General features: G+C 40.8%; 49 protein-coding genes and 5 tRNA genes (1 of these 54 running past the window's edge). 39 read left to right on the top strand and 15 right to left on the bottom strand.

Going from position 1 to position 57671, the window contains the following annotated elements; translation table 11 throughout:
- The 7 genes from A9479_RS03355 to purF form a co-directional block, all read left to right on the top strand.
- A partial coding sequence (locus A9479_RS03355) for a FimV/HubP family polar landmark protein (protein ID WP_331711879.1) occupies positions 1-2214 on the top strand: 2214 nt, incomplete at its 5' end.
- Between the two features lie 166 nt (positions 2215-2380).
- Positions 2381-3175: a tRNA pseudouridine(38-40) synthase TruA gene (truA, locus tag A9479_RS03360; RefSeq protein WP_013465466.1), complete on the top strand. Its 795-nt coding sequence runs from the start codon at positions 2381-2383 to the stop codon at positions 3173-3175.
- A 176-nt stretch (positions 3176-3351) separates the two neighbouring features.
- Positions 3352-4227: an acetyl-CoA carboxylase, carboxyltransferase subunit beta gene (gene accD, locus A9479_RS03365; protein ID WP_013465465.1), complete on the top strand. Its 876-nt coding sequence runs from the start codon at positions 3352-3354 to the stop codon at positions 4225-4227.
- 25 nt (positions 4228-4252) lie between these two features.
- Positions 4253-5518 (top strand): bifunctional tetrahydrofolate synthase/dihydrofolate synthase, encoded by a 1266-nt coding sequence (gene folC / locus A9479_RS03370; RefSeq protein WP_064662706.1) that lies wholly within the window; start codon positions 4253-4255, stop codon positions 5516-5518.
- Positions 5519-5529: 11 nt separating this feature from the next.
- The gene (locus A9479_RS03375; protein ID WP_013465463.1) at positions 5530-6153 is read left to right on the top strand and encodes an SPOR domain-containing protein; all 624 of its coding nucleotides are present in this window, start codon (positions 5530-5532) and stop codon (positions 6151-6153) included.
- Between the two features lie 302 nt (positions 6154-6455).
- Complete coding sequence (locus A9479_RS03380; RefSeq protein WP_024601787.1) at positions 6456-6950, top strand: CvpA family protein; 495 nt, start codon at positions 6456-6458, stop codon at positions 6948-6950.
- A gap of 18 nt (positions 6951-6968) precedes the next feature.
- Positions 6969-8495, top strand: coding sequence for an amidophosphoribosyltransferase (gene purF, locus A9479_RS03385; RefSeq protein WP_013465461.1), 1527 nt, complete (start codon positions 6969-6971; stop codon positions 8493-8495).
- A gap of 87 nt (positions 8496-8582) precedes the next feature.
- On the opposite strand, the gene A9479_RS03390 is transcribed toward purF, so the two are convergent.
- Positions 8583-9182 carry a Yip1 family protein gene (locus tag A9479_RS03390; RefSeq protein ID WP_008111059.1) on the bottom strand — a complete coding sequence of 200 codons (600 nt, stop codon included), beginning with the start codon at positions 9180-9182 and terminating at the stop codon, positions 8583-8585.
- Between the two features lie 199 nt (positions 9183-9381).
- Here A9479_RS03390 and miaE point away from each other — a divergent pair, with 199 nt between their 5' ends.
- The 3 genes from miaE to A9479_RS03405 all read left to right on the top strand — a co-directional run bounded on the left by miaE (position 9382) and on the right by A9479_RS03405 (position 14520).
- Entirely contained in the window at positions 9382-10152 is a 771-nt protein-coding gene (gene miaE / locus A9479_RS03395) for a tRNA isopentenyl-2-thiomethyl-A-37 hydroxylase MiaE (RefSeq protein WP_064662707.1), read from the top strand.
- 203 nt (positions 10153-10355) lie between these two features.
- On the top strand, positions 10356-12590 hold the full coding sequence (locus A9479_RS03400; RefSeq protein ID WP_064662708.1) for an EAL domain-containing protein: 2235 nt from the start codon (positions 10356-10358) through the stop codon (positions 12588-12590).
- On the top strand, positions 12583-14520 hold the full coding sequence (locus A9479_RS03405) for a sensor histidine kinase (protein WP_064662709.1): 1938 nt from the start codon (positions 12583-12585) through the stop codon (positions 14518-14520). The genes A9479_RS03400 and A9479_RS03405 overlap by 8 nt, the downstream gene beginning before the upstream one ends.
- Positions 14521-14539: 19 nt before the next feature.
- On the opposite strand, the gene A9479_RS03410 is transcribed toward A9479_RS03405, so the two are convergent.
- The gene (locus A9479_RS03410; RefSeq protein ID WP_064662710.1) at positions 14540-15274 is read right to left on the bottom strand and encodes a UDP-2,3-diacylglucosamine diphosphatase; all 735 of its coding nucleotides are present in this window, start codon (positions 15272-15274) and stop codon (positions 14540-14542) included.
- Between the two features lie 67 nt (positions 15275-15341).
- Complete coding sequence (locus A9479_RS03415) at positions 15342-15833, bottom strand: peptidylprolyl isomerase (RefSeq protein ID WP_013465455.1); 492 nt, start codon at positions 15831-15833, stop codon at positions 15342-15344.
- Positions 15834-15977: 144 nt separating this feature from the next.
- On the opposite strand from A9479_RS03415, the gene cysS reads away from it, so the two are divergent.
- Positions 15978-17357: a cysteine--tRNA ligase gene (cysS, locus tag A9479_RS03420; RefSeq protein ID WP_064662711.1), complete on the top strand. Its 1380-nt coding sequence runs from the start codon at positions 15978-15980 to the stop codon at positions 17355-17357.
- 188 nt (positions 17358-17545) lie between these two features.
- Positions 17546-18442: a DMT family transporter gene (locus A9479_RS03425; RefSeq protein WP_028834036.1), complete on the top strand. Its 897-nt coding sequence runs from the start codon at positions 17546-17548 to the stop codon at positions 18440-18442.
- A gap of 31 nt (positions 18443-18473) precedes the next feature.
- Here the strand turns inward: A9479_RS03425 and folD are convergent, their stop codons facing one another.
- Positions 18474-19328 (bottom strand): bifunctional methylenetetrahydrofolate dehydrogenase/methenyltetrahydrofolate cyclohydrolase FolD, encoded by an 855-nt coding sequence (gene folD, locus A9479_RS03430; protein WP_013465452.1) that lies wholly within the window; start codon positions 19326-19328, stop codon positions 18474-18476.
- Positions 19329-19675: 347 nt separating this feature from the next.
- Here folD and A9479_RS03440 point away from each other — a divergent pair.
- The 11 genes from A9479_RS03440 to ppiD all read left to right on the top strand — a co-directional run bounded on the left by A9479_RS03440 (position 19676) and on the right by ppiD (position 29130).
- Positions 19676-19752 (top strand) — tRNA-Pro (locus tag A9479_RS03440).
- Between the two features lie 56 nt (positions 19753-19808).
- Positions 19809-19885, top strand: a tRNA-Arg gene (locus A9479_RS03445).
- Positions 19886-19909: 24 nt separating this feature from the next.
- Positions 19910-19985 (top strand) — tRNA-His (locus tag A9479_RS03450).
- 17 nt (positions 19986-20002) lie between these two features.
- Positions 20003-20079 (top strand) — tRNA-Pro (locus A9479_RS03455).
- Between the two features lie 54 nt (positions 20080-20133).
- A tRNA-Pro gene (locus A9479_RS03460) sits at positions 20134-20210 on the top strand.
- Between the two features lie 354 nt (positions 20211-20564).
- The gene (gene tig / locus A9479_RS03465; RefSeq protein ID WP_058155052.1) at positions 20565-21869 is read left to right on the top strand and encodes a trigger factor; all 1305 of its coding nucleotides are present in this window, start codon (positions 20565-20567) and stop codon (positions 21867-21869) included.
- A gap of 159 nt (positions 21870-22028) precedes the next feature.
- Positions 22029-22646 (top strand): ATP-dependent Clp endopeptidase proteolytic subunit ClpP, encoded by a 618-nt coding sequence (gene clpP, locus A9479_RS03470; protein WP_013465450.1) that lies wholly within the window; start codon positions 22029-22031, stop codon positions 22644-22646.
- Between the two features lie 131 nt (positions 22647-22777).
- Positions 22778-24061 (top strand): ATP-dependent protease ATP-binding subunit ClpX, encoded by a 1284-nt coding sequence (clpX, locus tag A9479_RS03475; RefSeq protein WP_064662712.1) that lies wholly within the window; start codon positions 22778-22780, stop codon positions 24059-24061.
- 149 nt (positions 24062-24210) lie between these two features.
- Positions 24211-26571: an endopeptidase La gene (lon, locus tag A9479_RS03480; protein ID WP_013465448.1), complete on the top strand. Its 2361-nt coding sequence runs from the start codon at positions 24211-24213 to the stop codon at positions 26569-26571.
- A gap of 126 nt (positions 26572-26697) precedes the next feature.
- Positions 26698-27054 carry an HU family DNA-binding protein gene (locus A9479_RS03485; protein WP_255314649.1) on the top strand — a complete coding sequence of 119 codons (357 nt, stop codon included), beginning with the start codon at positions 26698-26700 and terminating at the stop codon, positions 27052-27054.
- A 174-nt stretch (positions 27055-27228) separates the two neighbouring features.
- Positions 27229-29130 (top strand): peptidylprolyl isomerase, encoded by a 1902-nt coding sequence (gene ppiD, locus A9479_RS03490; RefSeq protein WP_028834040.1) that lies wholly within the window; start codon positions 27229-27231, stop codon positions 29128-29130.
- 51 nt (positions 29131-29181) lie between these two features.
- Here the strand turns inward: ppiD and A9479_RS03495 are convergent, their stop codons facing one another.
- From A9479_RS03495 to pspF, 6 genes are read right to left on the bottom strand one after another with little or no spacing between them, the layout of a single operon-like run.
- Entirely contained in the window at positions 29182-29943 is a 762-nt protein-coding gene (locus tag A9479_RS03495) for an ATP-binding cassette domain-containing protein (RefSeq protein WP_013465446.1), read from the bottom strand.
- Positions 29943-30935, bottom strand: coding sequence for an oligopeptide/dipeptide ABC transporter ATP-binding protein (locus A9479_RS03500; protein WP_008111028.1), 993 nt, complete (start codon positions 30933-30935; stop codon positions 29943-29945). The genes A9479_RS03495 and A9479_RS03500 overlap by 1 nt, the downstream gene beginning before the upstream one ends.
- Positions 30936-31829 carry an ABC transporter permease subunit gene (locus tag A9479_RS03505; RefSeq protein WP_013465445.1) on the bottom strand — a complete coding sequence of 298 codons (894 nt, stop codon included), beginning with the start codon at positions 31827-31829 and terminating at the stop codon, positions 30936-30938.
- Positions 31816-32850: an ABC transporter permease subunit gene (locus tag A9479_RS03510; protein WP_008111022.1), complete on the bottom strand. Its 1035-nt coding sequence runs from the start codon at positions 32848-32850 to the stop codon at positions 31816-31818. Before A9479_RS03510 ends, A9479_RS03505 begins: the two co-directional genes overlap by 14 nt.
- Entirely contained in the window at positions 32850-34457 is a 1608-nt protein-coding gene (locus tag A9479_RS03515) for an ABC transporter substrate-binding protein (RefSeq protein ID WP_013465443.1), read from the bottom strand. Before A9479_RS03515 ends, A9479_RS03510 begins: the two co-directional genes overlap by 1 nt.
- A 14-nt stretch (positions 34458-34471) precedes the next feature.
- Positions 34472-35533, bottom strand: a complete 1062-nt coding sequence (gene pspF / locus A9479_RS03520) for a phage shock protein operon transcriptional activator (protein ID WP_016899277.1) — start codon at positions 35531-35533, stop codon at positions 34472-34474.
- Between the two features lie 186 nt (positions 35534-35719).
- On the opposite strand from pspF, the gene pspA reads away from it, so the two are divergent.
- From pspA to A9479_RS03560, 8 genes are all read left to right on the top strand, one after another.
- The gene (gene pspA / locus A9479_RS03525; protein WP_016899278.1) at positions 35720-36379 is read left to right on the top strand and encodes a phage shock protein PspA; all 660 of its coding nucleotides are present in this window, start codon (positions 35720-35722) and stop codon (positions 36377-36379) included.
- 66 nt (positions 36380-36445) lie between these two features.
- Positions 36446-36679, top strand: coding sequence for an envelope stress response membrane protein PspB (gene pspB, locus A9479_RS03530; RefSeq protein WP_008111014.1), 234 nt, complete (start codon positions 36446-36448; stop codon positions 36677-36679).
- Positions 36676-37074 carry an envelope stress response membrane protein PspC gene (gene pspC / locus A9479_RS03535; protein WP_013465440.1) on the top strand — a complete coding sequence of 133 codons (399 nt, stop codon included), beginning with the start codon at positions 36676-36678 and terminating at the stop codon, positions 37072-37074. The genes pspB and pspC overlap by 4 nt, the downstream gene beginning before the upstream one ends.
- Before the next feature lie 63 nt (positions 37075-37137).
- Positions 37138-38556, top strand: coding sequence for a YcjX family protein (locus tag A9479_RS03540; RefSeq protein WP_028834043.1), 1419 nt, complete (start codon positions 37138-37140; stop codon positions 38554-38556).
- The gene (locus A9479_RS03545; protein WP_064662713.1) at positions 38553-39581 is read left to right on the top strand and encodes a TIGR01620 family protein; all 1029 of its coding nucleotides are present in this window, start codon (positions 38553-38555) and stop codon (positions 39579-39581) included. Before A9479_RS03540 ends, A9479_RS03545 begins: the two co-directional genes overlap by 4 nt.
- A 135-nt stretch (positions 39582-39716) precedes the next feature.
- Positions 39717-40898 carry a methionine gamma-lyase gene (gene megL / locus A9479_RS03550; protein WP_064662714.1) on the top strand — a complete coding sequence of 394 codons (1182 nt, stop codon included), beginning with the start codon at positions 39717-39719 and terminating at the stop codon, positions 40896-40898.
- A gap of 238 nt (positions 40899-41136) precedes the next feature.
- Entirely contained in the window at positions 41137-41934 is a 798-nt protein-coding gene (gene phhA / locus A9479_RS03555) for a phenylalanine 4-monooxygenase (RefSeq protein ID WP_013465436.1), read from the top strand.
- 38 nt (positions 41935-41972) lie between these two features.
- Positions 41973-42317, top strand: coding sequence for a 4a-hydroxytetrahydrobiopterin dehydratase (locus A9479_RS03560; protein WP_013465435.1), 345 nt, complete (start codon positions 41973-41975; stop codon positions 42315-42317).
- An 81-nt stretch (positions 42318-42398) separates the two neighbouring features.
- Here A9479_RS03560 and A9479_RS03565 read toward each other — a convergent pair whose 3' ends face one another.
- From A9479_RS03565 to map, 5 genes are all read right to left on the bottom strand, one after another.
- Positions 42399-44429 carry a BCCT family transporter gene (locus A9479_RS03565; protein WP_064662715.1) on the bottom strand — a complete coding sequence of 677 codons (2031 nt, stop codon included), beginning with the start codon at positions 44427-44429 and terminating at the stop codon, positions 42399-42401.
- Between the two features lie 230 nt (positions 44430-44659).
- Positions 44660-45676 (bottom strand): tetratricopeptide repeat protein, encoded by a 1017-nt coding sequence (locus A9479_RS03570; protein ID WP_064662732.1) that lies wholly within the window; start codon positions 45674-45676, stop codon positions 44660-44662.
- A gap of 275 nt (positions 45677-45951) precedes the next feature.
- Positions 45952-46779 (bottom strand): 2,3,4,5-tetrahydropyridine-2,6-dicarboxylate N-succinyltransferase, encoded by an 828-nt coding sequence (dapD, locus tag A9479_RS03575; protein ID WP_008467531.1) that lies wholly within the window; start codon positions 46777-46779, stop codon positions 45952-45954.
- A 9-nt stretch (positions 46780-46788) separates the two neighbouring features.
- Positions 46789-49407, bottom strand: a complete 2619-nt coding sequence (gene glnD / locus A9479_RS03580) for a [protein-PII] uridylyltransferase (RefSeq protein ID WP_016899280.1) — start codon at positions 49405-49407, stop codon at positions 46789-46791.
- Between the two features lie 167 nt (positions 49408-49574).
- Entirely contained in the window at positions 49575-50360 is a 786-nt protein-coding gene (map, locus tag A9479_RS03585) for a type I methionyl aminopeptidase (RefSeq protein ID WP_008467527.1), read from the bottom strand.
- 272 nt (positions 50361-50632) lie between these two features.
- On the opposite strand from map, the gene rpsB reads away from it, so the two are divergent.
- From rpsB to rseP, 8 genes are all read left to right on the top strand, one after another.
- Positions 50633-51361: a 30S ribosomal protein S2 gene (rpsB, locus tag A9479_RS03590; RefSeq protein ID WP_013465430.1), complete on the top strand. Its 729-nt coding sequence runs from the start codon at positions 50633-50635 to the stop codon at positions 51359-51361.
- 104 nt (positions 51362-51465) lie between these two features.
- Positions 51466-52317: a translation elongation factor Ts gene (gene tsf / locus A9479_RS03595; RefSeq protein ID WP_013465429.1), complete on the top strand. Its 852-nt coding sequence runs from the start codon at positions 51466-51468 to the stop codon at positions 52315-52317.
- Positions 52318-52475: 158 nt separating this feature from the next.
- Complete coding sequence (gene pyrH / locus A9479_RS03600; RefSeq protein ID WP_016899281.1) at positions 52476-53225, top strand: UMP kinase; 750 nt, start codon at positions 52476-52478, stop codon at positions 53223-53225.
- 14 nt (positions 53226-53239) lie between these two features.
- Entirely contained in the window at positions 53240-53797 is a 558-nt protein-coding gene (gene frr, locus A9479_RS03605) for a ribosome recycling factor (RefSeq protein WP_008467521.1), read from the top strand.
- A 256-nt stretch (positions 53798-54053) separates the two neighbouring features.
- Complete coding sequence (locus A9479_RS03610; RefSeq protein ID WP_008110986.1) at positions 54054-54833, top strand: isoprenyl transferase; 780 nt, start codon at positions 54054-54056, stop codon at positions 54831-54833.
- Between the two features lie 21 nt (positions 54834-54854).
- Positions 54855-55721, top strand: a complete 867-nt coding sequence (locus A9479_RS03615) for a phosphatidate cytidylyltransferase (RefSeq protein WP_008110985.1) — start codon at positions 54855-54857, stop codon at positions 55719-55721.
- A complete protein-coding gene (gene ispC, locus A9479_RS03620) occupies positions 55718-56920 on the top strand; it encodes a 1-deoxy-D-xylulose-5-phosphate reductoisomerase (RefSeq protein WP_064662716.1) in 1203 nt (400 codons plus the stop codon). Before A9479_RS03615 ends, ispC begins: the two co-directional genes overlap by 4 nt.
- Position 56921: 1 nt before the next feature.
- Positions 56922-57671, top strand: partial view of a sigma E protease regulator RseP gene (rseP, locus tag A9479_RS03625; RefSeq protein WP_064662717.1) — the 5' portion only. The gene runs 603 nt beyond the window's last position; only the first 750 of its 1353 coding nucleotides appear in the window; it begins with the start codon at positions 56922-56924; its stop codon lies beyond the right edge, outside the window.

Below are 57671 nucleotides of genomic sequence, written 5' to 3' on the forward strand. Positions count from 1 at the left end.
GATGCAGAGCAACCCGCTGCTGCAGAGAGTGAAGACGCGGATATTGACAGCTTAGTAGATGAAGATGACGAAGTAGATATTGACGATGTACTGGATGCGGAGCAACCTGAAAGTGATGTTCATGATTCTGAAATAGATCATGCATTGGCGGACTCAATTGAAGATTTAACTGACGCGCAAGAAGAGTTAAATAGTGAAGATGTAGAATCTATCGCTTCATCTTTTGCTGAGCCAGAAGTAGAGCCAGAGCCAGGCGTTGAAGCTGAGCCGGAGCTTGAAGAAGAACCTGAACTTGAAGTAGAACCAGAGCTTGAAGCTGAACCTGAACTTGAAGTAGAGCCTGAGCTTGAAGCAGCAGAGCCAGAACTTGAAGCTGAACCTGAACTTGAAGTAGAACCTGAACTTGAAGTAGAGCCTGAACTTGAAGTAGAACCTGAACTTGAAGTAGAACCAGAGCTTGAAGCAGAGCCAGAACTTGAAGTAGAGCCTGAGCTTGAAGCAGAGCCTGAACTTGAAGTAGAACCAGAGCTTGAAGCAGAACCAGAGCTTGAAGTTGAGCCGGAGCTTCAAGCAGAACTTGAACCTGAGCCTGAGTTTGACGTTGGATCTGAAGGTGATTTTACCGATACATCTTCTACATTACTCGATCAAGAGGATGCCTTAGATGAATTTAACGATGAAAACCTTGAAAGTATTGATGATCTGTTAAGTGAGTTAGAACAACCTACCGACGACTATGTAGAAACACCAGATTGGTCAGTTGATGGTGTAGATGATGAACTTAAAGCAGAGCCTGAACTTGAAGCAGAGCCTGAACTTGAAGTTGAGCCAGAACTTGAAGCAGAGCCTGAACTTGAAGTAGAACCTGAACTTGAAGCAGAGCCAGAGCCTGAGCTTGAAGTAGAACCAGAGCTTGAACAAGATCCTGAGTTTGACGTTGAATCAGAAGATGACTTTACCGATACGTCTTCAACCTTACTCGACCCAGAAAATGCGCTCGACGAGTACGACGGTGAAAACTTTAAAAGCGTTGATGATCTTTTAAGTGAACTTGAGCAAACAAGCGATGAAGATGAACACGTTCCTGATTGGTCACTCGACGATTTAAACGATGAGCTTGATGAAGATGAAATTGATTTAGGTGATGATCCGCTTGCTGGTGATATCCAAAACAATGATTTATCGACAGATGACGATGAGCTATACGAGCCAGAAATAGTTACACCGAGTGAAGAGCTTGAAGAATATCCTGAGTTAGAGCTTGATGATGAGTTGCCTTTATCTGATGAAGAGCATCAATCACTAACACCAGAAGAGCTACAAGGTGATAATTTAGACGGTGATGCAACGGGTATGTCACCAAGTCAAGCAGAGCAAGATCTCGCTAATGCACTATCCGCAGGTAATGATCTCGATAGCTTAGAAGACGATTTTGATGATGAATTATTACTAGACAATGAGTTTTCAGAGTCAAACACTGCGCAAGGTCTAGATAATGAAGTTTCAGAGCCTGAAAAGCTGACTGAACAAATTACAGATGAGCAAAGCGTTAGCACAGACGATGAGTTTGATGATGAACAACTTGATGCTTTAGCTGAATCATCAGAGTTTACTGACGAGCAAACGAACGCTGACCGTGAAGCTGATTTAACGCAAAGCCCAGTATCGCCAGAATCAGACATGATTTCAGATGATGAGCTTGACGATGAGTTCATGGCTGATTTAACACAAACTGATTTTGATGCCTTGCTTAATGAACTGGCAGAACCTGAAAATGTTGATTTAAGTGACAGCAGTGAGTTTGATGTTGATTTTAATAGCTTACTAAGTGAAGACTTAGCTGACGAAAGCGCATCCTCGTTGCAAGAGCCTATTGAGCAACCTGAGGTTACTGAGCCATTAGCGCAGGATGACTTTGTTGATATTGATGCATTGTTAGAGCAAAGCGATGAAGCTGATTTAGATCACGAACCTTACACAGACGTCGATATGGATGTTGGTTTAGGTGAGTATGATTCACTTCTGGCTGGTGATAACCCTATGGATGTTGATACCCAAAGCGGGGGTTACTCAGCTAAGCTTGATCTTGCACATGCCTATATTGAGATTGATGATGCAGACTCAGCAGTTAAAATCCTGGATGAGATCATTAATAATGGCCCGGATGATGTGCAAGAAGAAGCGCAAAGCTTAAAGGCTAAACTTAAAAATTAATAACCAAGCTCCTGTAAGGTATGGTTGATATGAAAACCCGTTATTAGTGATGCTAATAGCGGGTTTTTTGTATTGCATAGTTAGGAACCTTAGTTCGCTGCTTTTATTGGGACGCCATATAGCATAAAATGCAGCGTCGATTAGCACAGTAGGTAAAGCAGTAATTATGCGAGTAGCACTTGGAGTAGAATACAATGGCGCACGTTACAGTGGTTGGCAGCGTCAATCACATGTAAATAGTGTACAACAAGAAGTAGAAAAAGCGTTGTCGCGCATTTGTAATCATCCAGTTGAAATTGTATGTGCAGGGCGTACCGATGCCGGTGTACATGGCACTGGACAAGTAGTGCATTTTGATACACATGCTGAGCGTGAAATGGTGGCCTTTACATTAGGTATGAACACCTTATTACCCAAAGATATTGCTATTCGTTTTGCACAACCTGTGGCGGAAGACTTTCATGCCCGCTTTAGTGCAACTGCTCGTCGTTATCGTTACGTTATTTACAATTATGCGTTTCGTGGTGCGGTATTAAATGAAGGTGTTACACATTTTCATCACCCATTAGATGAAGTGAAAATGCAGCAGGCGTGTCAATATTTACTAGGTGAGCATGACTTTACCTCGTTTAGAGCGCTGCACTGCCAAGCTAATACGGCAACGCGAACGATTCATCATTTATCGGTACAGCGCCAAGGTGCTTATGTCATTATTGATATTAAAGCCAATGCGTTTTTACACCATATGGTACGTAATATTACCGGTTGTTTAATGGATATTGGCTTACATAAACATGAACCAATTTGGTTAAAAGAGCTGCTAGATGTTAAAGAGCGAGCTAAAGCGAGCGCTACAGCAAAAGCAGCAGGTTTATATTTAGTGGATGTTGATTATCCAGAACATTTTAATATCCCTAGAACGCCGCTAGGACCATTATTTTTAGCCGACAGTGATATTTGATAAGTAACGAGATGTGTATATTTTGAGGCTAAATTTATACGCTGTTATTCGTATTGCTAACTACTAAGACCAGTTTTTTATACCGTGACAGCGTAATTCATGTTTTAATTGGAAAAATTTGTTTGCATGGTTAACATGTAGACTCGCGACACAGAACAGCATTAAGAGAGTTGCAAATGAGTTGGCTAGAAAAAATCTTACCAAAAACGACTAAATCTTCAGGTCGTAAAGAAATTCCAGAAGGTGTATGGGCTAAATGTACGTCATGTGATTCAATTTTATATAAAGCAGAATTAGAAAAATCACTGAACGTATGCCCTAAATGCGATCATCATATGCGTGTTAGTGGTCGTAAACGTCTTGAACAGTTTTTAGATGAAGGCGATCGTCACGAGTTAGGTGCCCAACACGAACCTAAAGATGTGCTTAAATTTAGAGACTCAAAAAAATACTCAGATCGTATCAATGCAGCTCAAAAGTCAAGCGGTGAAAAAGACGCGCTTGTCGCAATGAAAGGGAACCTAAAAGGCATTCCGGTTGCTGCTGTTGCATTTGAATTCTCATTTATGGGTGGCTCAATGGCATCGGTAGTGGGTGCTCGTTTTGTTGACGCGGTTGACCAATGTTTAGAGCATAATATGCCGCTGATTTGTTTTTCTGCATCGGGCGGTGCTCGTATGCAAGAAGCCCTTATGTCACTTATGCAAATGGCTAAAACCAGTGCGGCACTGGCTAAAATGACTGAAAAAGGCCTACCGTTTATTTCTGTAATGACAGATCCAACAATGGGTGGTGTATCAGCATCATTGGCAATGCTTGGTGATATTAATGTTGCAGAGCCTAAAGCTTTGATTGGTTTTGCCGGTCCGCGTGTTATTGAACAAACTGTTCGCGAAACGCTACCAGAGGGTTTCCAACGCAGTGAATTCTTGTTAGAACATGGCGCAATCGACATGATTATAGACCGTCGAGAAATGCGCGATACGCTAGCACGTATCTTAGCAAAATTTATGAACTTGCCTTCTACGGAACAAGAGCATAGAGTAGCGTAAATTTCAGCTTTACTGATTACATGCTATGACAAAAACAATTCCTAGCCAATCATCAAGCCTTGATGATTGGCTTTGTTATTTAGAGAGTGTTCACCCTGCTAATATAGAAATGGGTTTAGAACGCGTTGCTCGTGTTGCTAACAACATTGGGCTTTTAACCTCCTCAAGTAAAATCATTCTTATTGCAGGCACCAATGGCAAAGGCACAACAGCACGTTGTTTAGAGTCACTGTTATTAGCCCAAGGTTATCGTGTTGGTACTTATGCTTCTCCGCATTTAATTCGTTACAATGAGCGCGTACGCGTTGATGGCGCAGAGCTTGACGACCAATACCATGTAGATGCATTTAATTTATTAGAACAAGGTCGTGGTGACACCCCTCTTACTTATTTTGAATATGGCACCTTAGGGGCATTGGCACTATTTAAGCGCCTAGAGGTTGATTACGTGCTGTTAGAGGTAGGTTTAGGCGGGCGTTTTGACGCGACCAATATTGTTACCCCCTATGCCAGCATCATCACCACCATCGACTTAGATCATAAAGAATACTTAGGTGACACGCGTGAATTAGTTGCTTATGATAAAGCGGGTATTTTTCGAGAGAGTACTCCTGCAATTATTGGGGACTTAAATATTCCACATACAATGACCGATTATGGTAAAGAAATTAACGCTAATATGGTGTTATCTGGCAGTGACTTTATTTTTAAAGAGCACGCGCAGAGTTTTAGTTGGCAATTTAAAGAGCATAATCTTGAGTTACCTAAACCAGCAATCCCATGTCAAAATGTAGCCACGGCATTAACCGCTCTATCGGTATTAAACTTATTACCGAGCGATGAGGTGATTACTCAGTGTTTAGCGAACTTAGTCGTTGAGGGACGTTTTCAACAACTAAGTGCAGAGCCATTAGTGTATACCGATGTAGCACATAACCCTGAATCAGCTCGCTATTTAGCGACTAAATTAGCAAGCTATAAAGATAAAGGCTTTAAAATTCATGCATTAGCCGCTATGCTTGCTGATAAAGATAAGGTTGGTGTGCTTAAAGAAGTTAGTGATGTAGTAGATGAATGGTCGTTTGCGAGCTTAGAGGGCCCACGCGGCGATAGCGCTGCTAATTTACATCAGGCACTTTTAAGCATTCCTAATAGTTATTTTAAACAGGGTTATAATAGCGTAGAGGCAGCATTGGATGCTATCTTACCAAACCAGCCAACTAACACACTATTAATTGTATTTGGTTCATTTTTTACCGTGGCTGGCGCTATTCATTACTTTAAAAAATAGAGAGGATGTCGGTGAACTCAGGTTTTATTAATCGCTTAGTCGGAACAAGTATTGTGGTGATCGCAGCAATTGTGTTTATTCCCAATATACTCGATGGTGAAAAAGTGCACTATAAAGAAGGCTTTAAAGCGATTCCAGAACGCTCTGAGTTCAAGACCATTGATTTGCAAGAATCAATCGATCAAAAAGTGGCAAATGCACAGCCTTTAAAAGAGGATGAAGTTGAAGATATTCAGCCTGATGATGCTGCATTTGAACAGCAAAACAGTGCTGCTCAAACAGACATTACCGACCAGCCTGCAATGGTTGAAGCGGTAATACCTGATACAAATCAAAGCAGTACGGCTGCAATTCAAGAACCTACGCGCCCAGCTAACGAAAACTTAACTAGCATGGCGTATGTTATTCAGTTAGGTAGTTTTTCACATGCAGCCAATGTAAAAGCGCTGCAAGCTAAGCTCAAGGCTAAAGGGTTTAAAACTTTTACTAAACCAGTTAAAACGCCAAATGGGACGTTAACGAAAGTTTTTGTCGGACCATCACTGAATAAACAAGAACTGCAATCTCAACTTCCTGCACTTAAAGAGTTAACCAAACTCAACGGTAAAGTCACTCAATTTGAAGTGACCAAATAAATTCAATAAAAGGAAGTGTGTTTATCGCGAGATATTACACACTTACCTCGTCTTATTTTATACGTTTAAATAGACCTTTATCGCATTTTTAGCTCGCTACCTTTACTTATCAATGCCCACACAAAAATAGCAAAATAGATGCGCTATAAACAAAATGTTTGTTGTTTTTATAACGGTGAGACTGCGCTATTTTTAATCTAAAAATGGTGCGTGTTTACTCACCTGTAATCTCACGCTTAAACTTGCATCACAAGGAGGTTTAGGTATAGAATGCGCCCAAAATTAGCGACTAATTGGTTCTTATGATCTGGGTTGATTACGCCATTCTTGGCATTATTGCACTCTCTACCATCATCGGTTTAATACGCGGCTTTGTTAAAGAAGCTATGTCATTAGCGGTATGGGCAGGGGCTTTCATCATCTCCAGCTTATTTTATCAATATTTAGCTTCCTTCCTAACATCCATTTCTGAACCCCTTTTAAGAAATGCGGCGGCCATTGCCATATTATTCTTTGCGACGCTATTGTTAGGCGGTTTACTAAACTATATTTTAGGTGAGCTTGTACAGCGAACCGGATTATCCGGCACAGACCGTGTTTTTGGTGTGGTGTTTGGTGCTCTTCGAGGCGTGTTGGTCGTGAGCGCGTTACTCTTCTTTCTTGATGCTTTTACTGGTGCGCCAAGTACGCATTGGTGGGGCAACTCTATTTTGATTCCAGAATTTGGCTTTGTAGTTGAATGGTTCTTTTCGTACCTAGAAAACAACTCGAGTTTTTTAAATTCAGTAAACCGTTAATCGGCGAGGATAAATTACATGTGTGGTATCGTTGGAATAGTCGGAACATCGCCAGTTAATCAGGCGATTTATGATGGCTTAACCGTTTTGCAACACCGTGGCCAAGATGCTGCGGGTATCATAACTATTGAGAACAATACATTTAGCTTGCGCAAAGCAAATGGCCTAGTGAAAGATGTATTTCACACTCGTCATATGAAACGTTTGCAAGGCAATATTGGCATTGGCCATGTGCGTTACCCAACAGCGGGTTCTTCAAGTTCGTCAGAGGCTCAGCCGTTTTATGTAAACTCTCCATTTGGTATAGCGCTTGCGCATAATGGTAACTTAACCAATGCCGAGTCGTTAAAAGAGCAGTTATTTTCAGAGGCACGTCGCCATGTTAATACGACCTCTGATTCTGAAATTTTACTTAACATCATGGCGCATGAGCTAAGTAAATCAGACAAACTAAAATTAGACCCTGAAGACATTTTCACTGCGGTTACTGAAGTTAACAATAAAGTAAGTGGCGGTTATGCCACTATCGCCATGATTATTGGTCATGGTATTGTGGCGTTTCGCGATCCAAACGGTATTCGTCCATTGGTGTTTGGTAAACGTGAATCAGCAAACGGCACTGAATACATGTTTGCCTCAGAAAGCGTAGCATTAAAGCCTGACGGTTTTGAATTTGTTCGTGACGTTGCCCCAGGCGAAGCTATTTATGTCACTGAAAATGGAGAGTTTCACTCTTTAAGCTGTGCAGATAAAGTGTCTTACTCACCGTGTATTTTTGAATTTGTTTATTTTGCACGACCGGATTCAACCATTGACCGCATGTCAGTGTATGCAGCGCGTGTAAATATGGGGACTAAGTTAGGTGAAAAAGTAGCGCGTGAATGGGCGGACAAAGACATTGATGTGGTTATTCCTATTCCTGAAACCTCGTGTGATATTGCATTAGAAATGGCACGCGTGCTTGACTTACCGTATCGCCAAGGCTTTGTTAAAAATCGTTATATTGGTCGTACGTTTATTATGCCTGGCCAAGAGCTTCGTAAAAAATCAGTTCGCCAAAAACTCAATGCGATTGACCGTGAGTTTAAAGGTAAAAATGTCCTACTTGTTGATGACTCAATTGTACGTGGTACCACCTCGGCACAAATTGTAGAGATGGCACGCGAGTCAGGCGCTAAAAATGTTTACTTTGCATCAGCAGCACCTGAAATACGCTTTCCAAATGTATACGGTATAGATATGCCATCTGCGGCAGAACTTATTGCACACGGCCGTGAAGTAGAAGATATTAACCAAAGCATTAGCTCTGATGGTTTAATCTTTCAATCGTTAAGCGATTTAATTGCTGCCGTTAGCCAAGAAAACCCAGAGATCACTAAGTTTGAAACATCAGTGTTTGACGGACAATACATTACTGGCGACATTGATCAAGATTACTTAAACCGTATAGATAAGCTGCGCAACGATTCAGCTAAAAGCATCCGTGAAAACGCAATGTCATCTGGTTTAGAAATACATAATCAAGATGAAAACGAATCTGATTAATAATGTAATGTTAGCCTGATAGTATTTTAAGGCTAATAAAAAAAGGAGCTTAACAGCTCCTTTTTTGCGTCTATAGAAAAGGAATATTTAAGTAAACATGGGGCTGATAATACCGTTGGTCCATAGCATAGCGGTAAGTGCTAATATAATAACCAGTAAAATTAATCCACAGGTAACAACAGAGCTTGCATAAATAAAGCCGCGCTCTTGCGGAATGTGCATCAAAATTGGCACGCCGGTGTACAGTAAATAAACTGAGTAGGCGAGTGCCACTAATCCAACACACACCACAAACCACAGCTCAGGCCAAAAAGCGGCCAATGCCGACATAAACACCGGTGTAGCGGTATAAGCTGCCAGCTCAATTGTTTGGGTAAAAGTCGGTTTAGCACCAAAAGTAACCGCCATCCAATGGGCTAAATAGGCCAGTGCAAATACACCGCCAATTAAAGCGACATACATGGCTGCGCCAATCATCAGTGCGCTTTCATGGGTTAAAAATACTGGATTACCTGTACCTATACTCCAGCCTAAGTAAACCGATGAGTAGTACCCCATTGCAGAGGGAAATAAAGCGATAAGCAAAATGTGCGATAAGCTATAGGTTAAGCTTTCGTGACGGTTATCAATTGTTTGCCATTCTTCGAGTGGATGGGCGTATAAACCCCATAGGTGATTTAGTATCATTGCGTACTCTCCATAAAAGGATATATTACTGTTTGGTTATAATTGGTTTGTTTTTATACAGTCCATTTAGTTATGGTTCAGTAAGTATACAAAGTCAAGTTATCCACATGCTTGCAATAAGGGCGAGTGTTTATTTTATTCAGAGTAATATTTCATGTTAAAATGCCATAATCGCAATTTTTAGCAATGAGTAGTCAGCGTGCCACATAGCCAGCTTTTAGAGCCAATTAACAATTTTTTATTATGCAGTACTCCCGATGAGTGGGTTGAACAAGCAATCAAAAAAGAAAACTTACCCATCATATTAATGGATCACTTAATATGTGAATTAAAAGCGGCGCAAAGCGCCATGTTTTTAATTCGTAAGTATGCGGTAGATAAAGAGAGCAGTGATGCACTGCTTGAATGGCTTAAACCGTTTGAAACGCTTATTTATAAACGTGAGGGAAATTGGCGTGATTTAGCGGCTAAAAATAAACTCACTAAATCCATTATCCCTAAATCTAACTCGCCTTATGGCCAAGATTTAATTGATAAAATGGTAATGCTGATTAAAGAAGAGCTGCATCATTTTTATCAAGTGTTGGAAATTATGGATGAATATGGCATTGAGTATAAAAGCATTACGCCGTGTCGTTACGCCAAAGGTATGCTGCGTAATGTTAAAACGTTTGAACCCAACGCCTTAGTTGATAAGCTTATTGTAGGTGCGTACATAGAGGCACGCTCGTGTGAGCGTTTTGCCAAGCTTGCACCCTATGTAGATAAACGCTTAGGGGATTTTTATATTTCATTGTTACGCTCAGAGGCTCGCCATTATCAAGATTACTTAACCCTTGCTCAAGAAATTGCTGATTTTGATATTACCGAGCGAGTAAAAGAATTTGCTGAAATAGAAGCGCAACTAATTACATCAGGCGATGAAGACTTTAAATTTCACAGTGGCGTGCCCGTTACTGTTTGCCAATAACCCGTTTTTTCACCTGAAGCTGCTACGGTTAAGTAATTAGCTGTAGCAGTTACCTTCTAATTAAACGTTGTGTTTAAATTAGACACATCCAATACCCTCTGCTAATATTGAAATAACTACTAATTTATTTAAGTATTTTACCTATGGCTTTGAAATCATTTTAATAACAGAGCCATACCTTATTTATTATTGGGTGAGAATATATGCAAGATAAAGAGGGATTATTTGTATTTGCAGCTGAAGAAGAACAAGCAGATACAGATCTGAAAACTTGGAAAATATTAACCGTTGAGGATGATCTTGATTATCAGAACGCGTTAGTAAATAGCTTAAAAGAACTAAAAGCCAAGGACGGGTATAAATACGAGCTGTTAACGGCAAATTCTGTGCCTGAGGCTGCTTTGGTGTTGAGTATGCATCCTGATATTGCACTTATTTTTATAGATGTGGTGATGGAGGAGGATGACTCAGGTCTGCGTTTAGTGAATACTATTCGAGAGGTCATCGGTAACGCAGAAATGCGTATTGTGCTCTTAACAGGGCAACCTGGTTTTGCACCAGAGAGCGATATCATGAAAATGCTCGATATCGATGAATACTGGAATAAATCAGACCTATCTGCCGAGAAGCTGCAATCAATTGTTAATAGCAACGTGCGCATTTGGGAGTATATTTCACAAATTAGGTCCGCAAAGCAAGGTTTACAGCTGGTGCTAGATGCATCGAGAAGTATTAACGGTAAGCATGATATGGCCTCTTTTTCTCATGCAGTGCTTAAAGAAATTAGCAATATTTTAAAAATAACCGAAGGCGGCGGTATTTTTTGTTCGAGTAATTCAAACTCTAGCTCTGAATACTTAATACTCTCTACTCATGGTTGCTTTAGTGGCATTAAAGGGCAACCTGTTGTACCTAACCTGCCTGCAGAAATGCTGCAAGATTTTAAACAAGCGATTAAACAGCGCAGTCATATTTTTTCAAAGCACCACAGCGTATTTTTTTTCGAGACCCCCTCAACGCAAGAACAAGATATTTCTTACATAACGATCGTAAAGTCAGACAACCCAATTAGTGAGCAAAATGAGTATTTACTAAAAGTATTTAGTGAAAATGTGAGCACGGGATTTGCGAATATTTCGTTATTAAATCGTTTAACAGAGCTTGCTTATACCGACGTATCACTTAATTTACAAAACCGTAACTGGCTAACCCGTGAAATAAAAAACATGAATGCGCAGGAGCGGCTAAAAACGCGATTGGTCATTTTTGATATTTATCAGTTTGACGAAAAAGCATTCACCTTTGGTCATGAATTTTGTAATAAATTAATGAAGTTAGTTTACCAGAGTATTGTTGATAGCTTTACTAGGTATGACCCCCGCATAGCATTGATTAGTAACAAAGCGTTTGGCATGTTAGTGAGCGTTGACTTTGATATCTCAGATGCAGTTAGTTACTTTCAAAATAAACAAAAATTCGAAATTGAACAAGTTAAGCAATACATTGATGTCCGTATTTTAGAATTAAAATTAAATGTAGCTTTAAACTTAACACCTGAAAAAGTAATCAGTCTTGCAGAGTCGAGCCTGAACTCTTCGCAGCTAAACCAAACTAAGTATATTCAGCATACCGAGGAAAAAACAGATCAAATTACTCGTCGTTATGAGCTGATGGCTGAGCTCAGAACGGCTATAGGTAATAAAAGTTTACAAGTGGCGTTACAACCCAAAATCAGCTTATCAACCTTGAAACCAGCAGGTTTTGAAGCGCTCGCTAGGTGGCAAAGAGCTGATGGCAGCTTTGTACGCCCTGATGAATTTATAGAGTTAGCTGAAACAGCCGGATTAATTAATGAACTAGACCATGTAATTTTCGAAAAAATACTAGAGACTATTAATCAACTTAAAGAGCAAGGCTGCAACTTACCCGTTGCATTTAATGCATCCTCTTATGATTTAGTTGAACCTAGTTACTTTGAGCAAATAAAAACTAAAATTGAAGAGTACAACATTCTGCCTTCTATGCTTGAGCTAGAGGTGACAGAAACGCAAGCCATAAGTAACTATAACTTAATTAAAGAAGCACTTGAACGGTTTATCGCCTTAGGTATGAAAGTCAGCATTGATGACTTTGGCACTGGTTACTCGTCGTTAGCTCACATTAATGAAATACCGTCTACGTCGATAAAAATAGATCGCTACTTTGTTAGTGATCTTGAATTTAATGACAACAATCAGTACATGATTAAGATGATATTATCTTTAGCGAATCAGTTTAACTTCTCGGTAATTGCTGAAGGTGTTGAGAATGAATTTGAGGCTCAGTGGTTACATCAGCAGGGGTGCGAAACTGCTCAAGGATACTACTTTTCTAAACCATTATTTTTAAAAGATTTAATTGTGTGGCTAAAACAGTTTGAAGTGAGTAAGAATGAATAGCCTTAAAAGCTTGCCGGTCGGCTCAAAAAAAAGTGTGCTAGTTAAATCGCTATTTAGTTTATTTATTACTTTATTTATTGGTTGGCTTGTATATGAACAAATATACCAAGAAAAAATAAACACCATAAAAGCTAAGCAAGATGAAAAGTTAGTCCTTATCAGTGGAGATTTTTCTAAAGAGCTCAGTAGTATTAAAAAGCTTACGCGTATCCTGGCCCAAGGGCCGATTTTAAAAAGCGACACACCAAACAAGCCTTTACAATCAAAGCAAAGAAGAGATGAAATAAATAACTATTTTTTAAATTTTGCTGCTATCTCTACTAATATCGCGCAAATTCGCTGGCTAGATACACAAGGCCAAGAGCAATACCGCATTAACGCAGCCAATGGTATTGGCGAAATTGTATCGCCTGATGAGTTGCAAAATAAGCAAACCCGTTACTACTTTCAAAAAGGGATGCAGGTCAGTGCGCCTGACATTTTTGCCACAGAAATAGATTTAAATATCGAACGCAACCAAATTGTAATTCCTCATCAACCAACAATCCGTGTAACCTACCGTACGGATAAAGAAAATTACCTATTAGATGGTTTGCTAGTGGTAAACTTTAACTTAGATTATTTGTTTGATCAGATTAAAAGTTATAACCAAGAGAGCACTTTAATTAGCATTTTAAACCACGATGGCTTTTGGTTATTAAATACTGATGCTGAATTAGAGTGGGGGTTTATGTATGGTAAAAATGAGCAAACACTCGCTTTAAAAAAACCAGAGCTTTGGCAGCAAATTATTGATGGCAATGTAGAATATGGTTCGCACTTTTTTAACCATAGTCTTTATACCTACCGCCGTTTTTCTATTTTTTCGTTGCGCGAGAACAAAGGTAGAATTAGCAATGCTGACAAAGAATTAATTATTCTTATAAGTAGCCCCAATGAATTGTTAATAACTGTACGAAATGCGGCCTTACGGTTAGCGTTAATTTGCAGTGGATTACTATGTTTAATTAGCTTTGGTTTTATTTATCGTGAGTATAAGTTTCAAAATCAGCTATTAGCCCTGTCACATAAATTACATATTGAAAAGATAGAACTAGATATCGTTAACCGTGAGCTTGATGCCACAATTAAGCAGCAGCAGCAACTGCAAGAAGGGTTAATTGAAGCGCAAAAACTATCCTCATTAGGGTTGCTCGTGGCAGGTGTTGCTCATGAAATGAATACGCCCATTGGTGGAGCCGTTATTTCTGTTTCAAATGCAGATATGGCATTGAATAAATTAAATGAAGCGATGAAACAGGGGCTGACTAAATCAACGTTAGAAAGTACTACAACAAGTATTGGAGAGAACCTAGCGCTGGCTAAAATTAATTTAAATAAAACCGCCGTATTAGTAAAAAGTTTTAAAAAAATGGCGATTGATCGCCATAATGATGAATTTATAGCATGTGATATTGAAAAAATTATTGAAGAGCTATTATTGTCATTAAACTCCAGGTTAAAAAACTCGCCAATAAAAGTGAAAACTGTTTTTTTACTTAATAAACAGATAATTAGCTTGCCAGGTATTATTTCTCAGGTGGTCGAAAACTTAGTGGTTAATGCGCTAAACCATGCTTTTGATGAAAAGCAGGAAGGGGTAATAGAAATAAAAGTCGAACAAGCGAGTAATAATAGGGTGAGGCTGAGCGTGTCAGATAATGGCAAAGGTGTTGATGGTGAGATAAAGGCAGATATATTTGAACCCTTTTATACTACAGCTAGAGGTAAAGGTAACACGGGTTTAGGTTTATATATGGTTTATCAATGGGTAACCCAGGTTTTAAAAGGGGACATCAAACTTCATTCAGAACCACAAAGCGATACCTATTTTAAAACGCAATTTATTATTACTTTACCTGACTTAAAAGCAAAGTCTCATTACGATTAGTCAATAAAGGCTAAAAACCCTACAAGGGGGTCGAAACTAACTCTTGAGAATTAGGGGTAACCACTAAATACGAACCTTGAGTATACCAATCGCCCAATACTGTGCGAGTAAGCGTTTGGTTATTAACTTCATAGGTATGTACATTAGGGCGATGAGTATGGCCGTGGATCATATTAGCCACGTTATGTTTGGCGAAGGTTTCGAGTACTGCGCTTTGCACCACATCCAGTATTTCTATAGGTTTGTCTGCTTGGCTAAGTTTACTTTTTTCACGTGCATCACGCGCTATCTTTTTACGATACCACAATGGCATAGCAAGCATAAGTTTAGGCCACCACCAACCACGGCTCTTTCGACGAAACGTTTGGTACTCAACATCCTGGGTACACATTTCATCACCGTGCAAAATGACAGTAGGAGTGCCGTAGAGGTCGATCACTGTTTGCTCATTCAGTAAGGTCATTCCTGCCATATTGGCGTACTGTTCTCGCATGATAAAGTCGCGATTACCGTGTACAAAATAAATAGGAATACCTAAGTTATTAACTGCTTTTAGCTGTTCTGCCACTGCCGCTGAGAGTTCGCTAACATAATCGTCACCAACCCACACTTCAAAAAAATCACCTAAAATATATAGGGCGTCTACTTTTTGAGGAGTAATATGGGCGTGTAAAAATTTAAAAAATGCCGCTGTAATATCAGGGCGATTTTCACTCAAATGTAAATCGGCGATAAAGTAGGTTTGGCGAGTCATGGTGATTCCATTTAGATAAAAGCGGGTGAATACCCGCTTTATGTATTCTTTGAAGAATAATGCGGTCTTAGCTGACAGTTACACTTTCAATTACCACATCTTCAAGTGGTACATCTTGGTGGAAGCCATTGCTACCTGTAGCAACACCTTTGATTTTATTTACTACGTCCATGCCTTCTACTACTTCAGCAAACACACAGTAACCCCAGCCCTGTGATGTTTCACTGCTGTGGTTTAAAAAGTCGTTGTTATTTACGTTAATGAAAAATTGCGCTGTAGCTGAGTGTGGATCAGGCGTGCGTGCCATTGCTAATGTACCTACTTTGTTAGATAGGCCGTTGTTCGCTTCATTTTCAATTGGGTCGTTTACTTCTTTTTGTTCCATACCCGGTGCAAAACCACCGCCTTGAACCATAAAACCATCAATTACACGATGAAAAATAGTGCCGTTATAAAAACCTGAGTTTGCATACTCTAAAAAGTTTTTTACTGTATTTGGAGCTTCGCTTTCGTGCATTTTAATGGTGATATCACCAAAATTTGTGTGTAGAACAACCATGAGATTTCCTATAGCTGGTTTGAATATTGACGCTATTTTATCGTAGTTGACCCAGATTAACAAAGAGCTTTGATAAACCGCTAGAGCCCATGCTTAGCAAGTGGTAACATAGCTTTTCTGTTAATCGTGAAGGAAAGCAACTAAATGGTACAAATATACAACACACTGACACGCCAAAAAGAAGAGTTTAAACCTATGGTCGATGGAAAAATCGACATGTATGTGTGTGGTATCACCATTTATGATTACTGTCACATTGGCCATGCACGCACATTTGTGGGTTTTGATGTAATTGTTCGCTACCTTCGCCACTTAGGTTACGATTTAAAGTATGTACGTAATATTACCGATGTTGATGATAAAATTATCAAGCGCGCAAATGAAAACGGTGAGGCGATTAACGACTTAACCGTTCGTATGACTAAAGCCATGCATGAAGACTTTGACAGTTTAAATATGCTACGTCCTGATATAGAGCCAACCGTAACCGGCCACATGGATGAAATTATTGCTATGGTTGAGCGTTTGATTGCCAAAGGCCACGCTTATGTTGCAGCCGATGGCGACGTTTTATTTGATGTTTCTACCTTTGAGCAATACGGAGCTCTTTCGCAACAAGATTTAACCATGTTGCAATCAGGTTCGCGTGTTGAAGTAGCTCAAGATAAAGACGATCCTCTTGATTTTGTTTTATGGAAAAAAGCCAAAGCAGGGGAGCCGTCGTGGTCATCACCTTGGGGTGAGGGTCGCCCTGGTTGGCACATAGAATGTTCAGCAATGAGCTTTAAGCATTTAGGTGAGCATTTTGATATTCATGGTGGTGGTTCAGACCTACAGTTCCCGCACCACGAAAACGAAATCGCGCAATCATGTTGTGCAAATAATGGCCAGTATGTAAATACTTGGATCCACACCGGTATGGTACAAGTGAACAAAGAGAAGATGTCTAAATCGTTAGATAACTTTTTTACCGTTCGTGAGGTATTAAAACAATATGACGCAGAGTCGGTTCGTTACTTTTTAATATCAGGTCATTACCGCAGTCAGCTCAATTACTCTCAAGAAAACTTAGACCAAGCACGTTCGTCTCTTGAGCGTATTTACACCGCATTACGTGGCGTTGAGCCAGTTGAATGTGAGCTTGAGGGTAATGAGTATGTGGCTAAGTTTAGAAAAGCCATGAATGATGACTTTAATTCGCCAGAAGCATTACCGGTTGTTTTTGAAGTTGCTAAAGAGCTAAATCGTGTAAAAGACAGTGATAGCGAAAAAGCAGGACATTTAGCCTTTATTCTACGTAGCTTAGGTGAAATACTTGGTATTGCTCAACAAGCACCAGAGGCATTTTTACAAGGCGGTCAAAACGACGATGAAGTGGCTGAAATTGAGGCACTGATTGTAAAACGTAATGACGCACGTGCCAGTAAAAATTGGGCTGCAGCAGATGAAGCTCGCGATGCTCTAAATGCGTTAGGTGTAGTACTTGAAGATTCAGCGGGAAAAACAACGTGGCGTAAAGCATAGGGTTTGTTGAGCTTTGCGGATTTAGCCATAACGCGCTGAACACAAAAAAAGGGTTGCCATAGGGTAACCCTTTTTTGGTTATATCAATTGCATTAGATTGATTATGCTTTTAATAAAATTGATATTGTTGACCTCAATTATAGTTGAGGTTTTAAACTCGCATTCATCAATTTAAAAATGGAAAATTAATGAATATTTTACTTGCCATGATCCCAGCTTTTTTATGGGGAACGACTTATGCGGTAACTAAATACGCAACCCCAGAGTGGCCGCCAATCTTGCTAGGAGCCATACGTGCACTCCCTGCTGGTTTATTATTGTTGTTATTCAAACCTTCTTGGCCAACGGCTAAACAGTGGCCAGGCATTTTTCTAATAGGCGCAATCAATATTGCGTTGTTTTTTAGTTTTATTTTTGTAATGGCGATTAATTTACCTGCTGCGATTGCAGGTGTCGGTATGGTGTCTGTACCGGTAGTGGCATTATTGTATGCCTGGCTTGTTAAACGGCAACAGCCAGCGTTAGTGCAAGGATTTTGTGCCCTTGCTTTAGTGGTTTTAGCATGGCGCTTATTTGACCCACAACATATTGCACTTAATTTATTGGGAGTAGTGGCACTGATAGGGGCGCTATTGACTATTGTTATAGGCAGTACGCTGGTAAAAAAAGTGACCGCTAAAGTACACTGGTGGACGGTACTTACGTGGCAATTAATCATTGGTGGCAGTTTGCTAGCGATTGCTGCTGCAATACAGGCTTTTTATTTTGCTCCCCAGCAGTATCAATTTTTAACTGCATCAATAAATACAACCCAATGGCTGGCGCTATTTTGGCTGGTGGTGCCTAACACTGCTTTAGCCTATATTTTGTATGTTTGGTTATTAGGGCGAATGACAGTGGTTGAATTTACTTTTGGCACTATAGCTAACCCAATTGCCGGCATTTTATGTGCAGGGTTATTGATTAACGAACAATATGAAAGTTGGCAGTACACGATTATGTTATTAATGATCGTATTTTCGGTATTGCCACAAGGCTTGGCATTAATAAAACGAAGAATGATGATACAAAAAGCCCGCAATTAAGCGGGCTCTTCATTACTTTATTTTTTGTTTATTAGCTGTGATATTTTTCACACGCTTCTAGCGTATTTTCAATTAAGCTAGCAACCGTCATCGGGCCCACACCGCCTGGTACAGGGGTAATAAAGTCAGCTTTTTGTTCTGCGACGGCGTACTCTACATCACCCACTAATTTACCGTTGTCTAAACGGTTAATACCTACATCAATAACAATGGCGCCGTCTTTTATCCAATCGCCAGGAATAAATTCAGGTTTACCCACTGCTACAACCAGTAAGTCAGCACGGCGTACATGCGTTTCTAAATCTTGGGTAAACTTATGGCAAACAGTGGTGGTACATCCGGCGAGTAACAGCTCAAGTGACATAGGTCGACCCACAATATTAGAGGCACCAACAACCACAGCATGCATGCCTTTGTAACGTACGCCGGTTGAATCTAGTAAAGTAATAATACCCTTAGGTGTACATGGACGAAGAGCAGGCATACGCTGTGCTAATCGGCCAATATTATAAGGGTGAAAACCATCAACGTCTTTGTGTGGAGTAATTCGCTCAAGAATTTTTTCTGCATCTAAGCCCTCTGGTAAAGGGAGCTGCACTAAAATACCATCAATTTCACCATCAACATTCAACTCATCAATTAATGCTAATAGCGCTTGCTCTGTGGTGTCTGCTGGTAAGTCGAATGACTTAGAAATAAAACCAACCTCTTCACAGGCTTTACGTTTTGAACCAACGTAAACTTGGCTTGCTGGATCTTGTCCAACAAGTACCACAGCTAATCCTGGGGCTCTAAGGTTTTGTGCAACACGTTCTGAAACTCGTTCAGCCACTGCGCTACGTACTTGTTTTGCTACTGCTTTACCATCAATGATGTTTGCCGTCATGGGTGACCTTTAATTAGGTTAATTAACTTGATACCGATACATTTAAAAAACGAATGCATATATAGGGGTTAAAATGCCGATAAAGAAAACACCTTTATCTTACTCATTTTTTAATATGGCAGCTATTTTCGCAGAAAAGCGGTTAAGCGCCAAGTTGCTTTTAAAGTATAAGCGCTCGAATTATAAAAAAGAGTTTAAATTTTATCCCTGTATCGTAATATTTGACCATTATGAACTAAAAATGAGCAATTGATTTGTTTTCTTAAAAAAACGTTTGACCTAACCCAGTCAAATCACTATTATGCACCCCGTTGTCAACGAGGTCACTCGCAGACAATAGTAAGTATCGGCGATTAGCGCAGTTTGGTAGCGCACTTGGTTTGGGTCCAAGGGGTCGCAGGTTCAAATCCTGCATCGCCGACCATTTTTTATGTTTATTCATAACAATTTAACTTACTAGTGAACTATGAAGTTTTCGATGCGCCCATAGCTCAGCTGGATAGAGCAACGCCCTTCTAAGGCGTCGGTCGAAGGTTCGAATCCTTCTGGGTGCGCCATTTTGAAAACACTGTAATGCCGTGGTGATTGTAGCTCAGTTGGTAGAGCCCCGGATTGTGATTCCGGTTGTCGTGGGTTCGAGCCCCATCAGTCACCCCAATTTACAAAAAGAATATCGGCGATTAGCGCAGTTTGGTAGCGCACTTGGTTTGGGTCCAAGGGGTCGCAGGTTCAAATCCTGCATCGCCGACCACTTTCTTACAAGTGGTCTTAAATCCAACATTTAAGTATTCAAGAAAAGTTATATCGGCGATTAGCGCAGTTTGGTAGCGCACTTGGTTTGGGTCCAAGGGGTCGCAGGTTCAAATCCTGCATCGCCGACCATTTTCCCCTAAGTAAAACACATCTAAACTCTACTTTTATTACACAACACCCTTAATTTTTTCTTTATTAATCGTATTTTCACTTAATTAGTCTGTTTTTTATTCGCTTAGTCGTTATCTAGCCTGATCTACCCCAAATAATTGCCCCCTACACTCGACTATCATAAATATTAGGTTATAATGCCGCGTCTATTTGTTTAATAATATAGTGCCCTAAGGGCAGAGCAGCAATGGTATCTCCTGGTAGTGACGGATTTTTTTAAGCCCCAAAGCTTGAATTTTATCAAGACGCCTATAGATTACTTTGTTTGTAAGGAAGGCGAACAGTCGCCAAAATTGAATATTGAGGTAAATCATGCAAGTTTCTGTTGAGACGACTCAAGGCCTTGAGCGCCGTCTGACCATCACCGTTCCTGCAGAGAACGTTGAGACCGAAGTAAAAAAACGCTTACAACAACTGTCAAAAACGCAGCGTATCGACGGTTTCCGTGCTGGTAAAGTTCCAGTATCAGTAATCAACAAGCGTTTCGGACCAGCTGTTCGTCAAGAAGTTGCTGGCGAAGTAATGCAACGTAATTACATTGAAGCAATTGTTGCTGAAAAAATTAACCCTGCAGGCGCACCTACATTTGCTCCTAAAGCACTTGAAGCAGGTAAAGATTTAGAATTCTCAGCAACATTTGAAGTTTACCCTGAAGTTGAAGTTCAAGGTTTAGAGAAAATTGCCGTTGAAAAACCAGCGGTAGAAGTTACTGACGAAGATTTAGCAAATATGCTAGAAACACTTCGTAAGCAACACGCTTCTTGGGCTGATGTTGATGCAGCGGCTGGCGCAAACGACCGTGTAACGGTTGATTTCGTTGGTACTATCGACGGCGAAGAATTTGAAGGCGGCAAAGCTGAAGACTTCCCATTAGAACTTGGCCAAGGTCGTATGATCCCAGGTTTTGAAGATAACATCGTTGGTAAAAAAGCAGGCGAAGAAGTGGTTGCTGATGTAACTTTCCCTGAAGATTACCATGCTGAAAACTTAAAAGGTAAGGCGGCTCAATTCACTATCACAGTGAAAAAAGTGGAAGCGCAAGAATTACCTGAATTAAGCGATGAGTTTGCAACTAAATTCGGTGTTACCGAAGGCGGCGTAGACGCGCTTAAAGAAGAAGTTAAAAAGAACATGACGCGTGAGCTAGACCAAGCGGTTAAAGCTAACGTTAAAGACCAAGCAATCAAAGGTCTTTTAGAGCAAAACGAAGTTGAAGTGCCTAAAGCATTAATCGACCAAGAAGTTGACGCACTACGTCAGCAAGCTGCTCAACGTTTTGGTGGCAATGGTCAAAACATGCCAGAGCTTCCAGCTGAATTGTTCCACGAACAAGCTGTAACACGTGTTAAAACTGGCCTATTATTAGGTGAAGTGATTAAAGCGAATGACATCAAAGTTGATGACGCTAAAGTTGAAGCATTGATTGCAACTGTAGCTTCTGCATACGAAGATCCAACTGAAGTAGTAGAATACTACAAAGCAAATGATCAACTAATGCAGCAAATGCGTAATGTAGCAATGGAAGAGCAAGCTGTTGAAGCTATTTTAGCTAAAGCAACTGTGACTGATGTTGAAAAAGCATTTGATGACATCATGAATCCACAGCAAGGTGCATAATAAGTCATTGACTTAAGCGCTCGCTAACGATTAAATGGCTCGTGTTACTCTGTTTATGCAGTGTGCCCGGGCCATTTTAGTTTGTGGTTCTTAATTAGCTAAAAATGATCATTATGCTTTTCTTAGAATAAGTATAAGCGCATAAGGAATTAAATAAGTATGAACACTGGTATGACAGATCCCCTAAACGCATTAGTCCCTATGGTTGTTGAGCAAACAGCTAAAGGCGAGCGCTCGTTTGATATTTATTCGAGACTATTAAAAGAGCGTATTATCTTTTTAACGGGCCAAGTTGAAGACAACATGGCAAACCTGATCTTAGCGCAAATGCTATTTTTAGAATCAGAGAACCCAGAAAAAGATATTTTCTTATATATCAATTCACCGGGTGGCTCTGTCACTGCGGGAATGGCTATTTACGATACAATGAACTTCATTAAACCAGACGTAAGCACAATCTGTGTAGGCCAAGCGGCTAGCATGGGCGCATTTTTACTGTCTGGTGGCGCGAAGGGTAAACGTTTTTGTTTACCAAATTCACGCGTGATGATTCACCAACCGTTAGGTGGATTCCAAGGTCAAGCATCTGATTTTGAAATACACGCAAAAGAAATCCTGTCTATTAAAGACAAATTAAATCGCTTAATGGCTGAGCATACTGGCCAACCGCTTGACGTTGTTTCACGCGATACAGACCGTGACAATTTTATGAGTGCAAGCCAAGCTGTAGATTACGGTATTGTTGACTCAGTATTTACTAATCGCGGTAGCAAGTAAGTATGCCTGCAAGTAGTGATGCTTGCTAATGAGAGTTACTATGCGAAAAACACTAAATTTTGGTATAGTTAAAGCGTATTAAAATAGCCACCAAGACTTTGGTGGCCAACGTAATAAAATGAGGTAGCTGAATGTCTGACACTCCTACAGACGGCGACAAAAGTAATAAATTGTTATACTGCTCTTTTTGTGGCAAAAGCCAGCATGAAGTTCGAAAGTTAATTGCAGGACCTTCAGTATACGTTTGTGATGAATGTGTAGAGCTGTGTAATGATATTATCAGGGAAGAAATTAAAGACATCGCGCCTAAGCATGATGCCGCTGACAAATTACCTGTGCCAAAAGAAATTCGTAACCACTTAGACGACTACGTTATTGGTCAAGACCATGCGAAGAAAGTATTGTCTGTAGCGGTTTACAATCACTACAAGCGTTTACGCAATCAATCAACTAAACAAGACGTTGAACTAGGTAAAAGTAATATTTTATTAATTGGCCCAACCGGGAGTGGTAAAACATTATTAGCTGAAACGTTAGCTCGTTTACTTGATGTGCCGTTTACTATGGCCGATGCCACCACACTAACCGAAGCCGGTTATGTAGGTGAAGATGTTGAAAACATTATTCAAAAGCTTTTACAAAAATGTGACTACGACGTAGAAAAAGCACAACGTGGTATTGTTTACATTGATGAAATTGACAAAATTTCTCGTAAATCAGATAACCCATCAATCACACGTGATGTATCAGGTGAAGGTGTACAACAAGCGTTACTTAAATTGATTGAGGGTACAGTGGCTTCTGTTCCTCCACAAGGTGGGCGTAAACATCCACAACAAGAGTTTTTACAAGTAGATACTTCTAAGATACTGTTTATTTGTGGTGGTGCATTTGCTGGTCTTGATAAAGTTATTGAACAGCGTAGCCATAAAAACACCGGTATTGGTTTTGGTGTTGACGTTAAAGAGTCGGCGGCGAGCCGTTCTTTGAGTGAAACATTTAAAGATGTAGAGCCAGAAGATTTAGTAAAATATGGTTTAATTCCAGAGTTTATTGGTCGTTTACCTGTAGTTGCAACATTGACTGAACTTGATGAAGCCGCGCTGGTTCAGATTTTAAGTGAGCCTAAAAACGCCATTACTAAGCAGTTTTCAGTATTGTTTGCTATGGAAGATGTTGAGCTTGAGTTTCGTGATGACGCACTGCGTGCTATTGCTCATAAAGCAATGGAACGTAAAACCGGTGCGCGTGGCTTACGTTCAATCGTAGAAGGTGTATTGCTTGATACTATGTATGAGCTGCCTTCAATTGATAACGTTAGCAAAGTGGTTGTTGATGAAACCGTTATTAAAGGCGAGTCTGATCCTATCTTAATTTATGATAGCAGTAATCAAGAACACGCTGCGGCAGATTAAATTCTGAGCGAATTATAAAAAAAGGGAGCCAATGGCTCCTTTTTTTATAATTAATTTAATCGAGTTAACAAAAATTGTTGAACTTTAATTAGGTTATCCCCATATACTTGAGTAATCTTTAAATAAATGAAGTGCAAAGAGAAAATACAATGACGCTTGAGAGAAACGATCGAGTCGAAATCCCTGTGCTAGCACTGCGCGATGTGGTGGTGTATCCACACATGGTGATCCCGCTTTTTGTAGGCCGTGAAAAATCAATAAAATGCCTTGAAGCGGCAATGGATAAAGACAAACAAATTTTCTTAGTTGCACAAAAAGATGCAACTGTAGATGAGCCTGAGAAAGACGATATTTATCGTGTTGGGACAATTGCGACTGTACTTCAATTATTAAAGCTACCCGATGGTACAGTAAAAGTATTAGTTGAAGGCACACAACGTGCGAATATCGAAGAGTTTGTTGATAACGAAGACTTTTTCGTTGCTAATGCACAGTTCATTGAATCGGATTCAGTGAACGAACAAGAACAAGATATCTTTATTCGTAGTGCATTGAGCCAGTTTGAAGGCTATGTAAAATTAAATAAAAAAATCCCACCTGAAGTGATGACCTCGGTATCGGGTATTGATGAGCCTGCGCGTCTTGCTGACACTATGGCAGCACATATGCCATTGAAAGTGCCTGAAAAACAAAAAGTACTTGAAATATCTAGCGTTACAGAACGTTTAGAGTACTTAATGGCGCTGATGGAAGGTGAAATAGACTTATTGCAAGTTGAGAAGAAAATTCGCACCCGCGTTAAAAAGCAAATGGAAAAATCGCAGCGTGAGTATTACCTCAATGAGCAAATGAAAGCGATTCAAAAAGAGTTGGGTGAAATTGATGACGTACCGGATGAATTTGAAGCGTTGAAAAAGCGCATTGAAGAGTCTGGCATGCCATCAGAAGCGAAAGAAAAAGCCACAGCTGAATTAAATAAGCTTAAAATGATGTCGCCAATGTCGGCAGAAGCCAGTGTTGTTCGCTCATACATAGATACGTTAATTAACGTACCGTGGAAAAAACGCTCCAAGGTGAAAAAAGACTTAGCCGGCGCGCAAAAAATATTAGATAGCGACCACCACGGCCTTGATAAAGTCAAAGAGCGCATTATTGAGTACCTCGCAGTACAACAGCGCACAAATAAACTTAAAGGGCCAATCTTATGTTTAGTTGGACCGCCAGGTGTAGGTAAAACATCACTTGGACAGTCTATTGCGCGTTCAACGGGTCGTAAATACGTTCGTATGGCACTCGGTGGTGTACGCGATGAGGCTGAGATTCGTGGGCATCGTCGTACTTACATTGGCTCTATGCCTGGTAAGTTAATTCAAAACATGACTAAAGTGGGCGTTAAAAACCCATTATTCTTGTTAGATGAAATTGACAAAATGTCAGCAGATATGCGCGGTGACCCTGCATCAGCATTGTTAGAAGTATTGGATCCTGAGCAAAACAGTCATTTTGCGGACCATTACTTAGAAGTTGATTACGACTTATCTGATGTGATGTTTGTTGCAACCTCGAATAGCTTTAATATTCCAGGTCCTTTATTAGACCGCATGGAAGTGATTCGATTATCGGGTTACACCGAAGACGAAAAGCTAAATATTGCTAAAGAACACTTAATTCCTAAGCAAATTAAGCGTAATGGTTTAAAAGCTAAAGAAGTTGAAATTGCCGACAGTGCTATCATTGGTATTATCCGTTATTACACTCGTGAAGCGGGCGTGCGTAATTTAGAGCGTGAAGTATCTAAGCTATGTCGTAAAGCGGTTAAAAATATCTTAATCGAAAAAGACACTAAAACAGTGACAATTGATGCAGATAACCTTGAAGAATACTTAGGTGTGCAACGCTTTGATTACGGTAAAGCAGAAGACGGCGACCGTATTGGTCAAGTTACAGGCCTTGCATGGACAGAAGTCGGTGGTGACTTACTCACGATTGAATGTGCTGCAGTACCAGGTAAAGGCAAATTGACTTACACCGGCTCGTTAGGCGATGTAATGCAAGAGTCGATTCAAGCGGCAATGACCGTTGTGCGTAATCGTGCTGATGAGCTGCGTATTAATAGCGACTTTTATGAAAAGCGCGATATTCACGTACACGTACCTGAGGGCGCAACACCTAAAGATGGCCCAAGTGCCGGTATTGCAATGGTAACGTGTTTGGTTTCAAGCTTAACCGGTAATGCGGTGCGCTCTGATGTAGCCATGACAGGTGAAATTACCTTACGTGGTGAAGTATTGCCTATTGGTGGTTTAAAAGAGAAATTATTAGCGGCTCACCGTGGTGGGATTAAAACGGTCATCATTCCAAAAATTAACGAACGTGACTTAAAAGAGATACCTGACAATGTATTGGCGGGTCTTGATATTCACCCAGTTACATGGATTGATGAGGTATTAAAGCTTGCTTTAGTGCATCCAGTTGATAGTTTTTCAGTCGAAACACCGAAAAAGCAGTAAAAAAGCCAAAAAAAGTGCTTTTAGGGGCTTTTCAAATCTAAACGGTATGATAAGTTAAGCACTGGTTTTCAAGCCTAGCCCTTGCAGGGCCTAGGCTTAAGAAAAATATAATCATATGAGCTTTAAATAAATGCTCAAAAATTTCAAAACAGTGATGTTAGTTTAAAAAAACAATCGCTCTTGATAACAACAATGAAAGAGGATGATATTGTGAATAAATCTCAATTAATCGATCAAATCGCAGCTGATGCTGACATTTCTAAAGCGGCTGCAGGTCGTGCACTAGATTCATTCATCGAATCTGTATCTGGCGCGCTAAAAGATGGCGACTCAGTTGCACTTGTTGGTTTTGGTACTTTCTCTGTACGTGAGCGTGCTGCTCGTGCAGGTCGTAACCCACAAACTGGTGAAACGATTCAAATTGCTGCTGCTAACATCCCAGCTTTTAAAGCCGGTAAAGCGCTTAAAGACGCAGTAAACTAATCACTGTGTAAACAAATTAGTTATGGCGAGTGAACAATACGCTTAATTATTCTAATCGATGAATTAAGTTACTTCACCGCCAGTTACTTCAAGTGAAAAAGCGTATCTGGTAAGATACGCTTTTTTTACATATGACAAGGTAGAAAAGACCTTGGTCAGAAAAGAGATAAACAAATGCTTGAGAAAATCAGAGAAGGTTCGCAAGGGCCGGTAGCCAAAGTCATTTTAGGCGCGGTGATTTTATCTTTTGCCTTAGCTGGGATCGGTAGTTACTTAGGTCAAACCACAGAACAACCCGTTGCTGAAGTAAATGGAATTAAAATTAGCCAAACAGAATTTAGCCGTGCGTTTCAAAATGAACGTAGCCGCTTAGAACAACAATTTGGTGAATATTTTACCCAAATAGCAGCCGATCCAACTTATATGGCTCAAATACGTCAAGGCGTGATTGACCGTTTAGTACAACAAGAATTACAAAGCCAGTTAGCGACTGAGCTGGGTCTGCGTGTGAGTGATGAAAGTATTCGTCAAACAATTTTAGAGCTTCCTTATTTTAAAATTGGCGATCAATTTAATAACGACCGTTACTTACAAGTGATTCGTCAAATGAACTTCCAACCTGATTCATTTCGAGAGTACCTTCGTGATGATATGACACGTAGCCAGTTAGTGTCAGCGGTTGCAGGAACTGACTTTGCATTGCAAAACGAGCTTAAATCAGCCATTGCACTGCAACAACAAACTCGCAGCATTGATTATTTAGTCATTGATAAACAAGCAATGCAGGCTGATGTTGACGTTACTGATCAAGAAGTGGCTGATTATTACGAATTAAATGCAGGGCAATTTTTATCGCCAGAGCTTATTTCAGTTAATTACATTGAGTTAGATGCAGATGATATCGATGTTGCATCGGTAAGCGAAGACGACGTAAAAGCATATTATGAGCAGAGTAAAGCGCAATATGTTGAGCCTGAAAAACGTCGTGTATCACATATCTTAATTGATAACAGTGAAGATGACGATGCGGCAAAAGCGAAAGCTGAGTCTTTATTAGCACAGCTTAATGCGGGTGCTGATTTTGCACAATTAGCTGAATCGTCGTCAGATGATATTGTTAGCGCCGAAATGGGTGGTGACCTAGAGTGGATTGAACGTGATGTCATGGAGCCTGCATTTGAAGATGCTGCTTTTGCACTGCAAAACAAAGGTGATTACTCTGATGTAGTAGCCTCTGAATTTGGTTATCACATCATTAAACTTACAGACATTCAATCGCAGCAAGTTAAACCTTACGATGCCGTGAAAGCCGATTTACGTGCTGAACTTGAACAAGCTGAAAAAGTGGATGCGTTTTACGAGAAGCAAACAGAAATGGGTGCGTTAGCATTTGAGATTTCTGACCGCTTAGACGATGCTGCTGAAGTGGCGGGTGTTGAAGTACAATCTACACCGCTATTAGCACTGAGTGCGCTTCCTGAGCCGCTTAATAATCCTGCGGTTATAACCGCATTATCATCAGTTGAATTACTAGAAGATAAAGTAAACTCAGAAGTAATCGAACTAGGTAATGAGCACGTGATTGTGGTTCGTGTTAACGAGCATCAACCGGCTGCAACCAAAGCATTGAGCGAAGTAAGCGAGCAAATTAAAACACGCTTAGTAAACGAAAAAGCGTCGGATCTTGCTAAAGAAAAAGCACGTACCTTATTTGCACAAATCAAAGACGGTAAGAGCTTAAACGATGTTGCTGCTGAGCAGTCACTAAGCGTTCGTCAAGAGTCGCAACTTACTCGTGAAAGCTTTGCTGTTTCGCCTGCTATTGTTACCCAAGTATTTAAAATGGCGCACCCACGAGATGGCGCAGTTTATGATGTAGTTAACTTAAACAATGGTGATGCTGCTATTGTTGCGCTTAACTCAGTCACGGATGCACCAGTGAGTGACAGCATTGAGCCACAAATGAAGCAAAATATCACGATGGCCCAAGCACAGAAAAACTATACGGTATTCATTGAGTCGCTTAAGCAACAAGCGGAACTAAATGTACCAAAAGCAGCGCAACCTGCGGAATAAATAATAGCTAAACTATAAAAGGCGCCAATTGGCGCCTTTTTTGTTTTTGTATTAACAGCTTAATAAGCGTTGAGTAACCTTTGACTGTGGGCTTTGAAAAATAGCTTCAGTGGGACCGTATTCAACAATTTCACCTTTATTGAGAACGACTAATTGGTCGCTAATATGACGCACTAAACTTAAGTGATGGGTGATCAAAATATAGGTTAAACCGGTTTCGAGCTGTAATTTAAGTAATAAGTTAACTATTTGCGCCCTCACAGAGGGGTCAAGCGACGAAAGTGCCTCATCGAGTACAACGACCTTGGGATCTAAAATAAGTGCGCGAGCGAGCGCTATACGCTGTAATTGCCCAATACTAAACATATGCGGATAGTATTGTTGATGATCAACCAGCAAACCGACCTTAAGTAAAGTACTGCCAATTTTTTCACTGCGCTGATCTTTATCAAAATCGGTATTAAATTTTAGGCAATCGTCGAGCATTTCTGCAATGGTTAATGCCGGGTTTAATGAGGTGGCCGAATCTTGAAAAATCATTCGGATGTAACGGCACTGAGCATCGCGCTGGCCGTTGTTTTCAATGGTGTTATTTTCTAATAATATTTGTCCGCTGTCTGCACTGTATGCGCCAACTAACAATTTAGCGAGGGTGCTTTTTCCTGAGCCGGTTTCACCAATAATGGCAATCGTTTCACCTTTACCAATACTAAATGAGATGTTTTTTAGTACATCAAATTTTTTACGGCTAAATAAACCTGCACGCATGTTAAAGGCTTTTGACAAGGCTTGAACTTTTAACAAGGGTTGCATTATTTTACTTCCTTGATCAATGGAAAGTGACACGCGTAACTATGGCCGTGGTGTTTAGAGAGTTTAGGGGCAACCACACACTCTTTTTGTGCTTGCGGGCAACGCGGTCCTAAACGACAACCAATCGGTAAATGTTGTAGTGTAGGTATGGTGCCTTTTAATGCATAAAAAGGTTCTTTATGGGCTAAGCCGTGCTCATAATCAGGTAAGCTTTTTAATAAAGCCTGCGTATAGGGATGACGCGGTTGGCTAAAAATACGGTGCGTTGGACCCGCTTCAACCATTTGTCCGCAATACAAAACATGAATACCATGTGACCAATTTACTATTTCTTCTAGCTCATGGGAAATCATCAAAATAGACATATTCTTTAGCTGATTCAAACTTTTTAATAATCGAAATACCTGCGCACGAGTGGTACTTTCTAATGCGGTTGTTGGTTCATCAGCAATGAGCAATTTAGGTGTACGCGCAATGGCCATGGCTATCATGACTTTTTGACAAACGCCTTCAGAGAGTTCATGAGGGTAGCTATCAAGCACGGCTTCATGATTTTTAATGCCCACTTTGTGTATCAGTGCTTTTACACGATCTTTACGCTCTCGGTTGCGTTTTAAGAAAAACCCTTTGGCGGCCACTTCAGGCAGTGTTTCAGCGATTTGGTTAAATATTTTTGCAGTAGGGTCAAGGCAGCGACTTGGATCTTGATAAATCATTGCAATGTCTTGGCTGACGGTTTTACGGCGCTGCTCTGGTGTGAGGCGCATTAAATCAACACCGCGCCAATGCATTCTATCGGCGGTTATAACCCAGCGTTCGTTAAGTACGCCTACAATGGCTTTTGCAATTAAGCTTTTTCCTGAGCCTGATTCTCCCACTAAGGCGTGTACTTCACCTTCTTTTAAACTAAAACTTACCCGGTCAACAGCGCGAATAGCGGTTTCAGACGTTTGCAGCTCTATGGTTAAGTTTCGAATATCTAGTAAATGCATTTAATCGGCCTTACGCGCTTGTAAAACTTTGCGAAGTCCATCGCCCACCAAGTTTGTTGAAAGAACGGCTAAAAATAGCAGTACACCCGGAAGTGCCACTGTCCATGGCGCTAAATAAATAAGCCCTAAGTTTTCGGCCAAAATAGCACCCCATTCAGTGGTCGGCGGCTGTGCGCCAAGTTTTAAAAACCCTAGCGCAGCAATATCTAAAATAGCTGTGGAGAGGGCCATAGTAAAAATAACCACAATATACTCATACACATTAGGAAAAATACCGCGCGATAAAATATGCCACTTAGAGGCCCCATCGAGCCGGTACGCTGTGACATAATCTTTACCTAGCTCATCAACGATTAGGTTTCTAATAGAATGAATAAACTGTGGTAACAGCGCTAAAATAATTGCCCAAACGGTATTCATTAACCCTGGGCCGAGTATGGCAATAATAATAATGGCCAATAATAATGAGGGGATAGATAAGGTTACATCAAGTAAATGGTTCAAAAAGCTAGAGCGTATGCCTTTGCTTATACCAGCAAATGTACCGACTAACACACCAATTATGGTGGTAATTAGTGCAGCCACGACCGACAAGCCAAATGTATAAGTCGCGCCATTCATTAAGCGTGAAAGCACATCTCGGCCTAAGTCATCGGTGCCTAAAATAAACCGCACATCGCCCATTTCATTCCATGAAGGTGGCAGCAGTAGTGCATTACTGTGCTGTTGGTTTACTCCATAGGGCGCAAGAAACGGCGCTGTTGCAGCTAATATACTAAAGGCAATAAACACCCATAAACCCACCAAAGCAGGATGGTTATTTTTAAATTTTCGCCATAGTCTCGCTAATGGCGATTTATTTGAATCTTCTGAAAATAAATTAAACTTTGCCATGCGCTTGGTTCCGAGACAGAGGATCGAGTAGGGTGTATGTTAGTTCAGCTATAATTGTGGCAATAATAATGAAAAAAGAAACGGCCATTAACCCCCCTTGTATGGCAGGGTAGTCACGTTGATAAATACTGTCTATTAACCAACGGCCAATCCCCGGCCATGAAAAAATAACCTCGGTGATCATAGCAAGGGTGATCAAGGTGCTAAATTGCAAACCAATTTGCTTTATGACTGGCAGTAATGCATTTCTCAGGGCGTGATGAATAATAAGCTGTCCACGGTTGAGGCCTTTGGCGCGAGCTGTTTTGATAAAGTTTTGATCCATTACTTTTAACATTGACTCGCGGGTAAAGCGCACCAATACAGTGGTCGGATACATAGCCAGTACAATGGTAGGTAAAGTTAGGTGATGCAGTGCATCAAGCATTGCCATGCCATTGTAGGGAAAATCAGCTAGTAAAATATCCAGTAAGATAAACCCGGTACTGGCCGGTATTTCATACAATAAGCTCACTCGCCCCGACATAGGAAACCAACCAAGTTTGAGCGAAAAAACCATAATTAGTAATAACGCGAGCCAAAAAATAGGCATAGAATAACCAACCATAGCTGTTGAGCTAATTAATTTATCAGGCCATTGTTTATGATAAGCCGATGCTAAAATCCCGACAGGCACGCCTACTACAACCGAGATGACTAACGCATAAATACTCAGCTCTAAGGTCGCTGGAATTAAATCAACCACGTGAGCAAAAACACTATCTCCTGAGGCAAACGACACGCCCCAATCGCCTTGTACTATTCGCCCAACAAAGGCAATGTACTGCATAAAGTAGTTACTGTTAAACAGGTACTTTTCTTCTAGCTGTGCATTTTGAGTAAAGTTAGTGTCTGGTATGCCGCTTAAGTTACTCAGTGGATCGCCAGGGAATAAGTAGCTCAGCGAAAAAGTAAAAATACTCAGTAATAACACCATGAAAAATAACAATCCGAGGCGGCGTAAAATATAATCGAATAACATTACTTCTTCCTCGCGTTAGCCAATGAAATAGCGCCAAATGGCCCGAGTGTGATCCCCTCAACATCAGCACTACTTGCCTGAAAACGCATGCCGTGGGCTATTGGGTATAAGGGTAATTGTTCGATGATCATACTTTGTGCAGCGTCGTAATATTGTTTACGTAAATTTAAATCGGTCGTATCGAGAGCTTTAGTTAACAGTAAATCAAATTCAGGATTACACCAGTTCGCTGGGTTTTTGCCACTGAAGGTCGCGGTGCAGCTAAGTAACGGGCTAAAAAAGTTATCAGGATCAGGCGTATCTGCTGCCCAACCTAATAATACACTGTCGTGACGGTGCTCGCCTATGCGTTGAATAAAGGTGTTCCACTCATATTCGACAATATTAACGTTAACGCCAATTTTGCGTAAATCGCTTTGCATCAGCTCTGCCATTTTTCGTGCATTGGGGTTATAAATACGGCTGACAGGCATAGCCCAAATGCTCATATCAAACCCTTTTTCATAACCGGCTTCAGTTAATAGTTTTTTTGCCAGTTGTGGGTCGAAAATTGGCATGTTCTTTTGTGGTTCAAACGCCCACGACGTGGGTGGTAATATTGACCGCGCACGAAGTCCATTACCGTAGTAAACTGCCTGCATTATTTTTTCTATATCAATGGCATGCACTAAGGCTTGGCGTACTTTTAAGTTATCAAACGGAGGGCGTTCGGTATTAAATGCCCAATAACCTATGTTTAAGTTGGTTTCCCTTTCAACGTTAATATCATCTCGCTGAGCTAAAATACTTAACTGTGCACTGCTAGGATGCGCAGTTACGTCACACTCTTTGGTAAGAATTTTAGCAATACGCGTGGTGCCATTAGGGGTAATGTCGTACACCAACTGCTCAAGTGCCACCTCGTGTTTCCAATAGTCAGCATTTTTATAAAAGCGTACTAAATGGTCGCGTCGATATTCTTTGTAAATATAAGGGCCGGTGCCAACTGGATATTGATCAAATAGGTTTTCTTGATTGTTGGCTTTGAGCGCCATGGCATATTCTTTAGAGAGCACCACGGCGAAATCGGTCGCCATATTCGCTAAAAAACTGCTTTCGGCGTTAAATAATTCAAACCGAACTTGGTGATCAGACACCCTGACAATTTTACGAATAAGTTGGTCAATCCCCACACTTTGAAAGTAGGGGTAATTCGCATCACCGACAAAGTGATAGGGGTTGTATACATCAAATAAACGACTGAAAGTGAAAATGACATCATCAGCGTTAAATTCGCGTGTTGGGGTAAAATACGCGGTGGTATGAAATTTAACACCTTTGCGCAGAGTAAAAGTGACAGACTTACCGTCTTTGCTAATTTTCCAGTCGGTGGCTAGTTCGCTTTTAAATTCAGCAGTCACAGGGTCAATACTAATTAACCGGTCGTACAACTGGTTAGCAATAATATCGATGGTTGATCCTGTGGTTGTGACTTGTGGATTGAACGACACAGGATTTGCCTCAGCGCAATAAACGAGGCCTTGGTTTTTTTCTTCTAAGATTTCTTCTTTACTATCAATGCAACCTACTAAACTCAATGATAATAAAGCAAGTAATAATTTATGCACCCGCACAACCTCTACTATTCCAGCAAATTGTATTTTTTCAAATAACCACGTAATTGATGATACGTTAAACCAAGTACTTCTGCAGTCTTCTTTTGATTAAATTGGCTATGTTCTAATGCTTTTTTTATTAATGTGATCTCAAATTCATTAGAGAGTGTTTTTAAGTCACAAGGAAACTCAGGTTCTGCGTTACTTAAACTCGGTGTTACAGGCGCTTCTTTGGGCTGGGTGTTAACAACTTCATTTTGCACAGCAACAGGGGCTTGTGTATGTTTAATACGTGCTTTAGGTCTAAAGCGGCTTTCGAATGGGTCTAAAATAATTTTATGCACAGGGATATGTTCATTGCCGTGGCGATACAGACTTCGCTCCACCACATTTTTAAGCTCACGCACATTACCCGGCCACTCATAACTGAGTAAACTTTCTTGTGCATTGCGAGTAAAGCCACTAAATAACTCCCACTCTAAGTCGCGTGCCATATTCATTGCAAATTGCTCAGCCAGTAACATAATATCGTCTTGGCGTTCGCGCAGTGGCGGTAGAGTGATTACATCAAACGCGAGCCTATCGAGTAAATCGCTTCTAAACTCACCTTGCTGCGCTAAATGGGGTAAGTCTTCATTGGTCGCACAGACTAAGCGCGTATCTACTTTAACCGTTTGTTTGCCGCCAACACGCTCAAACTCACCATACTCTATTACCCTTAATAGCTTTTCTTGCACTAGGGCAGAAGTATTTGCCAACTCATCTAAAAATAAGGTGCCGCTATTAGCCCGCTCAAATCGGCCTTCATGGCGTTTACTTGCGCCGGTAAATGCACCACTTTCATGGCCAAATAATTCACTTTCGAGTAGATTTTCGTTTAATGCCGCACAGTTGAGTTTGACGTAACTTTGATCCCAGCGCTTGGATAAAAAGTGTAAACGTGCTGCAATAAGCTCTTTACCGGTACCGCGTTCACCAATAATAAGTACGGGTTTATCTAGGTTTGCTAGCTGCGATACCTGATCAAGAACCGATAAAAAGCTGTCTGATTGGCCGAGCAAATTATCCTGTTGGCGATATTGACTCATATTTCCTAACTCTTAGTCATTTTTACTAACAGTTAGTGTATTTCATTATGATTGATAACAAAAGCAATTTGTAATTTACATTTAACTAGTTGAAATTTATTGCTATTTTAAAATTAAAAAAGTTGGCAAGCATATTGATACTAATAAAAGCAGACACATTTAGATTAAATAATAGAGGTATATGTTATGGGAATTTTTTCACGTTTTGCAGACATTGTTAATTCTAATATCAATGCCATTTTAGATAAAGCAGAAGACCCTGAAAAAATGGTTCGTCTTATTATCCAAGAGATGGAAGATACACTGGTAGAGGTACGCTCTACATCAGCAAAAACACTCGCTGAGAAAAAAGAATTAGTACGTCGCGTAGACACACTAAAAGCCCAAGTAAACGATTGGCAAGACAAAGCCGAATTGGCACTGAGCAAAGATCGTGACGATCTAGCACGCTCAGCATTACTTGAAAAGCAAAAATCAGCCGACGCAGTTGCTGCGGTAGAAAGTGAACTTGACCATGTAGAGTCTCATATTGAGAAGCTACAACAAGAGGTAACTACGCTACAAGAAAAGCTAGCAGATGCTAAGGCACGTCAAAAAGCGATTATTTTACGTCAACGCTCGGCTGAGTCGCGCCTTGAAGTTAAAAAAGCGCTTGATAGTTCTAAAGTAGAGGATGCACTTAATCGCTTTGAACGTTACGAAACCAAAATTGATGGGCTAGAATCTCAAATAGAGTCTTATGATTTAGGTAAACAAACGTTAGCTGATGAAATTGCAGACTTACAAAAGAATGAAAAGATTGATGACGAGTTAGCTGAACTTAAAAAGAAACTCGCAAATAAATAAAACGATAATATCAGGGGCCACGTGCCCCTGACATCAACATAGAATACGGATTGTCAGGAGAGGATTATGTTTGATCCAGAGATACTAGTTGCCCCCTTTATCTTATTTATGATTTTTGTTGCGCCACTGTGGTTAATTTTACACTACCGTAGCAAAAAGCAAGTAAGCCAAGGGTTGAGTGAGCATGAGCATCGCCAATTATTGGAGCTTGCACAAAAAGCTGAAAAAATGGCTGATAGAGTAGAAACACTAGAAGCGTTGCTTGATCAAGAGTCACCTCAGTGGAGACAAAAAGTATGAACACTAAACGCGAATTATTCAGAGACCCACAACGCGGCAAAATAGCTGGCGTATGTGCCGGTTTAAGTGACTACTTTAATATGGAGTTATGGTTAGTTCGCATTATATTTGTTAGTGCGGTACTACTAACCGGTGGCCCATTATTTGTGGTAGCGTACATTGCAGCATGGTTTATTTTAGATAAAAAACCTGCTGCAACACATAAAACGCATTCAACTTACAGTGATGACCCACTGGAAGTTAAGTTTAAAGTATGGCAAAAGGGCGAGCCACCTCGTCGTGCATTACAAGACTTAAAAGAGCGTTTAACACGTGTTGATGTTCGCTTACAAGAGATGGAACGTTACGTTACCTCAAGCGAATTTACGGTCAGTCGTGAAATTAATAAACTTTAAAGGATTGATAAGCACCTTGTTTGTAACGTGAACAATTACGGCAGATAGGGTGCAAAACACTTTATGAGCCAATCATTTGCAAAAAAGACCTTTAAAACTTTTAAAGGCAAAGCACAAAAAGCCCTGCACCGTAGTTTAGACCAACATGTTAAGCTTGCTGTAACTGGGTTGAGCGGCAGTGGTAAAACCGCGTTTATCAGTGCGTTAGTTAAGCACTTAACCTCTCAGGCGAATGACAACAACTTACCTTTTTTTGATGTGATGCGCGAGCATCGTCATATTGCCACTAAAATTGTGCCGCAAGAGGCATTAAACGTGCCCACTTTTGATTATAACCGTGCAATGAGTGCCTTACTGCCAATGGAAGGTGACCCTGCTTGGCCGGCGTCTACAGAGCGAATAAATACCCTACGCTTGGCGATTAAATACCAAAGTAATGCGGGTCTGCGAGGTCATTTTTCACCGCAATCAACGTTATACCTTGATATTATTGACTATCCAGGCGAATGGCTGCTCGATTTACCTATGCTTGAACAAAGCTATACTGCGTGGTGTGAACAGCAATACCCATTATTAAATCAGTCTCCTCGCAGCGCTACCTCAGGCGATTTTTTACACGCCGTAGAGCAACTTGACTTACATGCGCCTGTGGATGAAAGTGAGCTTGCTAACATTGCACAACTTTATCAACGCATGCTAGTAGGGCTAAAAAAAGACACCAAACTTGCGATGTTACAACCCGGGCGAATGTTAATGCCAGGCGACTTGCAAGGTGCGCCGTTATTGTTATTTTTTCCAATTAATCCTGAAAAAATGAAAGACGATGTGGTGGCGGGTTCTAATTTAGCGCATTTAATTAAACGTTTTAATGCTTACGTGAAAGAAGTCGTTAAGCCATTTTATAATGAGCATTTTCGTCATTTTGACCGCCAAATTGTGTTGGTTGATGTACTCAGTGCATTAAATGAAGGCCATGAAACTTTGCATGAGCAAAGCCGTGTTATTAATCAATTGTTGGCACATTTTAGTTATGGGGAGTCTGGCTTTTTTAAACGTTTATTCAAACCGAATATTGATAAAATATTGTTTGCTGCTAATAAGTCAGATCACATCAGTGCTAAGCATCATAAAGCGTTAGCCTTGTTACTAGACTCGTTGGTCAAAGAGCAAAGTAATCATTTAAAGTTTGACGGTGTACAAATTGAAACTATGGCTATGTCATCAATTACCGCAACCCAACCTCGCCAAGTGGTTGATAAAGGTCAAACCCTTGATTGCGTTTACGGTAAACCTTTAAATGAGCATGAGTGGCTGACTTATTTACCACCAGAGCCGCCAAGTAGAATGCTTAATAAAAGTGAGTGGCCAGCGCAAGGGTTTGAATTTTTGTCATTTTCGCCGATGCCAAGCCCCGACAAGCAACTTAAACATATTCGATTAGATCATGTGATGCAGTACTTGCTAGGAGATAAATTAACATGAGTGAGTCAACGCAACAGTTTCAAGCAGGGCGTCGTATTAGTGCACAAAGTATTGAGCAAAACGAGCCTGCGTTAACACCTGCTAAAATTATTGAACACGGACAAAGTGATTACACCTCTGAGCTTGAGGATGATGCGCTTGAGCCTGAAGTTGATTTAGAGCCGGTGTATAAAAAGTCAAAATGGCAAACGCTCAAAGGCTTGTTTGCGCTCAGCTTTATTATTTTAGTACTGCTAGAGTTTGGGTTTTCTATTGTGCTTGCTTATCAGCAATCGCTTATTTTGGGCAGTGTTTATTTAACCGCCGTGGTAAGCGGTGTGTTATTAATAACAAGATTGTTATGGCGAGAGTATCGGATGTTGCGCAGTTTAAAGCGTAATCAGCTGCATCGCCATGAAGCCGATAGGTTATTAAACAGTGAGCAAGTGGGTGGTGCACTCCCTTGGCTTGAAAAATTGAACAAGCACCAGCAGTTAGACAATTTTGAAAACTTTAAAAACCAAGTTGCTACGCACCATAGTGATAAAGAAATAATGACACTTTACGCTAATAGCCTACTGGTAAGGCAAGACACCCAAGCTAAAAAGCTTATAAACCGCTTTGCAACAGAGTCAGCCTTATTAGTCGCATTAAGCCCTCTTGCGCTGGTGGATATGATGGCGGTGTTATGGCGCGGTACAAAATTAATTGAACAAATAGGTAAAATTTATGGCATTGGTTTTGGTTACGCCAGTCGCATTAAACTCTATCGAATGCTGTTAAAACAAGTTATGTTTGTAGGCAGTGCAGAGCTTGTATCTGATTTAGCTGCCACGGCACTCAGTGCTGAGCTATTAGGCAAACTTTCAGGGCGAGCCGCGCAAGGCGTCAGTGCGGGTATATTTACAGCACGTATAGGCTATAAAGCCATGGAATTAAGCCGACCCTTACCGCGTCTTGAAAATAAACGCAGCTTGTTAAAAGGCACTGTTCAAGGGGTTGCGAGTAAAATTATGAGTCGCACTAAGAGAGCCGAGAGTAATTAGTTGGCAATATTTGTGTACAGCTTTTTGAGTAAAGTTTGCACAAATAGCCATCTGAGCATCCGGCATGCTTGTGATTTAAAGTGCGGTGCGTTTTATTTATGTAATTGACACACATAATAAAAACGAGAGCACACAATGAGCAAGCATCATCCACACACCCAATGTATCCATGGCCCACAAAAAGCCAATGATCCCCATGGCGCATTAACCTCGCCATTATACCAAACATCGACATTTCATTTTGAAAATGCTGCGCAGGGTGCTGCACGGTTTGCTGGCGATGAGCCAGGTTATATTTATACGCGTTTGGGTAACCCTACCACCACTGAACTTGAACAAAAAGTGGCGCAATTAGAGGGCTGTGAGGCTGCAGCGGCAACGGCTACAGGTATGGGAGCGGTATCGGCTTCGGTACTGAGCTTTTTATCACAAGGCGATCACTTAGTTGCATCAAGTGCGCTTTATGGCTGCACCTTTGCTTTTTTTGCGCATATGTTGCCGCGTTGGGGCATTGAAGTCACCTTTGTGGATATGACCAATGAAGATGAGTTACGTGCTGCAATAAAGCCAAACTCAAAAATGATATTTGCAGAGACACCGATAAACCCAACGATGGCCGTTATTGATTTAGCACTTATTGGTGATGTAGCAAAACAGCATAATTTAATAAGTGTGGTCGACAATACCTTTTTAACGCCGCTGCTACAGTCACCTAAACAATACGGCATCGATATTATTATGCACAGTGCTACCAAGTATTTAAATGGTCACGGCGATGTAGTCGCAGGTATTGTGTGTGGATCCCTTGAGCACATTACACAGATTAAAATGACCGTGCTTAAAGATATAGGCGCGACGATTAGCCCACACGATGCATGGTTAATTAACCGAGGTTTAAAAACATTAGCTATACGGGTAGAGCGTCATTGGCAGAGTGCGCAAACGATTGCTGAATATTTAGAGGCTCACCCTCAAGTGAGTAAAGTGTACTATCCTGGACTGAAGTCGCACCCAGGTCATCGGTTTATTGGTAAGCAAATGAAGGCTGCTGGCGGTGTTATTGCTTTTGAAATTAAAGGGAGTTTAACCGACGGTGAGCAGTTTATTGATAGCATGAAGCTATGTACTTTAGCGGTTAGCTTAGGCGATGCTGAAACACTTATTCAACACCCTGCATCGATGACCCATTCGCCTTACACACCGGAAGAAAGATTAGCAGCCGGAATTAGTGATGGTTTAATTCGCTTATCTGTTGGGCTTGAAGATGTTAATGATATTATTAACGATCTCAACCAAGCATTTACTAAAATATCGTAACGTGTAATTTATTGTTTACATTGGTTTCGATTTGTAAGCGCTGTTAAATATGGGGTGTGTTTTTATCTTTGCTCTGGTGTAATTATAAATTTACGATCTGTGCAATATGCGAAAGTATTGATCTGAGTCAAGCTATTAAACTTTTGTTCACTTTTGCATAGTATGACTACATCGAATAGCCGAGCACGTGGCTATTATTTTGACACCGATTTAGGGTTTAAACCCAAAGAAGGTATTTATGGCTAAAGCAAGTAATTACACCTCTAAAACACCAGATGAAAATGGCGTTATACATTGGAGCGATGAAGAAAATAAAATTTGGTCTGAGCTTGTAGCACGCCAACTTGCGTGCATTGAAGGCAAAGCCTGTGACGAGTACATGGAAGGGTTAAAAAAAATTAATCTACCGCATGATCGTATTCCACAGCTAAGTGAGCTAAACGAAGTGCTATTGGCAACAACAGGTTGGCAAGTAGCACCTGTACCTGCACTTATCGACTTTGATGAGTTTTTTAGACTACTGGCCAACAAGCAGTTTCCTGTTGCTACGTTTATTCGTAGCCGTGAAGAATTTGATTATTTACAAGAGCCCGATATTTTTCATGAAATATTCGGCCACTGTGCCATGCTAACAAATCCTGACTTTGCTGAATTTACGCATAAATACGGGCAACTAGGTTACGCGGCAGAGAAAAAAGACCGCGTTTATTTAGCGCGCATGTATTGGTTTACGGTCGAATTTGGTTTGATGCAAACTGAAAAAGGATTACGTATTTACGGGGGCGGTATTTTATCAAGCCCAGGAGAAACCCAATACGTGTACTCTGATACACCAGAAATTAATCCAATGAATGTGCTAGATGTGCTGCGCACGCCATACCGTATTGATATTATGCAGCCGCTGTACTACACCATTAATTCGATTCATGATCTGTTTGAAATATCGCAAATGGATATAATGACTTTAGTTGAGCAAGCTAAGGCGCTTGGTTTACACGAGCCGAAATTTCCCCCAAAAGAAAAATTAGCTAGTTAGTTTTTTAATAAAAGTAACACTAGAATTAAGGATTTAAAATGTCTTCATTAAGTGAACAAAAATGTGAAGCCTGTCATGCAGATGCTCCAAAAGTATCAGATGCAGAATTGGCTGAATTAATTAAAAAAATCCCTGATTGGGTGCCTGAAGTACGCGACGGTATTATGCAATTAGAGCGCGTTTATAAGTTTAAAAACTTTAAGCAGGCCATTGCATTTACTAATAAAGTTGGCGATATGGCTGAAGATGAAGGCCATCACCCTGGTCTATTAACCGAATGGGGTAAAGTAACTGTTACTTGGTGGAGCCATTCAATTAAAGGTTTGCATAAAAACGATTTTATTTGTGCCGCTAAAACAGACGATGTATTTAACGCGCTGTAATTATATTTGAGTAAATAAAAAGGCACTTTACAGTGCCTTTTTTATTTTTAATTACCATTTTACCAATATTGACTGCATCCGTTAAGCTTTATCGGTATTTAACATGTCATCATGTTCGGCCATATCCCAAGGAAGTTCGCCTGGGCTATTACCTAGAAAGTGTAAGTAGTTCTCAAATTGGTCAAGAATATCTTTCACAATATCATCTTCAGTGTAGCCATAAACATCGTATGACAGACCACCGCGACGTAAAAACACGTCGGCCTTATAATACTTTTCAGCATCGTTGTTATCAGGCTTTAGCTCTGAGTAAGCAAAGCTTGGCATAGGATGCTCGGTAAGGCGAATATCATAAACAAAATCCACATGTTCATGGCGCAGTACCGTTAAATGAGCGCGGCCTAAATCCGTATCAAATTCCACCACTGCATGCCATTGTCTAGATTTCAATTCTGCTTGTACGGCTTTCATTGCCTCAACTACCACGCTACCAATAAAAGTATGTACTTTTTCTTTATTAGGGTAATTGACCATAGCCGCTAAACGACGCTTCCAGTGAGACAAGTTAATGTTGCGGCTATTAAGTGTATGTGCTTGCAAGCTGGTGTCTCGATGGCCTTCAATTTTTAGAGCTCGCCAAAGCCCCGCCGTGGCAATTAGCATAATAATAGCAAAGGGTAAGGCACTGGCTATGGTCATGGTTTGCAGCGCACTTAGTCCGCCTGCCACTAATAAAACAGCCGCCACAGCACCTTCAAGTACCGCCCAAAACACGCGTTGCCAAGCTGGAGTATTAATGCTTCCTCCAGAGGCGAGTGAATCAATGACTAAAGAGCCTGAATCAGATGATGTAACAAAAAAAGTTATGATCAAAATGACAGTGAGCAGTGAAATGAAAAATGACAGTGGTAACACTTCAAATAATTGAAATAATGCGACGGCATGATTTGCTTGTACATCGCCAATAAGGGTATCAAATCCCTCATTCATAATTAAGTTAAGTGCGGTATCACCAAAGACTGAAAACCATAAAAAGGTAAAAATAGTGGGAACTAACATTACCCCAACAACAAATTGTCGGATGGTTCTGCCGCGGCTAATTTTTGCGATGAACATACCCACAAACGGTGCCCACGCAATCGTCCAGCCAAATATAAATAAGGTCCAGTTACCAATCCAATCACTGCGGCTGTATGCCTGTAAATTAAAGGTACGTTCAACAATGCCGCTTAGGTAACTGCCGGTATTTTGTAAAAATGATTCTAAGATGTGAATAGTTGGGCCAATGAAAAACACAAAAGCCATTAGTGAAACCGCTAAGGTCATATTCACAATTGATAATCGCTTGACCCCTTTATCCATACCGGCCACCACTGAGAGTGTTGCTGCCGCAGTAATTACGGCAATCGCGGTAATTTGCACTGTGGTATTAATAGGGATGTTTGGCCATAAGTAATGTAGGCCAGCATTTATTTGAGTCACCGAAAGCCCTAGTGTAGTGGCAATACCAAATAAAGTACCTAATATGGCAAATACATCCACAGTATGGCCGATTGGGCCATAAATTTTATCGCCAATAAGTGGATACAAGGCAGAGCGAATAGACAGTGGTAAGCCATGGCGAAATGCAAAATAAGCAAGCACTAAACCAACAATTCCATAGATAGCCCAAATATGAAATCCCCAATGGAAAAAGGCAATTTGCATTGCCTGCTTGGCGGCATCAACGGTTTCAGCCGCCCCCGATGGCGGGGATGCGTAATGCAGCACAGGTTCAGCAACACCAAAGTAAAGCAGTGCCACGCCATAACCGGCAGAAAAGAGCATGGCAAACCATTCACCAAAGCTGTATTGTGGCTGTGCATGATCAGGGCCTAATTTTATATTCCCCCAGCTAGAAGCCGCGACTGAGACAATAAATACCAAGAAAATAGCGACAGACAACATATAAAACCAGCCAAAGGTTTCTGTTATCCACATAAGGGCAACACTAAATGCCTGACCAGCGAGTTCAGGGTTACTACTTGTACCAATCACCAAAAGTAGAATAATAAATACTGCAGGCAAAAATACAGGTAGCAAAATGGTTGAGCGTAAAGCAGTTTTTGTCATATTAATCCTTAATATTAATTGCTAACTTTCAAGTATGCCTGACTACCTTATTATAAATTCACTAGGGTTGGCTAATTTTGCAGCTTAAAAATGTCACTTTTTTAAATTAAAGTTAATATTTACAGCAGCTTGGTTTTAAAAAAGAAAGTAAGAGAAAGTTGATGTGAGAGTATTAAAGTATTTATTTTAGAGGGGTATAGCCTTATATAGGCTAAGGACTAAATCGAGTCTTAGCATTTCCAATCACATTGCTTTACCAGCTCAAACCAAGGGCTGGTAAAGTCCTTAGCGACAATAGGGGCGGGTAAGGTTACAGCTACATCTAGCTTGTTGGCTAAATAGCGCGCGACTAGTTGTTTCATTTTATCGCTTTCTAATTGCTCATACGCTGTTTGTAACTGTTGTTTGTCTTTTTGGCTTATAAAACCCCCAGTCAAATTTTTGTAGCCTATTTCAAGCCAAAAGAGTAATGCTTGTTTCGCTTCATTGGGAAAGGCATGGGTTAATGTGGCCGTTGGGCTATAGAGTCGCTCAAAATTAATTTGCTGCTCTTGAATCAAAAAAACCATTAATAAATTAAGCCCGGTTGAGATTTGCCCCGCGCGTTTATCAATGTTTTGGTTATTTCTTAATGCACTTCTAAAATAGCGCTCAGCTTCGGGTATATTGCCCTCATCCAGGGCTAAATAACCTAAGTTACTTTCTATCAGTGCGGTTACATTGGGAAGCTGTAATTGTGTGGTGATCTTATGACTGTCGAGGTATAAAGCACGCGCTTTTGCAAAGTCATCTTGCGAGCGAGCAACCAATGCCATACTGTTGGTGAGTGTTAAGCGTTGACGATCGTTTTGCGCATATTTGTAAGCACATTTAAATGAGTACTGGGCATCGTCTAAATATTCTGCATGGCGAAGCCATATTCCCAAGGCACTCATAATGGTGGTCAGTTTTTGTTTGAAATAATCAGTTTGATGATGCTGAAATATTGCGTCAATCGATGTATAAAGCTCGTCATAGTGACTTGTAGGTACTGCTGTACGGGCATAGATAAGGTGCCAGCGGATAAATAATTCTGGCGGCATGAGTTGTAACCCTGTGAGGTTTTCTAAAATAGTAATAGATTGAGCTGGATTAACAGTAAGATAATCTTCGGCTTCGTCTAATTTTTTTTCAAAGGTATTGAAGTCATTAGCAAAGACGTGTTTTGAACATAATAATATCAACCAACTTATTACAAAAAGCCGCAACAACTTAACCTCGACAATCGAACTATGCGTTAATTCACTATAGTTGTAGGCATCTAACAAAGCAACGCCATTAAAGGGGACAGGTTTGTGAGAAAGTATTTTAAAATCACTAAAAAAGCCCTAAAGCTATACAAGCTTAGGGCTTTTTCTGTATGTAATTAAATTTTAGCGAATACACATTAACTTAATGTGTCGTTGGGTTTTGTTTTATTCAACCCAACCTACGTTTAACATCAACCTGCTTAGCGCTAACAGCTAAAAACTTACAGCTGCTCTTAATCATCAATCGAGCGCAGTAGGGCATTAATGCCCACTTTTTCGCGAGTTTGTTTATCTACTTTTTTCACAATAATAGCCGCATACAAGCTATGGCTGCCATCTTTTGAAGGCAGTGCACCTGGAACCACAACAGCGCCGGCAGGTACGCGGCCATAGTGAATTTCACCGGTTTCACGGTCGTAAATACGGGTGCTTTGGCTAATGTAAACCCCCATTGAAATAACGGCGCCTTCTTCAACAATTACGCCTTCAACAATTTCTGAACGTGCGCCAATAAAACAGTTGTCTTCAATGATGGTAGGATTCGCTTGTAACGGCTCTAAAACGCCGCCTATGCCTACGCCGCCAGATAAGTGTACATTCTTACCAATTTGAGCACATGAGCCCACAGTCGCCCATGTATCAACCATGGTGCCATCGTCAACAAATGCACCTATGTTTACGTACGATGGCATTAATACGACATTTTTACCTACAAAGCTGCCTTTACGAGCAACGGCGTTGGGTACGACACGCATGCCGCCTTGCTGAAATTGCTCCGGCGTGTAGTCGCTAAATTTAAGCGGTACTTTGTCGTAAAATTGGTTTACGCCGTCGTTCATTGGCTGATTTTCACGAATTCTAAATGAAAGTAGTACTGCTTTTTTAAGCCACTGGTGAACAACCCATTCGCCTGAAATTTTCTCTGCAACGCGAGCAGCGCCGCTATCTAATAGCTCAAGCGCATCTATAATCGCTTGTTTAACATCGCTTGATACTGTAGCAGGGCTAATGCTGTCGCGGTTATCCCACGCATTTTCAATCATGGTTTTTAAATCTGACATAGTGTCCTCTTATTCAATTTCGGCGTTGAGTTTTTTACGTAATGCCTGATGAATTTTTGCTTGCTCTTCATCAGTCAGCGCTTGATATTCGTTATTTGATACCACAAAGAAATCTTCTGCACGTTCGCCTACCGTGGTAATACGTGCGGCATGTATGTGGAGTAAGTAAGCTTGAAAAACCTCGGCTATTTTAGTTAATAGTCCAGGTATATCAACCGCTTGAATTTCTATTAAGCTACGATCCTTACGAGGGTGCGGGCGCAGTACAATTTTAGGTTTAATATTAAAGTCTTTAAAACGCTGTGATCGGCTCTTTTTAAAGCGTATTTTTTTACGTGGATCATGAAGCGCTTGCTCTAATCCGCGTTTAATCGATTGTGCGCGGCTACTGGCAATCGGATCGCCGTTAACTTCTAAAATAACAAAGTTGAACAGTACGTAGCCATCTTTGGTGGTCAGTACTTGGGCGTGCTGAATTTGCGCTTTTTTAGAGCCAATAACACTTACCAGTCGAGCAAAGAGGGCACCTGAATAGGGGCTATAAGCAAACACTTGGGTACCGCCATGCATCGCTTTATTAGAAACGATAACACTGGGCTGGCTTAAATCAGTGCACTTGAGTAAGTGCTCAGTATGCCAAGAAATTTGTTGCTCACTAAAAGCGGTAAAGTAATTTGCTTTAAAACGGCTCCAAATTAAGTCAATTTGCTCCTCGTGATAATGCAAATTAAGCAGGCGTTGCTTAGCTTGGTGCTTTTTATCACGAATTTGGTCGCGTTGATCCATTGGGTTTTCAAGCCCGAGGCGCAAGGCGCGCTGTGTGTGCAAATAAAGCTCGCGCAGCAGCGTGTTTTTCCAGTCATTCCATAGGTTGTCATTGGTGGCTCGAATATCAGCCACGGTTAAACAATAGAGGTAATCGAGTTGGCGTTCGGTTTTTACTCGCGATGCAAAATCTTTTATTACATCGGGATCGTTAATATCTTTACGTTGCGCAGTTACCGACATTAGTAAGTGGTTGCTTACTAACCACGCTATGAGCTTACCATCTGAAGAGGCAAAGCCATGCAGCTTTGAAAACGCTATGGCATCAACAGCGCCCAGCTCTGAGTGATCTCCTCCTCGCCCCTTAGCAATATCATGAAAAATACCAGCCAAATACAGTAATTCGGGTTTATCCATGCGCGTAACTATTTCACTGCAAATTGGAAAGTCACTAATGCTGGTTTTATCGAAGTATTGGTAAATATTATTAATTAATTTATGGGTATGTTCATCTACGGTATAGGCATGAAACAAATCAAACTGCATTTGGCCAAAAATATTGCGCCACTGCGGAAGGTAAGCGGCAATCATGCCGTGCTTATGCATTAGCGTAAATGCACGGCCCATGCCGTTAGGGTGCTTTATAATACGTAAAAAAGCTTCGCGGCACGCGGCATAATCTTGTAAGTCACCTAATAAGCGACGACGTACTTGGCGGATAGTTCGGATAGTGCTTGGGTATATATGGGTAATTTCTGGGTGATCAGCAATGTGCTCAAATAATACAAAAAGTTGGTCACGCCTAAAAAATACTGACGGACTTTTTACCCGAATTTGATGGCCCACGCGTTCAAAGTTACGATCAAGTTCTTCAACAGTGGCTTGGCTGCTGTCTGGTGAAATACTTTGCTCAAAGTACGAAAGTAGCATTTGATTAAGTTCACGCACCCGGCTCATTATTCTGAACAAGCGTTTCATCATGCGCTCAACAGAGGCTTTACCATCACTACCAAAACCCAAAATTTCAGCCGCTTGCGGTTGGTGATCGAATAATAAACGGTTTTCTGAGCGACCCGCGGCTAAATGCAAAGCAAAGCGAATGTTCCATAAATTTTCAAGGCACTCTAACAGTTCTTGGTATTCTTCGTGAGTTAGGTAGCCGTGATTTATCAGCTCTTGCAGGGTTTCGGCTCTAAAGTGTTTTTTAGCAACCCAAATAATGGTTTGTAAATCGCGCAGCCCGCCTGGATTTTCTTTTATATTAGGCTCTAGATTATAAGCCGTACCATGACATTTTTTGTGGCGTAAATTTTGCTCTTGTACTTTTGCAACAAAGAACTCTCCAGAGCCCCATACAGGCCTTTCGATGAGGTGACTTTTGAGCTTTTCGAATTCAATATGGTTGCCGAAAATTAATCGGCTTTCTAGTAGGCTGGTGGCAAAGGTAACATCTTCACGTTTTTGCTCTATGGCTTGTTCAATGGTACGTACACTGTGACCTATTTCTAAATTAAGATCCCACAGCATAGTGACAAACTGGCCTATTTTTTCGCAAATATCGTCATTGGGTTGCTGGGTAACAAGCAGTAAAAAGTCAATGTCGGAGTAGGGATGAAGTTCACCGCGACCATAACCTCCTACAGCAATTAAAGCGAGATCTGGCTCGTGGGCTAAATCGAAAACATGAAAGAGTTTAATCAGTAACCGGTCTATAAATTCTGCACGGGCGTTTATTAGATTACCAACGGGTTGTTTTGAGAATTCATTATGCAACCATTTATAAAAATAGGCGGAGCAATCGCGGTATTCGCTAAGTTGCTGAGCATCATTGAGCAACTTTTTTACTTTGTTAGGTAATGCCACTTAGGCTGGCTCCTATATATGGACTGCATTATAAGTCTTGGATTAAGTTATTTTTATACTGTGTTTGCTGCAAAGGGAATAAATCATGTTATTTCCCTTTGCAGCAAACCACTTAATCTGTACGCAGGCTAAAGCCTGTTATTACTATGATTAAGCACACACTACTATTAGTGCTCGATGATTCTATCGATAGTATCATCTGATCGTAGTGTTAAAATTTCAACACCATTTTCAGTTACCAGTAAGGTATGTTCCCACTGAGCTGATAAACTACGGTCTTTTGTTACCACAGTCCAGTCGTCTTTTAGTAATTTACATTGGCGTTTGCCTGCATTGACCATGGGCTCGATTGTTAAACACATACCGGCTTTTAATGTTTCGCCTGTACCTGGTTTTCCGTAGTGCATTACCTGTGGTTCTTCATGAAATTCACTGCCAATACCGTGCCCGCAGTATTCACGTACGATAGAGTAATTAAAGCTCTCTGCATATTTTTGAATAGCTGCACCAATATCACCAAGGCGAACACCCGGTTTTACCATTTTAATGGCAAGGTAAAGGCTTTCTTGAGTCACTTCTGCAAGGCGTTTGCCTTGAATGTTAGGTGTGCCAACATGGAACATTTTTGAAGTATCACCATGGTAACCATCTTTAATAACAGTAATGTCAATATTGACACTGTCACCGTCTTTTAATGCTTTGTCGTTCGGAATTCCGTGACAAATTACATGATTTACCGAGGTACAAATTGATTTTGGAAAACCATGATAATTAAGAGGAGCAGGAACGGCATCTTGCACATTAACAATATAATCATGACAAATTGTATTTAGCTCATCGGTGGTGATACCTGGTACCACATGTGGTTCGATCATTTCTAGCACATCAGCAGCCAAACGGCCGGCTACACGCATTTTCTCGATTTCTTCAGGGGTCTTAATCACAGCGCTCATTGAGGCTCCAAAGTTGCGTTTTTAGATGATTATCGTCGCACAATTTTTGCACGAGACGTTGAGTATTTAATTTTAATATGGTATAAAGCGCGCCGTCTTTTTACAAATAAATTCTTAAATGATTTTTTGTATTTAAGGCAAACACAATTTTATTTTAACACACACACGTATCGTCACATACACTTGGGTGCATTTCAGTTTCATTTAACTGCGGTGTTGGTGCTATGGGATATGTGGAGGCCTAACCCTAAACAACTTAGAGGATTTACAAAATGGCAAACGTTTCAATGCGCGATATGCTTCAAGCTGGTGTTCACTTTGGTCACCAAGCACGTTACTGGAACCCTAAGATGAAACCTTTCATCTTCGGCGCACGTAACCGTGTACATATCATCAACCTTGAGCAAACTGTACCAATGTTCAACACTGCACTTAAGTTTTTATCTGGTGCTGCTGCAAACAAAGGTAAAGTTCTTTTCGTTGGTACTAAGCGCGCAGCAAGCGAAGCAGTAAAAGAAGCTGCTTTACAAAGCGATCAATTCTTCGTTAACCACCGTTGGTTAGGCGGCATGTTGACTAACTGGAAAACAGTTCGTCAATCAATCAAGCGTCTTAAAGACCTTGAAGCTCAAAGCCAAGACGGTACTTTCGAGAAGTTAACTAAGAAAGAAGCGTTAATGCTTACTCGTGAAATGGACAAGCTTGAAAAAAGCCTTGGTGGTATTAAAAACATGGGTGGCCTTCCAGACGCTATCTTTGTAATCGATGCTGACCACGAGCACATTGCTATCCGTGAAGCTAACAACCTAGGTATCCCAGTTGTTGCAATCGTTGATACTAACTCTAACCCAGACGGTGTTGATTACATCGTACCTGGTAACGATGATGCTATCCGTGCAATCAACCTTTACACTAGTGCTGTTGCAGCTGCGATCACTGAAGGCCGTGAGAGTAACATCGTTGCTCAAGCTGAAAAAGATGACTTCGTAGAAGCTGAGTAATTAGCTGTCATCAAGTCTTCATCTTTTAAAGGTGAAGACTTGCTATTCTTGTGGAGCGGGTAACCCGCTTATCTAAACCTGATTTCAGATTTGAGGATTTACTAATGGCTGTAACTACTGCCCTAGTTAAAGAATTACGCGAGCGTACTGGCGCTGGCATGATGGATTGTAAAAAAGCGTTAACTGAGACTGATGGTGACATCGAGTTAGCGATTGAAAACATGCGTAAGAGCGGTGCTGCAAAGGCTGCTAAAAAAGCAGGTAACATCGCTGCTGAAGGTACTATCATCATCAAGCAAAACGCGGGTGTTGCAGTACTTGTAGAAGTTAACTGTCAAACTGACTTCGTAGCTAAAGATGCAAGCTTCTTAGCATTTGCTAATAAAGTTGCAGATGCTGCTATTGCTGACACTTCATCTATCGAAGACTTACAAGCTAAGTTTGAAGAAGATCGTGTTGAGCTAGTAACTAAAATTGGTGAAAACATCAATGTACGTCGTCTTCAGTACATCACTGGTGAGCAACTAGTTGAGTACCGTCACGGCGAGCGTATTGGTGTTGTTGTTGCAGGTGTTGCTGATGAAGAAACACTTAAGCACGTTGCAATGCACGTTGCTGCTTCAAACCCAGACTACCTAACGCCAGATGATGTACCTGCTGATGTTGTTGAAAAAGAAAAGCAAGTACAAATCGACATCGCGATGAATGAAGGCAAGCCTGCTGAAATCGCTGAGAAGATGGTTGTTGGTCGTATGAAAAAATTCACTGGTGAGGTTTCTCTTACTGGTCAAGCTTTCATCATGGAACCTAAAAAGTCTGTTGGCGAAATTCTTAAAGAGAAAAACGCAACAGTTACTGGCTTTGTACGTATGGAAGTTGGTGCAGGTATCGAGAAGAAAGAAGAAGATTTTGCTGCTGAAGTTGCTGCTCAAATTGCAGCTGCTAAAGCTAAGTAAGATTAGCTATTTGTGATGCCAAAGGAAAATACATGCAATTAAAGTACTATTTGCTTTTGCGTCACGCTTAGAAATTCTTTAAAATAACCGCGCTTTTATGTTTAACATAAGCGCGGTTATTTTTTATCCATAATTCAATAAAAGTTGGCCCCAAAACTATGACTATCAATCGCAAACCTATTTTTAGACGTGTTCTTCTCAAATTAAGTGGTGAAGCTTTAATGGGAGACGAAGGCTTCGGCATCGACCCTAAAGTTTTAGATCGTATGGCACAAGAAATTAAAGAGCTCGTAGAACTCGACGTAGAAGTGGGTTTAGTTATTGGTGGCGGTAACTTTTTACGTGGTGGCTCACTAGCCGAAGCGGGTATGAACCGCGTTGTTGGTGACCACATGGGTATGCTTGCAACCGTCATGAATGGCCTTGCTATGCGTGATGCGTTGCACCGTGCATTTGTAAATTGCCGTTTAATGTCAGCCATTCCTTTAAATGGCGTATGTGATGCATATAACTGGGCAGAAGCCATTAGCTTATTAAAAACAGGTCGCGTTGTTATTTTTGCAGCCGGTACGGGTAACCCGTTCTTCACAACTGACTCTGCAGCGTGTTTACGTGGCATTGAAATTGAAGCTGACACAGTAATTAAAGCAACCAAAGTAGATGGTGTATTTAGCGATGATCCGGTTAAAAACCCAGATGCGACACTTTACCGTCACTTAAGCTACAATGAAATTATTGATAAAGAACTAAAAGTAATGGATTTAGCGGCATTTACATTAGCTCGCGACCATAATATGCCATTGAGCGTATTTAATATGAATAAATCAGGCGCATTAAAACGCGTAATAATGGGTGAAGAAGAAGGAACCCTTATTTCTTCACAAGCCTCAGATGAAGTTAGTAACTAGATTAGGATTAAACCGTGATTAACGATATTCAAAAAGATGCGCAAGCGCGCATGCAAAAAAGTGTAGCAGCACTTGGTAGTCAATTATCTAAAATTCGTACTGGCCGTGCTCATCCTGCAATTTTAGACGGCATCATGGTGTCGTACTACGGCGCACCAACACCGTTAAACCAAGTTGCAAATGTAACAATTGAAGACTCACGTACATTGGCTATTGGTGTATTTGATAAGTCATTAGCGCAAGCTGTTGAAAAAGCGATTATGGCATCTGACCTTGGTTTAAATCCAATGTCTGCAGGCACAGTGATCCGTGTACCACTTCCTCCATTGACTGAAGAACGTCGTAAAGATTTAATTAAAATCGTACGTGGTGAAGTAGAAGGCGGTCGTGTTGCTATTCGTAATATTCGTCGTGATGCAAATGGCGATATTAAAAACTTATTAAAAGATAAAGACATCTCTGAAGATGAAGCGCGTCAAGCTGAAGATGCTATCCAAAAAATCACTGATAAGTTTATCAAAGAAATGGATACGCAACTAACAGCTAAAGAAGCTGAGTTGATGGAAATCTAATTGCTAATCTAGGCTCGGATTAACAGCTTTACTAAAGTAACTAAGTCGTTGTTTATATGCCTTCGCACTTAACTTTAATTGTGTGGTTTTAAAGAGTAACAGATTGTGTTTACTCTTTGCTATTGGCTCGATTATCAGTAAATACAAGGTTGTTAGCTGTATAATTATTTGCTTTATGTAGATTTATTATCACGGGTACAGGTTAAAATTATTAGTTTTGAAACGCCGTCTGGGGTATACTAGGCGGCGTTTTTTTATGGAATACACAAAATTTATGGTTCTAGACGCTGATACAATTTCACAGCAATGTTTACCTAAACATGTTGCCATCATCATGGATGGGAACGGGCGTTGGGCACAAGCTAGAAATAGACCTCGTGTATATGGGCATAAAAAAGGCGTGGATGCAGTTCGTCAATCCGTGCAGTTTTGTACTAAATTAGGAATACAATCGTTAACCTTATTTGCTTTTAGTAGTGAAAACTGGCGCCGCCCTGAAGACGAAGTAAATACACTTATGGAGCTTTTTTTATTTGTACTGAGTAAAGAAGTTAAAAAGCTGCATAAAAATAACGTAAAACTAACCATCATTGGAGATTTATCTCGATTCTCTGAAAGCTTGCGCGCTAAAGTACATACAGCTCAAGAACTAACAGCGAACAATACCGGGCTGCACTTAAATGTTGCGGCAAATTACGGTGGTCGCTGGGATATGACTCACGCTGCTAAGCAAGTTGCTTTACAAGTAGCGAATGGAGAAATTGACCCAGCAGATATTACAGAAGAACATATTGCACAGCATATGAGTATGGCAGATCAAGCTCAGCCTGATTTATTGATCCGTACCGGTGGCGATGTCAGAATTAGTAACTTTTTACTTTGGCAGGCAGCCTACGCTGAACTTTATTTCACAAATACACTTTGGCCTGATTTTAATGAAGCTGCTTTTGCAGAGGCCATTGCATGTTACGTTGCCAGAGAGCGACGTTTTGGTTGCACGGGCGAACAAATAAAACAATTACTCGCTCAAACCTAAAATAGATTAAGGGTCATCATTTTGTTAAAACAACGTATTTTAACCTCACTAGTGCTAGCGCCATTAGCACTGGCTTTGGTTTTTTACACCCCACTAACGTTATTTAGTTATTTTGCGGGTGCTATTGTATTAATGGGCGCGTGGGAATGGTCTGCCTTTATGGGACTATGCGATAAGCTAAAACGTGGCGCCTTCGTGTTATTAGTGGCAGTATTACTAGGGTTACTCAATTTGCATTGGCCTATAGAGACTCTATGGCAAGATGGTCAACTTGTAGGCGATGCTAATTACTTATTTACCTTGTCGTTTTCTTGGTGGTTGGTAGCCAGTTACTTAGTGTGGCGTTACCCTGCTATGGCGAAAGGGTGGAACGAAGGGCTTGTGATGCGCGGCATTGCTGGTTTGTTGACCTTAGTACCGCTATGGCTTGCACTTAACACACTGCGTAGTGCGCAATATACGGAATCTACTCACTATGGCTCTATGCTCATTTTAGTTGTATTAGGCATTGTATGGAGTGCCGATATAGGCGCTTACTTTACAGGTAAAAGTTTTGGTAAACATAAGTTAATGCCTAAAGTTAGTCCAAATAAAACCATAGAAGGCCTCGCAGGTGGCGTGGTTGCTGCGGTGTTATTTGTACTAGCTTTTTGTTATTACACTAACGTTGATACCTCTGTATGGCCTATTTATGCAGTTATGACAGCGTTTATTGCCTTGTTTTCTGCGGTAGGTGATTTACTTGAGAGTATGTTTAAGCGCGAAGCGGGACTTAAAGATAGCGGCAGTTGCTTACCAGGACACGGTGGTATTTTAGACCGTATTGATAGTTTAACTGCGGCAGCACCGATGTTTGTTATTTGCTTTGCTTGGACGCTTAGCTTATGAGTGCTGTGCAACAACTGGTTATTTTGGGTGCGACGGGGTCGATAGGTCTTAGCACGTTAGATGTTGTTGCAAGAAACCAACAGCAATTTAAAGTTTTTGCATTGACCGCAGGACAAAATGCAAAAAAAATGGCTGAACTGTGTATAGCTCACCAGCCTCGTTATGCTGTAATGGCATCTGAATCGGCGGCTAAGCAGCTTTCTGCGCTTTTAAAGCATGAGAGTAAAACGCAAGTAATGCATGGCGAGAAAGCCATGAGTGAGCTCTGTGCTCATGGTGATGTTGATACGGTTATGTCAGCGATTGTCGGTGCAGCCGGATTACTACCTACCTTGAGCGCTGTTGAAGCGGGCAAAAAAGTATTGCTTGCCAACAAAGAGTCACTGGTGATGTCGGGTCAGTTATTCATTGATAAAGTTAAAAAGCATCAAGCAACTTTATTACCCATCGACAGCGAGCATAATGCTATTTTTCAGTGTTTACCTAGTGCTTTACAAAATACCCAAGGGCAAGCAAAGCTTGGGCAACACGGGGTTAGCAAAATTTTATTAACTGGCTCAGGTGGCCCGTTTTTAAATCGCGATATCAATACCCTTAACACCGTTAGCGTCAGTGAAGCTGTTGCTCATCCTAATTGGTCTATGGGGCAAAAAATATCAGTTGACTCAGCTACGATGATGAACAAAGGCTTAGAGTTTATTGAGGCAAAATGGTTATTTAACTGTGATGCAAACGATATTGATGTGGTGATTCATCCTCAAAGTATTATTCATTCGATGGTGCAATACCAAGATGGCTCTATTTTAGCGCAAATGGGTAACCCTGATATGCGCACCCCGATAGCGCATGCACTTGCGTATCCAGAGCGCATTGATGCGGGTGTCAAGCCGTTAAATTTTTCTGATATTTGTGATTTTTCGTTTACCAAACCTGATTTCTCGCGTTACCCCAATTTAAAGCTTGCAATTGCAGCCTGTGATGCAGGCCAAGGAGCCACCACCACCGTTAATGCGGCAAATGAGATTGCAGTCAATGCGTTTTTACAGGGGCAGATTAGGTTTACGGATATTTATAAAGTGAATGCGCAAACATTAGACGCCGCACAATTTACTGATGCGAAAACTCTCGATGAAATTTTAGAGTGTGACCGTTTAGCACGCATCAGCGCTGCGCAGTTTATAACAAAAGTGGTGCATTGATATGTTCGATTTTTTTTGGAATTTAGGTTCGTTTATACTCGCACTAGGCATTCTAGTGACCGTTCATGAATATGGTCATTTTTGGGTTGCGCGTAAAGCGGGTGTAAAGGTACTGCGCTTTTCAATTGGTTTTGGTAAACCCTTACTAAAATGGCACGATAAATATAATACTGAGTACGTTATTGCGGCAATCCCGCTGGGCGGATACGTGAAAATGCTCGACGAGCGTGTTGATGAAGTGCCTGCCAATCAACGTCATTTATCGTTTAATGCTAAATCAGTTCAAGCCCGCATAGCCATTGTGGCAGCAGGGCCGATGGCGAACTTTTTGTTCGCTATTTTTGCTTTAGCGGTGATGTACATGGTAGGTGTGCAAACCATAAAACCAGTTGTGGGTAGTGTTGTTGAAGGCAGCCGAGCTGAACAAGCCGGTATTATGCCAACCCAGCAAATTATTAAAATTGGTGATGACGACATAAGTAATTGGCAAGATGCGACCTTTTCTTTGATGTCTCATTTAGGTGATAAAAGCGTTGCCGTAACCTTACGTAACGAAAATTATCAGCAAACAGTGCAAACGCTTAACCTAGATGGTTGGAAGCTTGATCAACAAGATGTACCGCCGCTCAGTTCGTTAGGTATTGTACCGTTTCGTCCTCAGGCAACCTTGGTTATTGCCGCTATTACTAAAAACTCAGCTGCTGAACAGGCTAATTTACAGGTTGACGACGTTATTTTAGCTGTGAATGGT

The sequence above is a fragment of the Pseudoalteromonas sp. MQS005 genome (assembly GCF_001661605.1).
In the GTDB taxonomy this organism is placed as follows: Bacteria; Pseudomonadota; Gammaproteobacteria; order Enterobacterales; family Alteromonadaceae; genus Pseudoalteromonas; species Pseudoalteromonas tetraodonis.

What these genes read in the sequence shown, in the direction of transcription:
- rpsB (WP_013465430.1), top strand. Translation starts at nt 50,633, where the DNA reads ATGGCAAACGTTTCAATGCGCGATATGCTTCAAGCTGGTGTTCACTTT.
- A9479_RS03540 (WP_028834043.1), top strand. Translation starts at nt 37,138, where the DNA reads ATGAGCCAATCATTTGCAAAAAAGACCTTTAAAACTTTTAAAGGCAAA.
- A9479_RS03505 (WP_013465445.1), bottom strand. Translation starts at nt 31,829, where the DNA reads ATGGCAAAGTTTAATTTATTTTCAGAAGATTCAAATAAATCGCCATTA.
- A9479_RS03610 (WP_008110986.1), top strand. Translation starts at nt 54,054, where the DNA reads ATGGAATACACAAAATTTATGGTTCTAGACGCTGATACAATTTCACAG.
- ppiD (WP_028834040.1), top strand. Translation starts at nt 27,229, where the DNA reads ATGCTTGAGAAAATCAGAGAAGGTTCGCAAGGGCCGGTAGCCAAAGTC.
- cysS (WP_064662711.1), top strand. Translation starts at nt 15,978, where the DNA reads ATGGTACAAATATACAACACACTGACACGCCAAAAAGAAGAGTTTAAA.
- pspC (WP_013465440.1), top strand. Translation starts at nt 36,676, where the DNA reads ATGAACACTAAACGCGAATTATTCAGAGACCCACAACGCGGCAAAATA.
- tsf (WP_013465429.1), top strand. Translation starts at nt 51,466, where the DNA reads ATGGCTGTAACTACTGCCCTAGTTAAAGAATTACGCGAGCGTACTGGC.
- purF (WP_013465461.1), top strand. Translation starts at nt 6,969, where the DNA reads ATGTGTGGTATCGTTGGAATAGTCGGAACATCGCCAGTTAATCAGGCG.
- folC (WP_064662706.1), top strand. Translation starts at nt 4,253, where the DNA reads ATGACAAAAACAATTCCTAGCCAATCATCAAGCCTTGATGATTGGCTT.
- clpX (WP_064662712.1), top strand. Translation starts at nt 22,778, where the DNA reads ATGTCTGACACTCCTACAGACGGCGACAAAAGTAATAAATTGTTATAC.
- A9479_RS03400 (WP_064662708.1), top strand. Translation starts at nt 10,356, where the DNA reads ATGCAAGATAAAGAGGGATTATTTGTATTTGCAGCTGAAGAAGAACAA.
- pspA (WP_016899278.1), top strand. Translation starts at nt 35,720, where the DNA reads ATGGGAATTTTTTCACGTTTTGCAGACATTGTTAATTCTAATATCAAT.
- folD (WP_013465452.1), bottom strand. Translation starts at nt 19,328, where the DNA reads ATGACGGCAAACATCATTGATGGTAAAGCAGTAGCAAAACAAGTACGT.
- megL (WP_064662714.1), top strand. Translation starts at nt 39,717, where the DNA reads ATGAGCAAGCATCATCCACACACCCAATGTATCCATGGCCCACAAAAA.
- A9479_RS03390 (WP_008111059.1), bottom strand. Translation starts at nt 9,182, where the DNA reads ATGATACTAAATCACCTATGGGGTTTATACGCCCATCCACTCGAAGAA.
- A9479_RS03425 (WP_028834036.1), top strand. Translation starts at nt 17,546, where the DNA reads ATGAATATTTTACTTGCCATGATCCCAGCTTTTTTATGGGGAACGACT.
- truA (WP_013465466.1), top strand. Translation starts at nt 2,381, where the DNA reads ATGCGAGTAGCACTTGGAGTAGAATACAATGGCGCACGTTACAGTGGT.
- pyrH (WP_016899281.1), top strand. Translation starts at nt 52,476, where the DNA reads ATGACTATCAATCGCAAACCTATTTTTAGACGTGTTCTTCTCAAATTA.
- A9479_RS03500 (WP_008111028.1), bottom strand. Translation starts at nt 30,935, where the DNA reads ATGCATTTACTAGATATTCGAAACTTAACCATAGAGCTGCAAACGTCT.
- map (WP_008467527.1), bottom strand. Translation starts at nt 50,360, where the DNA reads ATGAGCGCTGTGATTAAGACCCCTGAAGAAATCGAGAAAATGCGTGTA.
- A9479_RS03565 (WP_064662715.1), bottom strand. Translation starts at nt 44,429, where the DNA reads ATGACAAAAACTGCTTTACGCTCAACCATTTTGCTACCTGTATTTTTG.
- tig (WP_058155052.1), top strand. Translation starts at nt 20,565, where the DNA reads ATGCAAGTTTCTGTTGAGACGACTCAAGGCCTTGAGCGCCGTCTGACC.
- phhA (WP_013465436.1), top strand. Translation starts at nt 41,137, where the DNA reads ATGGCTAAAGCAAGTAATTACACCTCTAAAACACCAGATGAAAATGGC.
- A9479_RS03380 (WP_024601787.1), top strand. Translation starts at nt 6,456, where the DNA reads ATGATCTGGGTTGATTACGCCATTCTTGGCATTATTGCACTCTCTACC.
- A9479_RS03560 (WP_013465435.1), top strand. Translation starts at nt 41,973, where the DNA reads ATGTCTTCATTAAGTGAACAAAAATGTGAAGCCTGTCATGCAGATGCT.
- A9479_RS03405 (WP_064662709.1), top strand. Translation starts at nt 12,583, where the DNA reads ATGAATAGCCTTAAAAGCTTGCCGGTCGGCTCAAAAAAAAGTGTGCTA.
- A9479_RS03495 (WP_013465446.1), bottom strand. Translation starts at nt 29,943, where the DNA reads ATGCAACCCTTGTTAAAAGTTCAAGCCTTGTCAAAAGCCTTTAACATG.
- ispC (WP_064662716.1), top strand. Translation starts at nt 55,718, where the DNA reads ATGAGTGCTGTGCAACAACTGGTTATTTTGGGTGCGACGGGGTCGATA.
- A9479_RS03510 (WP_008111022.1), bottom strand. Translation starts at nt 32,850, where the DNA reads ATGTTATTCGATTATATTTTACGCCGCCTCGGATTGTTATTTTTCATG.
- pspB (WP_008111014.1), top strand. Translation starts at nt 36,446, where the DNA reads ATGTTTGATCCAGAGATACTAGTTGCCCCCTTTATCTTATTTATGATT.
- A9479_RS03415 (WP_013465455.1), bottom strand. Translation starts at nt 15,833, where the DNA reads ATGGTTGTTCTACACACAAATTTTGGTGATATCACCATTAAAATGCAC.
- accD (WP_013465465.1), top strand. Translation starts at nt 3,352, where the DNA reads ATGAGTTGGCTAGAAAAAATCTTACCAAAAACGACTAAATCTTCAGGT.
- clpP (WP_013465450.1), top strand. Translation starts at nt 22,029, where the DNA reads ATGAACACTGGTATGACAGATCCCCTAAACGCATTAGTCCCTATGGTT.
- pspF (WP_016899277.1), bottom strand. Translation starts at nt 35,533, where the DNA reads ATGAGTCAATATCGCCAACAGGATAATTTGCTCGGCCAATCAGACAGC.
- lon (WP_013465448.1), top strand. Translation starts at nt 24,211, where the DNA reads ATGACGCTTGAGAGAAACGATCGAGTCGAAATCCCTGTGCTAGCACTG.
- dapD (WP_008467531.1), bottom strand. Translation starts at nt 46,779, where the DNA reads ATGTCAGATTTAAAAACCATGATTGAAAATGCGTGGGATAACCGCGAC.
- A9479_RS03545 (WP_064662713.1), top strand. Translation starts at nt 38,553, where the DNA reads ATGAGTGAGTCAACGCAACAGTTTCAAGCAGGGCGTCGTATTAGTGCA.
- A9479_RS03410 (WP_064662710.1), bottom strand. Translation starts at nt 15,274, where the DNA reads ATGACTCGCCAAACCTACTTTATCGCCGATTTACATTTGAGTGAAAAT.